Source organism: Klebsiella sp. ME-303, assembly GCF_007910085.1.
GTDB classification, from domain to species: domain Bacteria; phylum Pseudomonadota; class Gammaproteobacteria; order Enterobacterales; family Enterobacteriaceae; genus Klebsiella; species Klebsiella michiganensis.
In genome coordinates, this window is record NZ_VOJB01000069.1 from 94,732 (window position 1) to 152,402 (window position 57,671).

A 57,671-nucleotide genomic window follows, 5' to 3' on the forward strand; every position below is an offset into this window, starting at 1 on the left:
ATGGTGCGACTGGGGCTGGGGCTTAGCGAAGGGCCGTGCCCGGTGGGGCTGGCTTCAACCATTAATAACTGGTTCCCGCCGAAAGAGAAAGCCACGGCAACGGGTGTCTACATCGCCGCCACCATGTTTGCGCCGATAATCGTACCGCCGCTGGCGGTGTGGATCGCGGTTACCTGGGGCTGGCGATGGGTCTTTTTCTCCTTTGCGATACCGGGGATTGTGGCGGCGGTCGCGTGGTACCTGTTGGTTAAGTCAACGCCCGCGGAAAGCGGATTTGTTTCGCAACGCGAACTGGAAGAGATTAATGCCGGGCGTGAAACTGATAAAAACGCCGTCCGCGAAAATATATTAATTGCCGACCGCTTCACCTGGCTGGATAAAATTATTCGGGTGAAAAAGATGGCGCCTGTCGATACGGCGAAAGGATTATTTACCTCGAAAAATATTCTTGGTGACTGTCTGGCCTATTTTATGATGGTCAGCGTGCTGTACGGGTTATTAACGTGGATCCCGCTGTATTTAGTGAAAGAGCGCGGTTTTGACGTGATGAGTATGGGCTTCGTGGCGAGTATGCCGTGCATCGGCGGCTTTATTGGCGCGATTGGCGGAGGCTGGATCTCGGATAAAGTGTTAGGCCGCCGGCGTAAACCCACCATGATGTTCACCGCGATTTCAACCGTGGTCATGATGCTCATTATGCTGAACATTCCAGCAAGCACCTGGGCGGTATGTATTGGATTATTCTTTGTCGGTTTTTGTTTGAATATTGGCTGGCCGGCTTTTACCGCCTACGGAATGGCCGTTTCGGACAGTAAAACCTATCCAATTGCCTCTTCTATTATTAATAGCGGCGGCAACCTTGGCGGCTTTGTCGCCCCGATGGCCGCCGGTTTTTTACTTGATCAGACCGGCAGCTTTAATTCTGTATTTACCTATTTTGGTATCTGCGCCGCAATAGGTCTGGTGGTGATTCTTTTCCTCGATGAGCCACAATAACGGCAATATTTCTGTTAATTAATATGACGTCATGTCATGGAGTGAAAATATGTTATTAAAAGATAAAGTCGCCATTATTACTGGCGCGGCCTCCGCACGCGGTTTGGGTTTTGCCACCGCCAAATTATTTGCCGAGAACGGCGCCAGCGTGGTCATTATCGACCTCAATGGCGAAGCCAGCAAAGCCGCTGCGGCGGCTCTGGGCGAAGGCCATCTTGGTCTGGCAGCGAACGTCGCCGATGAAGTTCAGGTGCAGGCGGCAATCGAACAGATTCTGGCGAAATATGGCCGGGTCGATGTGCTGGTGAATAACGCCGGCATTACCCAGCCGCTGAAGCTGATGGAAATTAAGCGCGCCAACTATGACGCGGTGCTGGACGTCAGCCTGCGCGGCACGCTGCTGATGTCGCAGGCGGTTATTCCGGCGATGCGGGCGCAAAAATCAGGCAGCATTGTCTGTATCTCTTCGGTTTCCGCCCAGCGCGGCGGCGGTATCTTCGGCGGCCCGCACTACAGCGCGGCAAAAGCCGGTGTGCTCGGCCTGGCGCGGGCGATGGCGCGCGAGCTTGGCCCAGATAACGTCCGCGTAAACTGCATCACGCCCGGGCTGATTCAGACCGATATTACCGCCGGCAAGCTGACCGACGACATGACGGCCAATATCCTCGCCGGGATCCCGATGAACCGTCTGGGCGATGCGGTGGATATCGCGCGTGCCGCCCTGTTCCTCGGCAGCGATCTCTCTTCCTACTCGACCGGTATCACCCTGGACGTGAACGGCGGCATGTTAATCCACTAAGCGAGGCAATCAGATGAAGATGACAGAAACACAACAAGTTGCCGCGGCGGCGTGGCGTATCCGTCGCTATGCCCTGCAAATGGGCGAAGTCCAGGGACAGGGCTATATCGGCCAGGCATTAGGCTATGCGGATGTGCTGGCCACCGCCTTCAGCCACGCGATGCGCTACCGTCCGGAAGATCCGCAGTGGGAAGGGCGTGACCGTTTTCTGCTCTCTCACGGCCATTACGCCATCGCCTATTATGCGGCGCTGCTGGAAGCGGGAATTATCCCGGAAGAGGAGCTGGAGACCTACGGTTCCGACGACAGCCGCCTGCCGATGTCGGGCATGGCGACCTATACGCCTGGAATGGAGATGTCCGGCGGCTCGCTGGGGCAGGGGCTCTCCATCGCCGTCGGGATGGCGCTCGGTCTGAAGAAGAAGGGCAGCGCATCCTGGGTTTTTAACTCTATGTCGGATGGGGAGCTGGACGAAGGTTCAACCTGGGAAGCGGCGATGTCGGCGGCCCACTACGGCCTGACTAACCTGATTAACCTCGTTGACGTGAACAAACAGCAGGCGGACGGCGATTCGCGCAAAATTCTCGGCTTTGAGCCGCTGCATGAAAAATGGGCCGCCTTCGGCTGGTACGTGCAGCGCGTGGACGGTAACGATCTGGCGGCGGTGGTGGCCGCTTTTGATAACGCGAAAAATCATGCGGGCAACCAGCCGCGGGTCATTTTATGCGACACGCTGATGGGCAAAGGGGTGCCGTTCCTTGAAACCCGCGATAAGAACCATTTTATCCGCGTCGATGCCGACGAATGGCAAAAAGCGATTGCGGTGCTGGACGCCAACAAACCGGAAGGAGTGCTGTAATGAGCCAGAGTAAACCACGCTTAAAAACGTCGGCGATGATCGCCTCCATTGCTGATGAAGGTCAGGCGACCGTTTCCGCGCCGTTTGGCGTCGCGCTCTCGAAGCTGGCGGCCCAGCGCGCGGAAATCGTCGGTATGACCGCGGACCTGTCAAAGTATACCGATCTGCATATTTTCGCCCAGGCCTTTCCGGATCGCTTCTTCCAGATGGGAATGGCGGAGCAGCTGCTGATGGGAGCCGCCGGGGGAATGGCGAAGGAGGGATTTATTCCCTTCGCCACCACCTACGCCGCTTTTGCCACCCGTCGCGCCTATGATTTTATCCATCAGGTCATCGCCGAAGAGCATCTGAACGTGAAGATCTGCGCGGCGCTGCCGGGCCTGACCACCGGCTACGGGCCGAGCCATCAGGCAACGGAAGATCTGGCGATTATGCGCGGCATTCCCGGCATGGTCATCGTCGATCCCTGCGATGCGCTGGAGATAGAGCAGGCGGTACCGGCGATTGCCGACCACGACGGTCCGGTGTATATGCGTCTATTGCGCGGTAAGGTGCCGCTGGTGCTCGATAAATATGATTATCAGTTTGAGCTGGGCAAGGCGAAGCTGCTGGAGGACGGTAACGATGTACTGATTATCTCTTCCGGGCTGATGACCATGCGCGCCCTCGAGGCGGTTGAAAAACTGCGGGCCGATAATATCAGCGCGGCGGTGCTGCATGTCCCCACCATCAAACCGCTTGATGAAAAAACGATCGTTGCGCAGGCTTCGAAGCCCGGCCGTCTGGTGGTGACCGCGGAAAACCACACGTCGGTCGGCGGGCTGGGGGAGGCGGTTGCCGCGCTGCTGATGCGTAAAGGCGTACGCTGCGAGCTGGATACCGTCGGTTTGCCTGACGAATTCCTGCTGGCCGGCGCGCTTCCGACGCTGCACGACCGCTACGGCATCTCCACCGCGAAGATGGTCGAAAAAATTAAGTATCGCCTGCGTTAATCGCCTTCGCCGCCGCGTTCTGCGGCGGCGTTTCTCTGCTTTTGTTCGCGGTTTCCCCGTCGAGGCATTAAACGGGCTATTTCGGGGACGCCTGGCGCGAAGCGCCATCGCCGCTTCTCATCGACAGGACGGGGAGCAGTGGTTTGTTAGCCGGAGGATTCTTTTCGGCAGATTTTATGCGGTTCGTCACAAAATCTGCTAGACTGCGCAGCTTCATGGCATTGTGGTTTTTGCCATCTCTTTCGCAATAATCTCCCTGAAAACTACGCCTGTGACGGGCCGGGGCGGTTCGGAGTTGTTATGTCTTTTGATTCCCTTGGCCTGAATCCTGAAATCCTGCGCGCCGTCGCTGAGCAGGGCTACGTTGAGCCAACCCCAATTCAGCAGCAGGCTATCCCGGCAGTATTACAGGGTCGCGATCTGATGGCCAGCGCTCAGACCGGTACCGGCAAAACGGCGGGATTTACGCTGCCGCTGCTTCAGCATCTGATCCAAAAGGAGCCGCATGCTAAAGGGCGTCGCCCGGTGCGTGCGCTGATCCTGACCCCAACGCGCGAGCTGGCGGCGCAAATTGGCGAGAACGTCCGTGATTACAGCAAATACCTCAACGTTCGCTCGCTGGTGGTGTTCGGCGGCGTGAGCATTAATCCGCAGATGATGAAGCTGCGCAGCGGCGTCGATATCCTGGTGGCAACGCCGGGTCGTCTGCTGGATCTTGAACATCAGAACGCCGTGAGCCTCGACAAAGTCGAAGTGCTGGTGCTGGACGAAGCCGACCGTATGCTGGATATGGGCTTTATTCACGATATTCGCCGGGTGCTGGCGAAGCTGCCGGCCAGACGTCAGAACCTGCTGTTCTCCGCAACCTTCTCCGATGACATTAAATCGCTGGCGGAAAAGCTGCTGCATAACCCGCTGGAGATCGAAGTCGCCCGCCGCAACACCGCCTCTGAGCAGGTGAGCCAGCTGGTGCATTTTGTCGATAAAAAGCGCAAACGTGAGCTGCTGTCGCAGATGATCGGTGAAGGTAACTGGCAGCAGGTGCTGGTCTTTACCCGCACCAAGCACGGCGCAAACCATCTGGCGGAACAGCTCAATAAAGACGGCATCCGCAGCGCCGCTATTCACGGCAACAAGAGCCAGGGCGCGCGTACCCGCGCATTGGCTGACTTTAAATCCGGCGGCATTCGCGTACTGGTGGCCACCGATATCGCCGCGCGCGGTCTGGATATTGAAGAGCTGCCGCACGTGGTGAACTACGAGCTGCCAAACGTACCGGAAGACTATGTGCACCGTATCGGTCGTACCGGGCGCGCCGCGGCCACGGGTGAAGCGCTGTCGCTGGTTTGCGTTGATGAACATAAACTGCTGCATGATATCGAACGCTTGCTGAAAAAAGAGATCCCGCGTATTGCCCTGGCGGGCTACGAGCCGGATCCATCGATTAAAGCCGAGCCGATTCAGAACGGTCGTCAGCAGCAGCGCGGCGGCGGTCGCGGTGGCCAGAGTCAGGGCCGCGGTGGCCAGGGGCAAGGTCGCGGTCAGCAGTCCGCTCCGCGTCGTACCGATGGCGAAGCGCCGAAAGCGCGAACTCAGGACGGTAAGCCTCCTCGCCGTCGTCGCCCGCGCAAACCCGCCGCGGCGGAGTAACACTATCCCGTCACTCCTGTGGCGAGAGCCGCGATCGCGCGGCTAAGCCACTGATGGGTTGTCCGGGTAAGACTCCTTACCCGGACGCGCTTCGCTCAGCATAACCTCGAGCGTGATTCCAGTTTGCTCAGAAAGACGTTCCTTCCGACGGCTAAAAAATGGCACAATAGTGGCTGTTTATACAGTATTCAGGTTTTCTCATGGCTTTGACCGCAGCGCTGAAAGCGCAAATCGCCGCCTGGTATAAGGCGCTTCAGGAACAAATCCCTGACTTTATTCCCCGTCCTCCGCAGCGGCAGATGATTGCCGATGTGGCGAAGACGCTCGCCGGGGAAGAGGGGCGACATCTGGCGATAGAAGCCCCGACCGGCGTCGGCAAAACCTTGTCATACCTGATTCCCGGCATCGCCATTGCCCGTGAAGAACAAAAAACGCTGGTGGTCAGTACCGCCAACGTTGCTCTGCAGGACCAAATCTACAGTAAAGACCTGCCGCTGCTGCGCAAAATCATTCCCGACCTGCGATTTACCGCCGCCTTTGGCCGCGGGCGCTACGTCTGCCCGCGTAACCTGGCCGCGCTTGCCAGCACCGAGCCAACGCAGCAGGATTTACTGGCCTTTCTTGATGACGAACTCACGCCTAACAACCAGGCGGAACAGAAGCTGTGCGCGACGCTGAAAGCGGACCTTGATAGCTACAAATGGGACGGCCTGCGCGATCATACCGATAAAAATGTGGATGATTCATTATGGAGCCGCCTGAGCACCGATAAAGCCAGCTGCCTGAACCGCAACTGCCACTATTATCGCGAATGTCCGTTTTTTGTCGCCCGCCGGGAAATCCAGGAAGCAGAAGTGGTGGTGGCGAACCATGCGCTGGTGATGGCGGCGATGGAAAGCGAAGCGGTGCTGCCGGAACCGAAGCATCTGCTGCTGGTGCTGGATGAAGGCCACCATCTTCCGGAGGTGGCCCGCGATGCGCTGGAAATGAGCGCGGAAATCACCGCCCCCTGGTACCGCCTGCAACTGGATCTTTTTACGAAGCTGGTCGCGACCTGCATGGAGCAGTTTCGCCCTAAAACCACGCCGCCGCTGGCGAATCCCGAGCGTCTGAATGGGCATTGCGAGGAGCTCTATGAGCTTATCTCCTCCCTGAATAATATCCTCAATCTGTACATGCCGGCCGGGCAGGAGGCGGAGCACCGCTTCCCGATGGGGGAGCTGCCGCAGGAAGTGATGGAGATTTGCCAGCGGCTGGCGAAGCTCACCGAAACGCTGCGCGGTCTGGCGGAGCTGTTCCTTAACGATCTGGGCGAAAAAACCGGCAGTCACGACGTGGTGCGTTTGCACCGGGTTCTGCTGCAGATGAACCGAGCGCTGGGGATGTTTGAAAGCCAAAGTAAACTGTGGCGGCTGGCATCGCTGGCGCAGTCCTCCGGCGCGCCGGTGACCAAATGGGTCACCCGCGACCTGCGGGATGGCCAGATGCATATCTGGTTCCACTGCGTGGGGATCCGCGTCAGCGATCAGCTTGAGAGGCTGCTGTGGCGCAGCGTCCCGCATATCGTCGTTACCTCTGCGACGCTACGCTCGCTTAATAGCTTTTCGCGTCTGCAGGAGATGAGCGGGCTGAAAGAGAAAGCGGGAGACCGCTTTGTGGCGCTGGATTCGCCCTTTAATCACGTCGAACAGGGTAAAATCGTCATTCCGCAGATGCATTATGAACCGCTTATCGATAACGAAGAGCAGCATATTGCCGAGATGGCCGCCTATTTCCGGGAACAGGTTGAGAGCAAAAAGCATCTCGGCATGCTGGTACTCTTCGCCAGCGGAAGAGCGATGCAGCGGTTTCTCGAACAGGTTACCGATCTGCGCCTGCTGCTGCTGGTTCAGGGGGATAAGCCTCGCTACCGGCTGGTCGAGCTGCATCGTAAACGCGTTGAAGGCGGCGAGCGCAGCGTACTGGTTGGGCTGCAATCCTTCGCGGAAGGCCTGGATTTAAAAGGCGAACTGTTAAGCCAGGTGCATATCCACAAGATCGCTTTCCCGCCGATTGACAGCCCGGTGGTGATCACCGAAGGCGAATGGCTCAAAAGCCTCAACCGCTATCCGTTCGAAGTTCAGAGCCTGCCCAGCGCGTCATTCAACCTGATTCAACAGGTTGGCCGCCTGATCCGTAGCCATAGCTGCTGGGGAGAGGTGGTAATTTATGATAAACGCCTGTTGACCAAAAACTACGGTAAGCGTTTATTGAATGCATTACCCATATTTCCGATAGAGCAGCCAGCCGTCCCTGAGGTTATAGTAAAAACTAAAACAAAACAGACGCGTCGCAAACGGCGTTAGCGGTGCAATGTCGACGCGGTGAGACGCTCAGAGGAGCCTGCAATGGACTACAGCAAGATCGTTAAAGAAGTCGGGCGCGGAAAAAACCACGCTCGCGACCTGGACGTGGAAACGGCCCGCGCGCTCTACTCGCGGATGCTTAACGGCGAGGTGCCTGACCTTGAGCTCGGCGGCATTCTTATTGCCCTGCGCATCAAGGGCGAAGGTGAAGCGGAGATGAAGGGCTTCTATGAAGCGATGCAGGAGCACACCATTAAGCTGACGCCGCCGGTCGGCAAGCCGATGCCGATTGTGATCCCCAGCTATAACGGCGCGCGTAAACAGGCTAACCTGACGCCGCTGCTGGCCGTCCTGCTGCATAAGCTCGGCTTCCCGGTTATCGTTCACGGCGTGAGCCACGATCCCACCCGCGTGCTGACGGAAACCATTTTTGACCTGATGGGGATCCCGGCAACGCTTCACGCGGGCCAGGCACAGGCGCGGTTAGATAGTCACCAGCCGGTTTACGTTCCGGTCGGCGTATTTTGTCCGCCGCTGGAAAAACAGCTGGCGATGCGCTGGCGCATGGGCGTGCGTAACAGCGCACACACCCTGGCCAAGCTGGCGACGCCGTTTGCCGAAGATGCGGCGCTGCGCCTGTCGAGCGTTTCGCATCCTGAGTACGTCGGTCGGGTCGCGAAATTTTTTGCCGGGATCGGCGGCCGGGCGCTGCTGATGCACGGTACCGAAGGCGAGGTTTACGCTAACCCGCAGCGCTGCCCGCAGATTAGCCTGATTGATGAGACCGGTACGCGGGTGGTTAACGAGCGTCAGGATGGCGCTGCTGCGCAGGCAGTCGCTCTGCCGGAGTCAAAAGATCCCGAAGTTACCGCGCGCTGGATCGAGCGCTGTATGGTCGGGAGCGAACCGCTGCCGTCATCGTTGAAAATTCAGCTGGCCTGCTGTCTTTTGGCCACCGGCGTGGTCTTGTCTCTGGAGCAGGGGCTGGCGAAGGTGGCTGAGAGCTGGTAACCCTATCGCAGGATCGCAGGCAAAAAAAAGCCCGTCCAGTGGCATGGACGGGCAAGGCAAGGGTATTAAAGGATCTTACAGGGTTAAAACAGTGGCATTACAGGGTGTTGCTGTTGCTACAGGGATAACTGACGATTATTTATAGATAACCGCAGTACCGCTCAGTTTGTTGTTGCTGTTAGCGGAGGTAATGCTATAGCCGGTTGCACCAGCGGCCTCGGCTTTTTCAGCCAGTTTAGCTTCCAGTCCATCCAGCGTCGTCGCGCCTTCAGCGGAAACCACACCAATTTTGTTCATGCTCTCTGCCTGAGCCGATGTCACCGGCTGAGCGGCGAACGCGCCGAAAGACAGAGCGGAAAGGGCGATAGCGGCGGCAGCATATTTGATGTTTTTCATAGTTAATCTCTCGCAGGTTGTTCTGTATAGGGGACGATGTTCCGTCGATGTGATAAGTATCACGGTTTTTAGCGGGAGATAAAATCGAAGGAAATTAACAGTCTTCATCTAATTTTTTGAACGACTATTAATTTATTGAATATTAATAAATTATTTTAGCCGGCGGCGGCGAAACAGGTCGGGGCGGCGAACGGGGGGCTGGAAGGGCACATTTTGCCACGCCGTTTGCCAAAAAACGTGCGCGAAAAGATAACGCGATGTGCGTAATGAACGGTAAATATTGGTCAGCGAAGCTGGCTATCCTTGGAGCCTCTGCGATTATATCCTGAAAACGTATTGTTATGTAAATCTTTCTCCTGTTGGCATTTTACGCAGTATTTCACCCCCGCCACCGCCCGTCGGCGCGCCTCAGGAATCGGCTCCCCACATTCTTCACAAAATTTGTTGCTTTCCCCCGATGACAGTTCGTTTCGCGCCCGAGCTATCGCGTCGTTGATGGTGCTGTCGATCTGTTCCTGCACCGCGTCATCATTCGCCCAGCCTGATGCCATAGTTCACCTCGCTATCTCGCCTCTCTTTAGTATAGAGAATATGGGGGTAAAAAATGACCAGACAAGGCTCAGATCTCTGACCATTCGCGCAGCAGGTTATGGTAAAGATTAAGCAGAGACAGGACTTCGTCACTTTCGCCGTGGCGGCTTTTTAATTTCTGAATATTGCCATCCAGTTCAAACAGCATACTGCGGCGTTTATCGTCGCGGATCATTGACTGAACCCACAAGAACGAGGAGACGCGAACGCCTGAGGTCACCGGAGTGACGCAGTGCAGGCTGCTTGAAGGATAGAGCACCAGGTCCCCGGCAGGGAGCTTAACCGAATGCTGTCCGTAGGTATCGTTCACGACCAGCTCACCGCCTTCGTAGCTCTCCGGGGGGCTTAAAAAGAGCGTGGCGGAAAGATCGGTGCGCATCCAGCCTCCCTGCGCCTGGCTGCGTACCGCGCCGTCGACGTGGAAACCATAAGTTTCGCTCTGCTGATAACGATTAAACAGCGGGCTGGAAATCGCTTTCGGCAGCGCGGCGGCAAAAAACAGCGAGCTGCGATTCAGCGCCGCCAGTACGTTGCCCTGAAGTTCGCCGTAAAGATTGCTGTGGGTATCAACCTGCTGGTTATTTTTGACCTGGGCGCCCAGATCGCCGGTCGTCACGCGCCCGTCGACCCATTCCGCCTGCTGCAGCTGAGCGATAAAATCGTCCACTTCCTGAGAGCTGAGAACGGCGGGAATATGATACATCATCGTTTTATCTCCGGAGAAAACGGGGCGTAGCCGCCCCGGGGTGGATCAGAAGTGCATATTGGCGGTGAGCACGAAGGTTCGCGGTTCGCCCGGGTGATAACGGTAGCCGCTCTTGTTAATCGAGGCGACATAGTCGGTATCAAACAGGTTGTAGACGTTCAGCTGCAGGTCGAGATTACGGTTAATGCGATAGCCGACTTTGGCATCAGCCACCCAGTAGCCTTCGGTATAGGAAGGCGTGCCGACCGCACCGTCGCTGCCGCGATGCATGCTGCCGACGTATCGCGCGCCGGCGCCGACGGCGATCGCATCGGTGGCCTGATACTGGCTCCAGAGAGTAAACGCATGCTCTGGCGTATACGGTAGCGCGCTGGTGCCATCCTGGGCGGTATTCGCGCCTTCACGAACGCTGGCGTGCTGTTGGGTATAGCCGCCAATAACCTGCCAGTCGGGCGTGATATTACCGGCCAGAGAGATCTCATAGCCTTCAACGCGCTTCTTACCGTACTGCGAATAGCTGCCGTCGTCGTTCTGCTCGACTTCGTTTTCAATATCGGTGCGGAAGAGGGCGGCGGTCAGCAGCAGGCGCTTATCCATCAGCTCCCACTTGGTGCCGACTTCGCTGGTTTTGGCCTTCTGCGGTTTAAAGTCGGTTCGGTTGGCGCTGCTGCCGGTGCCGCTTTGCGCGAGGGTGAAGTTGCTCCCTCCCGGCGGCTGCTGGGAGACAGCGTAGTTGACGTAGAGGTTGCCGTTATCGGTCAGGTGGTACAGCGCGCCGGCCTTCCAGTTAACCAGGTTACCGCTGGTTGAGGTATCGACGGTGGTGACGGGGGTATTTTTCGCCACCCCGGTCGGGCAGGCGATGGCACCGCGTCCGGTACCGCCGCACAGGCTGGCGCTATCGTATTTGGTCTGGTAGTTATCCAGACGGATCCCGCCGTTAAGTTCGACGTCCTGGGTTATCTGCAGCGTATCGAAAGCATAGACGCCGAAGGTATCCGTCTGTCCGTTAGCGTTGGCGCCGCTGCGGTTCAGGCCGCCGATGGAGATATCGCTGTTCGGATGATAAATATTCACCGCCGGAGGCGTGAGCGGATATACCCCGTAGTTGGTCTGGGTTTCGCGGGTAAATTCCACACCGGTGCTGACGTCATGACCGATGGCCCCGGTATAGAACGTCGACGTCAGGTTAGTCTGGTTGGTCAGGATCTTGTTGCTAATGTCTTTGGTATTCGCCAGGCGCGACCAGGTCCAGGTGCCGACATCGTTGGGGTTTGGCTGAGTGATGTTTGACGCGCCGCCCATCACCGCAGTCATCAGGTAATCCTGCTTCACGCGAGACCAGCGGGTGGTGTTGCGAATCGTCGTCGTGTCGCTCAGGTCGTGCTCGAAGCGCATCGTCACGGTATCGGTTGTGGAATCATCGTAGTCGGAGTCGGTGCCGTAGAAGTTGCTGGTGGCGACCTTGCCGGAGTGATTCAGCGCCGAGGTGCCGGCGTTGGGAGCGGAATAGCCCGGCAGACCGATGGTGGGAATGCCGCCGTCGGGCGTGTTGTGCTGGGTTACGTGCAGATAGTTAAGATACAGGCGGTTTTCGGTGCCGAGGCCAAATGCGGCCGATGGCGCGACGCCGTAACGCTCGTTTTTCACGTTGTCCCGGCCCGCATCGTGGGTTTTCTCGCCCATCAGATTCAGACGCACCGCGCTGGTTTCGCCAATGGCCTCGTTAATATCCAGGGTGCCGCGTCGGAACCAGGCGCTGCCCGCGCTGGCGGAGGCGTCGATGCCGGAATCGAGGCGCGGCTGTTTGCTGATCATATTGATCGAGCCGGTCGGCGCGCTGCGTCCGTAGTCGGAGCCTGAAGGTCCCTTGATGACTTCGATCTGCTCGGTATTAAAAGTATCGCGGCTGACGCTGCCGATATCGCGGATGCCGTCGACGTAAATGCTGTTGGAAGTGTCCGCTCCGCGCATGTAAATCGCGTCGCCGGTCGTCGAGTTGCCGTTTTCGCCGGCAAAGAAAGCGCCGACGCCGGGAACGTTTTTCAGCGCGTCGGTGAGGTTAGTGACGCCCTGGTCCTTCATCACCTGCTCAGAGACCACGCTAACCGTCCGCGTTGTGTCGGCAATCGGGCGTGAAAATTTAGGATCGGCGGAGCGGGTCGGCGCGTACAGCGATGGCGTCTGCGCTTCGACCACCAGCGTTTCGCCGCTATTTTTTTCAGTGCTATCCGCGGCAAGCAGCTGGCCGGTCGGAGAAAGACTCAGGCATAAGCCGGTGAAGAGAGTGAGCGAGTGAAAACTGCTGAACGGCAAATTGTTATTTTTTTCCATATCAATAAGTGACTTATAATTTTAATTAGGCCATAACGACCGCAGACGAAGCGTTGCTTCGCCCCGACCACTGCAGGTGATTTTTTACAAAAGCAATGAGTTTGATAATGATTGTGATAATCATTATCAAACATCAGGCGAATTTCTATCACTCATTTATAAAAAAATAAATACATTTATTTACATTGGCTGCATTTTTTCTACATAAAGGCGCACCGGGCAGGCGAGGTTGTTGCGCGAAAATGGCATTCAGCTACCCGGCCTGGAAAACGGCGCTAGTACAGGCCGGGTGGGAGGGTTAGCGGGCGTCCGGACGAACGAGGTCAAAGCGCAGGCTTTCATCAATGCCATAATAGGCGCTGGGGCCTCCGGCGCGCAGAATCGGCTGGGCTTTGGCGGTCTGGTAAATTCCGTCTTCCAGCAGCGATTCATCGATATGCACCGCCACCACTTCGCCCAGCACCAGCCAGGTGTCAACCGCTCGTCCTTCTGCGGTTGTTAACTGGATGCATTGTGAAAGGCGACACTCGAAGTTTACCGGGCTTTCGGCGACCCGCGGCGCGCTGACGATGCGGCTGGGAGCGGCAGTCAGCCCGGCGCGGATGAATTCATCTTCATTATGGGGAAGGGTGGCGGAGGTTTCGTTCATCGCGACCGCCAGAGGCCGGGTGGCCAGATTCCAGACGAACTCTTTAGTCTCAGCGATATTCTGTACGCTATCTTTCCAGCCGCTGCTGGCAAAACCAATAATCGGCGGCCGATAGTTAAAGCAGTTGAAAAAACTGTACGGCGCGAGGTTACGCTGGCCGCTGTTATCAAGGGAGGCTATCCAGCCGATGGGGCGCGGCCCGATAATAGCGTTAAGCGGGTCGTGCGGCAGCCCGTGTCCGTGCGAAGGTTGGTAAAAATACATACGACACCCGTGACAAAAAAAGAGATAACCAGACTCACTTATTTACCGCGCCGCCGTCAACGGGTATCTTACGCGGCTGTTCAAAGGAGATTGCCATGAAAGCCCAGAAACCGGGGTTACACCCGCGTAACCGTCACCAACAACGCTACGACCTGCCCGCGCTGTGCCAGGCCCACCCTGAGCTCCAGGGCTTTATCACCCTTAACCCGGTGGGTGAGCAGACCATCGACTTTGCCAATCCGCTGGCGGTGAAGGCGCTGAATAAAGCGCTGCTGGCGCACTTCTACGCGGTGAAACACTGGGATATTCCCGACGGCTTTCTCTGCCCGCCGGTGCCGGGCAGGGCGGACTACATCCATCATCTCGCCGATCTGCTGGCGCTGGATAGCGGGACGATCCCGGCCAACGCCAGCATTCTCGATATTGGCGTTGGCGCAAACTGCATCTATCCGCTCATTGGCGTGCACGAGTACGGCTGGCGTTTTACCGGCAGCGAAGTGAACGCCGACGCGTTCGCCAGCGCCCAGGCTATCGTCAACGGCAATCCCGGCCTGACTCGCCAGATCCGCCTGCGTCGTCAAAAAGACGCCAAAGCGATTCTGACCGGCATTATTCATAAAAATGAGACCTACGACGCGACCCTGTGCAACCCGCCGTTCCATGATTCCGCCGCCAGCGCGCAGGCGGGCGGTGAGCGTAAACGTCGCAACCTGGGACTGGGCGAGGAGAGCGTGCTGAACTTTGGCGGCCAGCAGCAGGAGCTGTGGTGCGAAGGGGGCGAGGTTGCGTTTATTACGCAGATGATTGCGGAGAGCCAGCAGTTTGGCCGTCAGGTGAAGTGGTTTACCTCCCTGGTTTCTCGCGGCGACAATTTGCCGCCGCTCTACCGTGCGCTGACCGACGTCGGCGCGGTGAAAGTGGTGAAAAAAGAGATGGCCCAGGGGAATAAGCAGAGCCGCTTTATCGCCTGGACCTTTATGGACGAAGCCAAACGTCGCCGCGCTTTATAACGTGGGCTCGGCGGGTGCCGGCGGTCCCGCCGGTGCCGGCATCGGCAGAACCTGGTAAGTTTGTACCGGCGCCCGCACGCCCGCGAGGTCAAAATGCCTTTTCACCTGAGTGTCGAGGGCGAACCTTACCGTCCACTGCTTCAACGGCAGGGTGGTAAAGGTGACGCGCAGGGTGAAGGCGGTATTGCTTAAGCCCACCAATCCAGCGAAAGAGGGCTCGCCAATGATCAGCCCGCGAATCTCTTCCTGCGCCATCACTTCCGCGACCGCGTCTTTCAGCGCCTGGTTGGCCTTATCCAGATCCTCCTGTCGATCAACGTCATAGTTGGCCACCACCGAGCCGATCCCGCGCACGAAGTTGGCGAAGGTGGTTATCGAAGACCACGGAATAATGTGATAAGCGCCAGTATCCTGGCGTACGCCGACGGAGCGAATCGACATACGTTCTACCGTCCCGGTTAACGGCCCGATGGTCACCAGATCGCCGGTATTCATGCCGTTCTCAAACTGGATAAAAATCCCGGTAATAATATCTTTAACCAGGGTTTGCGCGCCGAACGAAATCGCCAGGCCCAGCGCGCCGGCGCCGGCCAGCAGCGGGGCAATGTTCACGCCCACTTCCGAAAGCAGGATCATGATAGTAATGGTGCTAATGACCACCGCCAGCGCGTTGCGAAACAGCGTCAGCAGCGTTCGGGCGCGGGCGCTGGGCAGCGGGCGGCCGTGAATATCCGATGCCAGCCGGTTCTCAATCAGGCTGGCGAGCAGCGTCCAGCCAATTGCCGAGAAGAAGAGGATCAGCGCGATACGAATCAGCACATCGACCGCTTTTTGCCCGCTGCCGTTATGCATCCACTGCCAAAAATCGAACAGCCCCCACGCGCTGAGCAGCAGCATGATCGCCACGCAGACCGTCAGGATACGCGCGGCTTTCAGCGACGCGGAGATCCAGCCGTTCAGCCGTTTTTGCAGTTCGGGATAGTTGCGCTGGGTTTCCGGCGACAGGGTGATGGTTTTCGCAATCCAGCGCGACAGAATACCGGAGACCAGCGCGGCGGCGCCGATGATGGCCAGGCTGCGCAGCGTCGCGCCCATCATAAATTTCAGGCTGTTGCCGGGATCGAACAGGGAGAAGAAAAACAGCACGATAAAATAGGCGCAGGCCAGCCAGTGCCAGATCAGCGCAAAGGCGCGGATAAACAGGCTAAAGAAGGCCAGCGAGCGGTCGGCGAGATGGATAAGCCCCTGGGTAATCAATTTCTTATTGTGAAATATCAGGTACAGCGCCCAGAGCGTAATGCACAGCATAATCACCACGTTGGCCAGCGCTCCGAACTGTACGTTGACCTGGTTGGAGATAATCGGCACCGCGACGATGAGCCCGTAGCCAATCAGGCTGCTCAGCGCGCTGAGACGCAGGTTCCAGTATTTCGCCGCTTCATCGCTGAGGTTAAACGGGCGTAGCTCCGGGATGCGGGGGCAAAAAATAAGCCGCAGAATGGCCTTGAAAAATTCAATCAGCGCGAAGGCGTTGAGAAACAGGCTTTGTTGAAAGGCGATGGTGGGATTGTTACCGTTCAGGCGGTCGCTTAAAAGCTGGCCCACGAAGAGCGTGAGCGCCAGCAGAAGCAGGTCAAAAATAAACGCGCCGGCGATGGTTGCAGGTAGCTGAAGCCAGTTGCTGCGGTCGCGGTTTTTATGCCGTCCCCAGTGGCCCATTTTGCGATACAGCGGCAGGGCCGCCAGGCGTACCAGCCACCAGAACGCAAAGACCAGGCCCGCCAGCAGCAGGAAATGCCAGGCGGCGTTGGTGAAAGTCTGAGAATTAAACGGTTTGTGCGGAGAACCGGTGATGTTGCGCCACAGTTGGGAGAAGCGCGAAGAGAGCTGCTCTCCGTATTCGCGGCTGATGTGAGTGACGTTCTCCAGCACCGTGGTCTCGTCTTTTATTTCCGGCGGCGTCAGCTTCGGCGTACTGTCCGGCGGCGGCGTGGCGGCGGCTTTCCGCAACTGCTCGATAAGCTCCTGACGGGCGTCGGCGTTTTCAAGCACGTCGGCCAGCGCGCCGTAGGCCGCTTTCTTCTGCGCCACATCGGGTTCACTGCTGCTGGACGGGTCCGCTGTGGTTGCCGGAACGCCGGGCAGCGTCGCGGCCCATAGCGGAGCGGTGAAGAGTAGGGCAAGCAGTAACAAAATCCGCGGCACAGGCACCTCCATTGCATCTCAAACCAATAAGTATAGAAGATGAGATCCGCAGAGCGAGGTTGGGATGATTCTGGAAAGCGGCTCTCCCGCGAAGGGAGAGCCGGGGGGCATCAGGCTACGTGCTGCAAAAACTCGCGCAGGCGAGGGCTGGGCGGGTTATTCACCAGCATCTGCGGATCGCCATCTTCCGCAATACGCCCTTTATCGATAAAAATCAGGCGCGACGCCACTTTTTCGGCGAAGCCGATTTCGTGGGTAACGATAACCATGGTCATGCCTTCTTCGGCCAGATCCTGCATCACTTTCAGTACTTCATGACGCAGTTCAGGGTCAAGCGCGGAAGTCGGCTCATCAAACAGCATCATTTTGGGTTTAACCGCCAGCGCCCGGGCAATGGCCACGCGCTGCTGCTGTCCGCCTGAAAGCTCAGAAGGATAGTGGTGCGCACGTTCCGCGAGGCCCACTTTCTCCAGCAGGTCTTTCGCCAGTTTTTCCGCCGCCGCTTTATTGGCGCCGCGAACGCGCAGCGGGCCGAACATCACGTTTTCCAGCGCCGTCAGGTGCGGGAACAGATAAAACTGCTGGAACACCATCCCGGCTTCCTGGCGAATCAGCCGCTCGTCAACCTTCGGGTCGTTGACCTTCAGACCGTCGACGATCAAATCGCCGCTGGTAATCTCTTCAAGTTTGTTAATACAGCGCAGCAGGGTCGATTTACCGGAACCGGACGGCCCGATAATCACCACGACTTCGCCCTGGTTGATCTTCAGATCGATATCATGCAGCACCTTGGTTGGGCCAAAATGCTTGGAAACGTTTTTAAATTCAATCACAGGATTTTCATCCTTCTTTCAAGACGACGCAGAACAAAGCTCAGCACCAGGGTGATGATCAGGTAGATAACCGCAACGGCGCTCCAGATCTCCAGCGCGCGGAAGTTACCGGCAATAATTTCCTGACCCTGACGGGTCAGTTCGGCCACGCCGATGACGATAAACAGCGAGGTATCTTTGATGCTGATAATCCACTGGTTGCCCAGCGGCGGCAGCATACGGCGCAGCGCCAGCGGCAGGATCACGTAGCGGATAGTTTCGCGACGAGAAAGGCCCAGCGCGAGGCCGGCTTCCCGGAAGCCTTTATGGATCGACAGCACCGCGCCGCGGGTGATTTCCGCAATATAGGCGCCGGAGTTGATCATAATAGTCACCACCGCCGCCGAGAACGGGTCGATGCGTAAATCGCTAAACGCCATCGGCAGGGCGAAGTAGATGAACATGACCTGCACCACAATTGGGGTGCCGCGGATGATTTCGATAAAGACCAGCGCGATGTGGTTGGCAATCCAGCCGCCGAAACAGCGGGCGAAACCGGCCACCAGACCGATTATCAGACCGCCGACCAGGCCGAGGACCGAAATCCACAGCGTCATTTTGGCGCCTTCCAGTAAAATTGGGATGGCGGGCCAGATGGCACTCCAGTCAAACTGCATAATGTGTTCCTGTTACCGTGTCGAAAACAGAGGAAAACCCCCTGAGAAAACTATTCAGGCCTGCTGACGGGTAGCCCGGAGAGCTCCAGGTCTACCAGACCACAGCAGGCCTGGAAGAGAGTATCGCTAATTATTATTTGGGTTCAGTACCGAACCATTTTTTATAAATTTCGTTGTAAGTGCCGTTCTCACGCAGCGTTTTCAGCGCGCCGTTCACTTTTTCACGCAGCTCGTCGCTGCCTTTCGGGAAGGCGATACCGTAGTTTTGTGCTTCCAGCGAGTCGCCTACCGCTTTGAACTTGCCGTTACCCGCAGTTTTGATGAAGTAAAGGATGTTTGGCGTATCGTGCAGAACCGCATCAGCGCGACCGGTACCCAGTTCCATATAGGCGTTATCGATGTTCGGGAACTGGCGCAGATCTTTGGTTTTGATATTGGCTTTCGCGTAATCAACGGAGCCGGTGCCGCCCTTCACGGCAACCACTTTACCGTTCAGATCTTTGACATCTTTAATATCGTTATTATTCGCGTTAACCATGACCAGCAGGCCGCTTTTGTAGTAGCCGTCAGAGAAGTCGATCGCTTTTTTACGTTCGTCGGTGATGGTGATCCCCGCCAGCGCGAGATCGATGTTTTTGGTCTGCAGCGCCGGAATGATACCGCTGAAGTCCATTGGCTTCAGGGTGTAGTCAAGCTTCAGCTCTTTCGCAATAGCAGCCCACAGGTCAACGTCGAAACCGACATACTTATCGCCCTGTTTAAATTCGAACGGTACAAACGCCGTGTCGGTCGCGACAACCAGTGTTTTATCAGCGGCGTGAGAAGAAACCGCAAAAGCCAGGGTCAGTGCAGCCAGTGAAACTTTAAATACAGACTTCATAGCATTTCCTTTTATATCCACGGGACGATCCCCTGCGAGAACGAGTTGCCTTATGAAAAAATCATGCCACTTTTACAACCTGTTGTTTTATAACAAGCAGGAAGGCGCCTGTTGCACAATTTTGATAACGGATAACGTTAAATGCACCGATATGGGGCACCGTTTTGGTGCGTCATAAAGGCATCGCATAACAAGAGCATTTTTAACGCAAACCCTGATGTTAAAACAATCTCGGCGTAACGATTGTGTGAGGTGATTATTACAATTGATTTACTTTTGCGCGTATTTTGTACATTCTCATGCACTGAAGTGGTGCGCGGCGGGGAAGTGGAAAGAAAAAAAAGCCGCCAGCGTGGCTGACGGCAGTTGGCCTTACTCGATATTGGCTTCGATGAACCACAGGAATTTATCCAGGTCGCGGGAAGCGGCGGTAAAGATATCAGCGGTATCTTCATCTTTGGCTTCATCGATGGCTTTACGCACATCGTTGGCGACGATCGCATAGCGGTCGGCCAGCTCTTTCAGATGGTCCTGGACGCTATGGATATCCAGCGGGTAGCTTTTCAGCGGGCTTTTGCTGTTAATGACCTGAGTTGTACCCAGCGCTACGCCACCAAGCTGTACGGCACGTTCTGCCATCGTATCAAGGTGGTCGACGAGCGCAGTGCGGAAGCCGTCCAGCATCTCATGAACGGCAATAAAGTTTGCACCGCGCATATTCCAGTGAGCCTGTTTGGTAATCAAAGACAGGTCAATGAACTGGATCACCTGGCGATTCAGCAGCTCAACGGTCGCTTTCTTCGCGCTATCAGCGACGTCGTTACGGGTATAGAGCAGATTCGTTGCTTTAGTTTTAACCAGTTTTGCGGTACTCATAGTGTCATATCCTCTTGATATTTGTACTCGTCATACTTCAAATTCGAATTATTCGGAGCGTCTCATCCCAATAACTTGCGGAATTAAGTATAGCAACGGATTTGAGCTTTGCAGCGGCGGTAGTCTCTATCGGTCTGATAGCGCAGGGCTGTTAGTCAGGAAAAATAGTTTATAAATTAAGGAGATGATTGATTTTCTCGTCAATCAGCTCCTTTTCACTAGCTGATGTCGACCTTTTGTATCTTCGTTTCCCGACGCATCGTCAGCGTGGATCCCATCGAGGCAAGAATAATCGCCCCCAGCGCCAGCGTTTGGGTCGCGGTTAGCGTTTCGCCAAGAAACACCATTCCGGAAAGCGCGGCGAGAGCCGGCTCCATGCTCATCAGGGTGCCAAAGGTCTTGCTGGGCATGCGGGTCAAGGCAACCATTTCCAGAGAGTAGGGCAGCGCGGTCGATAAAATGGCGATCCCCAGTCCCGGCAGCAGCAGCCCCCACTGAAAGAGCGTATCGCTGGCCTGGATCATCCCCATCGGGACGAAGACCACCGCAGCGATCAGCGACCCCATAGCGACCGTTGCGGGGCCATGCTCTTCGCCGGCGCGCTGGCCGGTCAGAATGTAGACCGCCCAGCAGGCGCCAGCGCCGAGGGCCAGCAGCGCGCCAATGGGATCGATCTGCGCCACGCTTTGCCCCAGCGGCAGCAGAAACCAGAGCCCGAGCACCGCCAGCGCCACCCAGACGAAGTCGAGGGGGCGACGGGAGCCAAAGAGCGCCACCGCCAGGGGGCCGGTAAACTCCAGCGCGACGGCGACGCCTAGCGGAATGCGTTGAATCGATAAATAGAACAGGTAGTTCATCGCACCGAGCGACAGGCCGTAGAAGAGCAGCGGCAGGCGCTGCTCCGGGGCAAAGCGCAGGCGCCAGGGTTTGAAGATAACCACCAGGATGAAGGTGCCGAGCGCGAGGCGCAGGGCGGTAACGCCTGGCGCACCCACCAGCGGGAAGAGTGACTTGGCCAGCGAGGCGCCACTCTGGATCGAAATCATGGCAATTAAAATAACCAGTATCGGCAACCATGCCGGTACTTTGCGGGACGAGCCGGGCATCCTTTCTCCTGTCAATTTTGTCAAATGCGGTAAAGGTTCCAGTGTAAATGAATTACCCCGCGCCGGTTGAGCTAATGTTGAAAAAAAGGGGTGTAAAAGCAGTACAATAGCGCGGGGTTGAAGATAATTTCACCAGAAGATTAGGAATAATCTGGATACACGTCTGGCGCTTTATGAGCCTTAATAGGAGTATATTTGTAAAAAAGGTTTGTTTTCCAGTTTGTTATAGAAACGTAGAAACCTTTAGTTACATGAAAAAGTACGTTAGACAATGTAAAGTGAAAAGAGTTTCCCAAAAGTTTTTGTTATATTTAATGCTTAGGACTTATTAGAAACACATTTGAGGTGGTTATGAATAAAATTGCACGTTTTTCAGCACTGGCCGTTGTTCTGGCTGCATCCGTAGGTACCACTGCTTTCGCTGCGACTTCTACCGTTACCGGTGGCTACGCGCAGAGCGACATGCAGGGTGAAGCGAACAAAGCAGGCGGTTTCAACCTGAAGTACCGCTACGAGCAAGACAACAACCCGCTGGGTGTTATCGGTTCTTTCACCTACACCGAAAAAGATCGTTCTGAGTCTGGCGTTTACAAAAAAGGTCAGTACTACGGCATCACCGCAGGTCCGGCTTACCGTCTGAATGACTGGGCGAGCATCTACGGCGTAGTGGGTGTTGGTTACGGTAAATTCCAGGACAACAGCTACCCGAACAAATCTGACATGAGCGACTACGGTTTCTCTTACGGTGCTGGTCTGCAGTTCAACCCGATCGAAAACGTTGCTCTGGACTTCTCCTACGAGCAGTCTCGCATTCGTAACGTTGACGTTGGCACCTGGATTGCTGGCGTAGGTTACCGCTTCTAATCACTCCGGTGATATAAAAAATCCGCCTCAAGGGGCGGATTTTTTTTGCCTGCGGTTCACGCGACTCTGTTAATTGATGGTAAACGCGTCGGTACCCAGATGGGTATAGTCCACTTTCTTTAGCTGGAAGTTAGTGATGTAGATGGGGCCGGCCTTCTGTTCCGAGATAAAACGATAGCGCGGGACAATCTCCTGAGCGCTGATGCCGGTCCACTGTGAAAAGAAGCTGAGGAAGTCGTTGGCGGACCGCCGCGCTTTAATGACCTTATGCGCTTTATCATCGCTGGAGATCACCATAAAGGGGACCTGGAAATTCTGCTGGTACTTATCGTCGTGCGCCAGATACTGCACCTCTTTCCCGCGCTCTTTAAAAGCCAGACCGTGATCGGAAAAATAGGTCATCGAGAAGGTTTCGCCCGAGTTTTGTAGCTGAGTATAAAGATCGCTCAGCAGCGTATCGGTTTGCGTCATGGTGTAGAGATAGCAGGAGGTCTCTTTCGACTGAACAAAAACCGCGTATTTCCCTTTGGTGCGGTCACAGGCCTGCGGATGCGAACCCATCAAATGCAGGACAATCAGCTGCGGCTGGGTGCGACGGGTGGCAAGCACCTGCGCGGTCAACTTTAATAGCTGCTCATCCTGAGTGTTTTTATTGGCCTCGAAATCGCCGTTCTTGAGGAACTGAACTTCGTCCGCGCGTTTGGCGATGCTGGCAATTGCCGTATCGTATTCGCCAATTTGCCCCTGATTCGAGAACCACCAGGTCTGAAAACCGGCGCGGTTGGCGAGGGTGACAAAGTTATCCTGAAACTGCGGTTTATCATCGACCACCCGGTTGAGGGTTAAACCGAGCGATTTCTGCGTTGAACCGCTGGCGGCAACGTAGTCATTGAACAGATAGCCTTTTACCGAGCTGGCGAACGGGGTGTTGTCCCAGTGGCCGCCAAAGGCGCCGAGCGCATCGCGACGCGCGCTCTCGCCGATCACCACCACATACAGATGATATTTGGGCTTTACCGCCAGTACGTGCCAGCTGTCTTTCATATTCGCCAGCTGCGCCATTCGCGCCTGCTCATCCAGCACTTCATTATTATTTACCACCACATCTTTAACGAAGCGTACGGCGGGGTAGCCGGTGTCGATAACCTTAAAGACGCCGCCCCAGGCGAGGTTTTGCACCGGCTGGAGAAAGAAAATAGCGGTGCAGAACAGCAGCCCCAGCGTCTCCATTTTCCCCCATCGCGCCGATGCGTCCGGCTTGCGCCGTACGGCAATCACGCCGAGCGCAAAGATAAACACGGCCAGCAGATAGTTGTACCACGGGAAAATGGTCAGGATCTCGGTGGACTCTTCGATGTTTGTGGCATGCAGCGCCAGCAGCGTGTTGAAATTGGGCGCGCCGTAGGCCTGGCCGAAAGGATAATACATGGCAGCCAGCAGCGAATAGGCGCCGATCGCCACTTTTTGCGCGCGCGGAAAGCTGCGCCACAGCAGATGCAGCACGCAGGTAAAAGCAACGGTATAGAGCAGGCTAAAGTCGTAGCCCAGCGCCAGGTTAATAAACAGCGATTGTAAAAAGTAGAATCCTGTCCATGGGTTCAGTACCAGTCCGCGGGCGACCAGCGTTTCTTTCAGCGTGACATTCATAGTAAACAATCAAAAAAAGAGCCATGTGCGTCCCCTGGCATCAAGGGGTAAAACCTGCTGGACAGTGCGTGAAGAGGGTCTCTGCGAGCCGCAGTAGTGGCAGGGCTGACAAAAGATAGGGCTTGCAAATGTCAAGGTCAACTATCCATAACGGATTGTTTTGGGAGAAAGCTTACAAAACTTGAAAAAAAGTTGCTGAAGCGCTGAGTAATCAGCCAGTGTGGCAGGGAAATATGACAAAAAAATGAAGCGGCGTACCGCGACGCCGCATTAGTTGTTGGGTTTATCCTGCTGGGGCTTGCCGTTGATCAGATCGCACAGCATACCGACAAGCATTAACCGTACTTTAAAAGGAGAATGGGTAAACACGTTTAAACACCTCTTGAATTCATTCATCTCGACCTCCTGTAACTTCGTCCTTCACTCCTTGAAGGATGTGTGTATTACATACAGATATAGCACAGGCTATATTTTATAGCTATGGCTAAAACGTTAATTTTTTGTTCTCTGTGCGCGATCCATTACAATAGGGATCCTTTTATATGATGCTTGATGCGTCACAGGAATGAGGAAGCACAATGAACCGTCGCGCAGGTAAGCCAATAACAAAAAAAGTGACGCAGCTAGTGAATGTCGAAGAACACGTTGAGGGGTTTCGTCAGGTGCGCGAGGCGCATCGTCGGGAGCTGATTGATGACTACGTGGAGCTGATCTCCGATCTGATTATGGAGGTGGGGGAAGCCCGTCAGGTGGACATGGCCGCGCGTCTTGGGGTGTCGCAGCCAACGGTTGCGAAAATGTTAAAACGACTGGCCAGCGTCGGGCTGATCGAACAGATCCCATGGCGGGGGATCTTTTTAACCCCGGAAGGTGAGAAGCTGGCGCATGAAAGCCGCGAACGCCACCAGATCGTCGAGAACTTTTTACTGGTGATCGGCGTTAGCCCGGAAATTGCGCGTCGCGACGCCGAAGGCATGGAGCACCACGTCAGCGAAGAGACGCTGGCGATGTTTAAACAGTTTACCCTCAAGCAGGGGTCACCGGGAGAATGAACCTCGTCTTTGTTCAGTCGCTAATCCGCGACCGTTTTTTGCATCTGCTGCTGATCGTCGGCGTTGTTTTAAGCTTTTTTGTTCCGTTTGCCCCTGCAGGCTGGCTACACGCCATTGACTGGCATACGATTATCACCCTTAGCGGGCTGATGCTACTGACCAAAGGTATTGAACTGAGCGGCTATTTTGACGTAATAGGTCGCAAAATGGCGCGCCGCTTTGTGACCGAGCGCCAGCTGGCCATCTTTATGGTGCTGGCGGCCGCGCTGCTATCCACCTTTTTAACTAACGACGTGGCGCTGTTCATCGTCGTGCCGCTCACGCTGACTCTGAAAAAATGGTGCGCCATCCCGACAAGCCGTCTCATCATTTTTGAAGCGCTGGCGGTGAACGCCGGGTCGTTGTTAACGCCCATCGGTAACCCGCAAAACATTCTTCTCTGGGGGCGCTCGGGCCTCTCCTTTCCGGCCTTTATCGGCCAGATGCTGCCGCTGGCGGCAGCGACGATGCTCACCCTGCTGGCGCTGTGCTGGTTCTGTTTCCCCGCGAAGCGTCTCGACTATCAGAGTAGCGACAGGGCGCCCTCCTGGCGGCCAAAGCTGGTCTGGAGCTGCCTGGCGTTCTATGGGGTCTTTTTGACCGCCTTAGAGCTGAAGCAGGAGCTGTGGGGACTGGCGCTGATCGCGCTGGGTTTTTTGCTGCTGGCGCGGGCGGTCATTATCCACGTCGACTGGACGCTGCTGCTGGTCTTCATGGCGATGTTTATTGACGTTCACCTGTTGACCCAGCTACCGGCTCTCCAGCATGCGCTTAACGGCGTCGGCCAGCTCTCGGCAGGCGGATTGTGGCTGACGTCGATTGGCCTGTCGCAGTTTATCAGCAACGTCCCGGCGACCATTTTGCTGCTCAATTACGTTCCACCATCGGTGCTGCTGGCCTGGGCGGTAAACGTCGGCGGGTTCGGCCTGCTGCCAGGCTCTCTGGCAAACCTGATTGCGCTGCGCATGGCTGGCGATCGCCGTATCTGGTGGCGTTTCCATATCTACTCTCTGCCCATGCTGCTGTGGGCCGCGCTGGTGGGGTACGGATTGCTGCAGCTCTGATTTTCAGAGAATTGGGCAAGAAACGGACAGAAACGCCACATTCGCGCTCTCCTTTTCCGGGGTATAACTTTATTCACGATGGTGAATCACCCTGATTGAAGGAGAGTCCTATGCGTTATCAAAAACTGGGCCATACCGGCCTTTTTGTCTCTGAGCTGTGCCTCGGCACCATGACCTTCGGCGGCGAAGGCGGCCTGTGGGGGAAAGTGGGGCAGCTGCGCCAGGCGGAGGCAGAGCAGCTGGTGGGCAGCGCGCTGGATGCGGGCATCAACTTCATCGACACCGCTGACGTCTATTCAGAAGGGCGCTCGGAAGAGATTACCGGCCAGGCGCTGAAGAATCTGAAAGTGCCGCGTGAAAACGTCGTCGTGGCGACCAAAGTGTTTGGCGAAACCGGCACCGCAGGCGTGAACTCGCGCGGCAGTTCGCGCTATCACATCATCGGCAGCGTGAAGGAGAGCCTGCGTCGCCTGCAGCTCGATCATATCGATCTCTATCAACTCCATGGCTTCGATCCGGCAACCCCGATCGAAGAGACGCTGTATGCGCTGGATAACCTGGTGCAGCACGGGCACGTCCGCTATATCGGCGTGTCGAACTGGGCGGCATGGCAGATAGTCAAAGCGCTGGGCATTTCCGAACGTCTGGGGCTGGCGCGTTTTGCCTCGTTGCAGGCTTACTACACCCTTGCCGGACGGGATCTGGAGCGCGAGCTGGTGCCGATGATGCAGAGCGAAGGCCTGGGCCTGATGGTCTGGAGCCCGCTGGCGGGAGGGCTGCTCAGCGGTAAGTACGATCGCGATGGGCACTCGGCAAGCGGCGGCCGCCGTCAGGAGTTTGATTTCCCGCCGGTGAATAAAGCTCGGGCTTTTGACTGCATTGATGTGATGCGCGAGATTGCCGATGCGAAGGGCGTTTCGGTGGCGCAAATCGCGCTGGCCTGGCTGCTGCATCAGCCGACGGTAAGCAGCGTGATTATTGGCGCAAAGCGCGCTGAGCAGCTCGCCGATAACCTCGCGGCGACCAGCATTGCCCTGGATGATGATGAACTGGCGCGGCTTGACGCGGTCAGCGCGCTGCCGCGAGAGTATCCGGGCTGGATGCTGGAGCGCCAGGGCGAATACCGCCGCGACCAGCTCGCCTAGCAGTAACTTCCTCTCTTGCACGCCGGATCGTCTGTTTCGCGATCCGGTTTTTTATCCGTTGCGCTCACAAAACGCGATCCTGGACTTTGCCTGACGGGAGAATTTCGTTTATATGACTAGTCATGAAATTAATATGACTAGTCATAGGTGCGAGCGATGAACAGAACACTACCGGCAGATTTTTTATGGGGTAACTCGGTTTCCAGTATGCAAACCGAAGGGGCGTGGAATGAGGGCGGGAAGGGGATGTCGGTTTACGATATCCGCCAGCCGGCGGAATTTGCGTCCGACTGGAAGGTGGCAACCGACTCGTACCACCGCTACCGGGAAGACTTCGACCTGATGCAGGATTTGGGCATGAACTGCTACCGCTTCCAGATTGCCTGGAGCCGCGTTTGCCCGGAAGGCGACGGTGAGTTCAATGAAGAAGGTATCGCCTTTTATCACCAGTTTATTGATGAACTGCTTGCCCGCGGCATTGAGCCGATGATCTGCCTCTATCACTTCGATATGCCGCTGTCGCTGGCTGAACGCTACAACGGTTTTACCGACCGTCGGGTGATGGAAGCCTTTATTCGTTACGGGCAGAAGATGATCGACTGCTTTGGCGACAAGGTGAAGTGGTGGCTGACCTTTAATGAACAGAATCTCTACCACATGCCGGACGCGTTTCTGATTTCAGGCTATATGCGCGGCGAGAAGACCCTGCGGGAGCTGTATCAGATCCAGCACCACGTGATGATGGCCCACGTACACCTGACGCAGTATCTGCACCAGGCGAAGCCGCAGTGCCTGATGGGCGGCATGCTGGCCCACGCGCTGGTCTATCCGGCGACCTGCAAACCGCGCGATATCCTTTGCGCCCAGCAGCTCGATGAGTTTTTAAACCAGAACCTGCTGCGCGCCTTCGCCGGAGAGGGCTACAGCCCGGAGGTCATGCACGTTGTCGCCCGTGAAGGCTTTGAGGATATCTACCGCGCAGAGGATCTGGCGCTGATGGCGCAGGTTAAAATCGACTATCTGGCCTTTAGCTACTACGCCAGCAAGGCGCTGGATAGCGACCCGATCCCGCCGGGCACGCCGGTGAACCACTACATGCAGTTTGGCGATAAAAAGAATGACTTTCTGCAGGCCACCGAGTGGGGCTGGCAGATTGACCCGCTGGGCTTTCGCACCATCATTACCCGCTACTACAACGACTGGCGTCTGCCGGTATTCCCGATTGAAAACGGCATCGGGGTGATTGAGTCCTGGGACGGCGAAAATCCGGTCGCTGACGATTACCGCATCGCCTATCATCGCGACCATATCAACGCCATGAAAGAGGCGATGTTTGAGGACGGCGCGCGGGTGATTGGCTATCTGGGCTGGGGGTTAATCGATATTCTCAGTTCGCAGGGCGATATGCGCAAGCGCTACGGGGTTGTCTACGTGAACCGTGAAAACCACGACCTTAAGGACCTTAAGCGCGTCCCGAAGAAAAGCTATGCCTGGCTGAAGCGGGCCATCCGCAGTCACGGCGAAGAGATGTAGCGGCGCCTCGCGCGGGCAGATGGTATATTCTGCCCGCCAGCCACTATCAGACACGTAAAAGGATCCGGGAATGACGGCCAAATATCTGAGTATCGCGCGGGAAATCAAAAAACGTATTATCAGCCGGCAGTATCCCGCCAGCGCGCCGTTACCCGACCAGTTCGCCTTAGCGGCGGAGTTCAGCACCAGCAGGATGACCATCCAGCAGGCGATGCGCCAGCTGATTGTCGAAGGCCTTATCTACACCCGTAAGGGGCAGGGAACCTTCGTGCGCAAAAACTTCCTCCAGCTTTCGCAGTGGGAGCTGCCCGGCAGCGACTATTTTGGCGCCACCAAAACCTGGGAGCATGTAGGGGAAGTGACCAGCCGGGTGATTCGCTTCGAGCTGCGTTTTCCGTCGGAAAAAGAGCAAAGCTCGTTGCTGATTGACGCCGATGCCCCGGTCTATGATTTCGTCCGCCTGCGGCTGCTCAACGAGGAACCCGTGTCGCTGGACCTCACCGTGATGCCCGTTGCGCTGGTGCCCGGACTGAATAAAACGCATCTCGAAAGCTCGGTATTTCGCTACGTGCAGGAGACGCTGGGGCTGAAGATGATGGGATCGTATCGGGTGGTGCGGGCGATGAAACCGCAGGCGCTGGACAGGGAGCATCTCAACTGCGAAGCGAGCGACCCGGTGCTGGAGGTGGAGCAGGTGATCTATCTGGAGGACGGTACGCCGCTGGAGTATGCCCATTGCCACTATCGCTACGACCACGGCGGAATTATTCTGGTCAATAACGGATAAAAAAATGGCGGGCACCGGGCCCGCCACTCTGCGCGATGCGTTTTAGTTCAGACGCACCGGCATACCGGAACGGTTCTGGATCGCCTGATCGACCACGCTCTGGTCTACGTCAGTCTGGCTGGTAATCGCCTGTACTGATTTGGTCAGGTTGATCGGCACGATTTCGCCGCCCTGGAACTGCTCTTCCGTGGTGGACAGCGGGTTGTGAACTTCAATGAAGCGGCTGCCGTCAGGCTCGGTAGTGGCTTTTACCGGCTCATCGATAAACTCTACGCGGGTGCCGACCGGCACGTTTTCAAACAGGAATTTGATATCGTCGTTACGCAGACGCACGCAGCCGTGGCTGACGCGCAGGCCGATGCCGAAGTTAGCGTTGGTACCGTGAATAGCGTACAGGCGGCCGATATACAGCGCGTACAGGCCCATCGGGTTATCAGGGCCGGCAGGAACAACGGCCGGCAGCGGTTCACCGGCTGCGGCATATTCAGCGTGCATTTTGGCGGTAGGCGTCCAGGTCGGACCGGCTTTTTTACGCTCAACTTTCGTCACCCAGTTGATCGGCGTGTCTTTGCCTAACTGGCCGATGCCGATCGGCAGCACGATGACGGTGTTGGTGCCTTTCGGATAGTAGTAGAGGCGCATTTCCGCGCTGTTGATGACGATACCTTCATGCACGGTGTCCGGCAGGATCAGCTGCTGCGGGATATTCAGCACGGTGCCGCCTTTCGGCAGGAAGGTGTCCACGCCCGGGTTGGCTTCCAGCATGTTGGATAAACCCATCTGGTATTCAGCGGCGAAATATTCCAGCGGCTGCTTGTTGCCTTCCGGAATGGTGATCACCTGGTTCTGGCCAATCAGACGGCTGCCGTCGGTGGGCAGAGGGTAGGTTACAGCAGAAGCTGTGTTGCAAAAGCCCACGATGGCGAAGGCTGCCGCGAAGAGTGTTGATAATTTCATAATCTTTATGTCGTGGGCGATGTTAATGCCGCACAGGCCTTTGTCAGTTTAAACAGGAAGTCGATGGGAGCGCATTATATGTGCTTTCCGGCAAACAGGTAAATGAGATGTGTACGAAATCACATTTTTTTCCTGTGACCCTGAGTGTAGCCCGTCAACGCGGGCTCTGCAGCCTGAAAACGGGAGGGGATTACCCCTCCAGAAGCCGCGACTGGAGCGCTTCTCGCGCCTGCGGCGTGAGCTGATACTCTTTCTCCAGCCAGGCATCGACGCTGGCGTAGCGTTCGTCGATTTGCGAAAGTGCGGCGGCAAGGTAGGACTCATGCACCGTCATCATTTCCGCCAGGTTCTGCCGGCCGCGGGGGGTCAGCGCATTACCGAGGGACTGGAGCATGAAATCTTCGACCTGCGTCAGCATGCCCTGGGTAAGCAGATATTCCTCCATGACCGTATGACGATCGCAGCCGAGGGCGAACAGCGTCAACGCGCAGCCAACGCCGGTGCGGTCTTTTCCCACCGCGCAGTGCTGCAGCAGCGCGCCGTCGAAAGGCTCCATCAGCCAACCGGCCAGCTGGCGATAAGCGGCGTTATTGAACGGCAGCTGGCGGTAGAGCGCCAGCATAAACTGCTCGCCGTTAAGGGCGTTCAGGGTGGCGGCGTTGAGCTCGGTGACTTTGGCGTTGACGTCGCGAACGTGCGGATTCGCCGGGGCGTTGAGGTAGTGAGCCGCTTCGTTCAGCTTATCGGGGCTGCGATTCACTTCGCCCGGGTCGCGATAATCAATCACCCGGCTAAGCGGGATCGCGTCCAGATGGGTGAGGTCATCTGCCGTCATCATATGCAGCGAGCCGGAGCGGAATAACTTCCCGGTACGCACGCGACGGCCGTCGGCGGTACGCTGGCCGCCCAGGTCACGAAAGTTGATACCGCCCTGCAGCGATAAGAAAGCCGGATGGCGGGAGTGTGTGGTCATAGGTTCCTTCCAGATTAAGGTAAAAAATTACGCATTAAGCAGTGTAACCGCGCAATATGACATGACCCTAACACAGGCGTCATTGATGATTTTATAACGCCCCGTGAAAAGTGAAGCATTTGCTGGCATAATGTCTGGTTCATCACACTTCTCATTCTCTATTTTCAGGATAACCCCGTGCTAGTATCCAGCAACGTCACCATGCAGTTCGGCAGTAAGCCGCTGTTCGAAAATATTTCCGTCAAATTTGGCGGCGGCAACCGTTACGGCCTGATTGGCGCTAACGGTAGCGGCAAATCCACCTTTATGAAGATCCTCGGCGGCGATCTTGAGCCGACGCTGGGCAACGTCTCCCTCGATCCGAACGAGCGTATCGGTAAGCTGCGTCAGGATCAGTTTGCGTTTGAAGAGTTCAGCGTGCTGGATACGGTCATTATGGGCCACGGCGAGCTGTGGGAAGTGAAGCAGGAGCGCGATCGCATCTACTCCCTGGCGGAGATGAGCGAAGAAGATGGCTACAAAGTGGCTGACCTGGAAGTGCTGTACGGCGAGATGGACGGCTACTCCGCTGAAGCGCGCGCCGGCGAACTGCTGCTCGGCGTCGGCATCCCGGTTGAACAGCATTACGGCCCGATGAGCGAAGTCGCTCCCGGCTGGAAGCTGCGCGTGCTGCTGGCGCAGGCGCTGTTCTCTAACCCGGACATTCTGCTGCTTGATGAACCGACGAACAACCTGGACATCGACACCATCCGCTGGCTGGAGCAGACCCTCAACGATCGCGACAGCACCATGATCATCATTTCGCACGACCGTCACTTCCTGAATATGGTCTGTACCCACATGGCGGATCTGGATTACGGCGAGCTGCGCGTTTACCCGGGCAACTACGATGAGTACATGACCGCGGCGACCCAGGCGCGCGAACGTCTGCTGGCGGACAACGCCAAGAAAAAAGCGCAGATTGCCGACCTGCAATCATTCGTCAGCCGCTTTAGCGCCAACGCCTCTAAATCTCGCCAGGCGACCTCGCGCGCCCGTCAGATTGACAAAATTAAGCTGGACGAAGTGAAAGCGTCCAGCCGTCAGAACCCGTTCATTCGCTTTGAGCAGGATAAGAAGCTGTTCCGTAACGCCCTGGAAGTGGAAGCGCTGGCGAAAGGCTTTGATAACGGCCCGCTGTTTAAAAACGTCAATCTGCTGCTGGAAGTGGGGGAGAAGCTTGCCATTCTGGGCGCCAACGGCGTGGGTAAATCCACGATGCTGAAAACCCTGGTCGGCGATCTGACGCCCGATAACGGTACCGTTAAATGGTCTGAGAACGCGCAGATTGGCTACTACGCGCAGGATCATGAATATGAATTTGAAAACGATCTGACGGTATTCGAGTGGATGAGCCAGTGGAAGCAGGAAAGCGATGATGAGCAGGCGGTGCGCAGCATCCTGGGTCGTCTGCTGTTCAGCCAGGACGATATCAAGAAGCCGGCGAAAGTGCTCTCCGGTGGCGAAAAAGGCCGCATGCTGTTCGGTAAGCTGATGATGCAAAAACCGAATATCCTGGTGATGGATGAACCGACCAACCACCTGGATATGGAATCGATCGAATCGCTGAACATGGCGCTGGAGATGTATCAGGGCACCCTGATCTTTGTTTCCCACGACCGTGAGTTTGTGAGCTCGCTGGCGACCCGAGTGATTGAAATTACGCCGGAGCGCGTTGTGGACTTCACCGGTAACTACGAAGATTATCTGCGCAGCAAAGGTATCGAATAATATTCCTGTTGTCTGTCCCGGATTGCGGCGCTGCTGCGCCTTATCCGGGCTACCGGCCTGAAGTCGGCGGTGAACCTGTAGCCCGGGCAAGGCGCGTTAAGCGCCGCCCCCGGGAGCAGAGGCTGCGTGGCTGAATTCCCCGGAGGCGATGCTGCGCATCTGTCCGGGCTACCGGCCCGCAGACGGCGATGAATCTGTAGCCCGGGCAAGGCGCGTTAAGCGCCGCCCCCGGGAGCAGAGGCTGCGTGGCTGAATTTCCCGGAGGCGATGCTGCGCATCTGTCCGGGCTACTGGCCCACAGACGGCGGTGAACCTGTAGTCCGGGCAAGGCGCGTTAAGCGCCGCCCCCGGGAGCAGAACGCAACGTGGCTGAATTCCCCGGAGGCGATGCTGCGCATCTGTCCGGGCTACTGGCCCACAGACGGCGATGAATCTGTAGCCCGGGCAAGGCGCGTTAAGCGCCGCCCCCGGGAGCAGAGGCTGCGTGGCTGAATTTCCCGGAGGCGATGCTGCGCATCTGTCCGGGCTACTGGCCCACAGACGGCGGTGAACCTGTAGCCCGGGCAAGGCGCGTTAAGCGCCGCCCCCGGGAGCAGAACGCAACGTGGCTGAACTCCCCGGAGGCGATGCTGCGCATCTGTCTGGCTACCGGCCCACAGACGGCGGTGAACCTGTAGCCCGGGCAAGGCGCGTTAGCGCCGCCCCCGGGAGCAGCGCACAGCGTGGCTTAATTCCCCGGTGGCAGCGCGAAAAAGGTGAGGGCTACACTCGCCACTCGCTCCTTTCTTCACCGTTCACCAGCAGCCTGCGTTTTTCCCCCGCCGGCAACGACACCTTCAGCGCTTTCCACGCCGGACGATAATCGCCGCGCGCGTTCACCTGCAGGTTGATGCTGGCGCTATCGCAAACCATTTCCCATTCTACCCACAGCGCATGACCATTCTGGTAGCCCCAGCTTTCGCCATCATCTTCAAACAGCAGGCCGCGACGGGTCCCCACGCCCTTCAGCGGGAAGAGTTTCAGCTCGCGGCAATCGTCTTTTTGCGCATCGACGTGGCGGATACGCTCGCTCAGCGGCAGGCCTGCTCCGGCGCGAACCAGCAGCGGCAGTTTTTCCAGCGGCGCATCAAGGACGATCCACTGGCCTCCCGCGAACCACTGGTGGCTATCAAAGTCGTACCAGCCGTCCTGATTGGCCGGCAGCCAGACGCGGCGCTGACGCGCGCCGGGTTCGACGACGCTGGCGACCAGCAGATCGCGACCCAGCAGGAAGTCGTCGCATTCGGCAAACGTCTGCGGATCGTGTTCGTGATCGAGGAAGGTCGGACGCAGCATCGGTTCATCGTCGGCGTGAGCCTGCCACAGCAGCGTATAGAGGTACGGCAGCAGACGATAGCGCAGCTCAATGGCTGAACGGATAGCCGGCGTGACTTCCGGGTACATCCAGGCTTCGTTGACCGTCTGGTCGTCATTCCACGAGTGAATGGTAAAGCGCGGATGCATAACGCCGTTTTGTACCCAGCGTACGAACAGCTCCGGGTCCGGTTTATCGCCAGAGAAGCCGCCAACATCGTGGCCGACATTGAACAGCCCGGAGAGGCTCATTCCCAGCCCCATGCGGGTGTTATAGCGCAGCGTATCCCAGTTGGTACGGTTATCGCCGCTCCAGGTCTGGACGTAGCGCTGCATCCCGGCGCAGCCGGAGCGAGAGATCAGGTACGGTCGTTTGTGCGGCGCAAAGCGCTGCTGAGCCTCCAGCGACGCGCGCATCATCAGCAGCGGCATGACCGGGCGAATATGTTTAATGGCAATTTCCTCGCCAAACCCGTAACAGCGGGCTTCGCCGTCCCAGACTTCATACTCGTTATTATCGTTCCACGTGGAGTCGATACCCATCTCCAGCAGCTGGGTTGTCACGCCTTCCTGCCACCAGGCGACGGTCTGCGGGTTGGTAAAGTCAAGGTGCGACCCTTCGTCATCCCAGAAGCTGGAGCGCTCGGGAGCATCCGCCTGTGAATCGCGGATAAAAAGCCCGCGCTCCGCGACCTCGTTATAGCGCGGATGGTCCTGCAGCAGGCAGGGCTTAATATTGGCGGCGAGCTTCAGTCCGGCATCGTGGAAGGCCTGGCTCATCACCTTCGGCTGCGGCACCTTATCGTTGTTCCAGTTAAAGACGTAGCGCTTGCCGTCAATCGAGGTATAGCCGGAAGAGAGCTGGAACGAATCGCACGGAATGGCGTGTTCATCACACAGGCGGATGAAGTTCATCAGCTGGTTTTGCGCATCCGGCGCGTCGGTGTAGTGCATCGTCGAACCGCTGTAGCCGAGACTCCATTTCGGTCCGAAGAGCGTTTTGCCGGTCAGGCGTACGAATGCTTTGGTGATATCCAGTACCCGTTTGCCGGAAAAAAGATAGTAATCGATGTCGCCGGCTTCCGCCTGCCAGCGGCGATAGGCGGTATGGTAATTATCGATTTCGTTGCCGAGATCCAGCCAGCAGCTGCTCAGGTTGTCGTAAAACAGACCGTAGCTGACATCGCTACGCTGCGCGATGGTAAACGGAATATGTTTGTACAGCGGGTCGGTGCTCGCCGCGTTATAGCCCATGGCGTCGAGGTTACGCATCTCATAGCGCTTCCCGTTTCGCTGCAGATCGCCGGCTTTTTCGCCCAGACCGTAGAAGCGTTCGTCTTTGCGTCGGCTCAGGTAGTGGGCAACGCCGTCGCCGTGCGCATTCGCCAGGTAGGCGCTGGTGGGGCGGTCGTTAACCAGCGGCTGCCACTCGCCGCCCTCATCGCGATAGCTCCATTCCAGCCACAGCGGCTGGTGGACGGTGACGCGCAGCTGATCGGTGGCGATGCTCAGGGTATCGCTATGCTCCGTGAGCTTCCAGGCGGGGAGGCTAAAGCCGCTCAAATCTTCGCGCGGGCGTCCTTCCCACGGCACGTCCTGCTGGGGAGCGATACTCCAGGTGCGATCCAGCGCCAGCTGCCCGTGCCGCTTTAGCAGCACGCGGAACATATTCTCTTCCAGCACGTACAGACACAGGGTGTGCTGGCCGTCTACGATCAGCTCAACGTGGTGGTCCAGCCGTTGGTGCAAAGTCCAGTTTTTCAAAGTCTTCATTTTTTACATCCACTCTCAGGCGCGTTTTGCGCGACGTTCAGCAATAAATGCCACCAGGAATACCGCGCCAATCAGGTCAAAGAACCCCATGGCGATAAATAGCGGGTTGAAGCCGATTTTGTCGGCGGTGACGCCAATCAGCAGCGAGAACAGAAAGCTGGCGATCCAGGCGGCGGAGCCGCGCATCCCGTTCACGGTCGCCATCTGTCCTTTATCGAACGACTCCACCACCAGCGCGCTGAGCATGCAGGAGATGATCTGGTGGCCGAAGCCGCCTATCGAAATCAGCACGATGGTGATATAGGGATCGCGGGTGATCGCCACGGTGGCGAGCGAAATCATCAGGAAGGCGCCGGTGACGGAGCTGGCGACCACCGAGTTCACCCGCGAACAGCCGAACCAGCGGGTATACAGTTTGGTCAGATAGCCGCTGGCGACGCTGCCGAGGTCGGCCGCCAGAAACGGCAGCCAGGCAAACATGGCGATTTGTTTTAAATCCATGCCGTGCTCTTTCGCCAGGTAGAGCGGTACCCAGAAGCTCAGCACCGCCCAGGCGGGCTCAGCCATAAAGGCCGGAATGGCGATACCGTAGAAGCGCTTGTTTTTCGATACGGTTTTCAGCGCGGTAAAGAAGGGCAGTTTGACCGGCGGCGCTTCATTGTCCTGCTGGATCAGCGCCAGCTCAGCTTTACCGAGGTTAGGGTGTTTTTCCGGGTTATGATAGAACGCCCACCACAGCACGACCCACAGCAGCGCCAGCGCGCCGGTGAACATGAATGCCCCCTGCCAGCCGAACGAAGCGTGTGCGAAGTAGATAATCGGCGGCGCCAGCATGGCGCCCACGGAGAAGCCGACGCCCGCCCAGCCTGCCGCGATCGGCCGCTCGGATTTTGGAAACCACTCACCCAGCGTTTTGGCGTTGGCTGGCGTCGCCGCCGCCTCAGCGCCGCCCATGAAAAAGCGCAGAATCGCCAGGTGCAGCCAGCTCCCCGCCCCGGCATGGGCGATGCAGGCGATGGCCCACAGGGTGGCGCAGATCATAAAGCCGAGCTTGAGGCCAATAACGTCGATAAGCCAGCCGCAGAGCGGCTGGAAAATGGTGTACGCCAGCTGAAAAGCGCCGACTATCCATGAGTACTGTTCAGTGGTAATACCCAGGGAGGTTTTTAATTCCGGGGCGATAATCCCCAACGAATTACGCGTGATGTAGTTAACGGTGACGCCGAGTAAAAACAGCACCAGCATCCACCAGCGCAGGTTCTTCACTATGCGGCGCGATTTACTGACCGCCATATCATTATTGAGGCCTTGGCTCATAGAACTCTCCACGAGACATGTAGTAGGGAAAATTGACCAACCCGCTTGCTGAGTTGTCGCTAAAATTTTCTATTTCGTTGTTTGTTAAGGTTGATGTCTCGACACTATTGGTTGACTAATCTCAAAGGTGTTGGACCAATTCAGGCTAAGGGAGAATGCGAGCGGGCAATAGCGACAATTCTGCAAATATTTTCATGGGACGATCCAGATCGCAGTATGACATCGCCAAATCGCTTAAAAATATTCACATTCTCAATATGAAAATTTTTTCATGAGCAAAGTAGAGCGCGATCACAAAATGGACAAAAAGCTGAAAGTGAGCGAAATCGCGGCGCGTACCGGGCTGTCGGTGAGCACGGTATCGCGGGTGCTGGCGGGAAAAGCAAATACCAGCGCCAGGGCTCGCCAGAGGGTACTGGATTGCGCCCGCGAGCTGGGCGTGATGGAGGGTATCGCCGCCGGGCGAATGCTGCTCAATAATCTGGTGGTCTTTGCCCCTCAGCGCGCTTTCGATGAACGCACGGATATTTACTACTATCGGGTGATTCAAAGCATCAATAGCGCCCTTATGCCGCATGAGGTACACCTGCGCTATTGCGCGCTGGAAGAGAACGACAGCGATGCCAATTTGTTTTTGCAGCGCATGCATGAAGCATCGACCCAGGCCGCGATTTTACTGGGTATCGACGATCCGCATATTCACGATCTGGCGGCCGATCTGGCGAAGCCCTGCGTGATGATTAACTGCCACGACGCGGGAATGCGTTTACCCTCCGTCGCGCCGGATCATCGGCTGATCGGCCAGTTCGCCGCCCGGTATCTGTTTGAGATGGGGCATCAGGCGATCATGAACGTGATGTGCCTGCGCCGCTATACCATGGAGCTGCGTCTGCTGGGCATTAAGCAGGCGTGGCGGGCGCGTAATCTCCGTTTCGTTGACGGCAGGGATTTACTCGCTGTGGCCAACTTCAGCGCCAGGGATACCGAGGAAAAAGTCGGGGAGTGGCTGGATCAGCGCGGCGATGGCCCGCTGCCGACGGCATTTCTGGTGGGCGGTGATTTTATGGCGGCAGGCACGATCGCCGCATTACAAAAACGCGGTTTGCGCGTCCCGCAGGATGTTTCCGTCATGAGCATCGACGGCTTTAACCTGGCGGCGATCCAGGATGTACCGCTAACCGCCGTCCACGTCCCACGCGATGAATTAGGGGTCGAAGCGGTACATTTATTACAGCAGAGACTGATCCGTCCCGATGCGCCGCACGGCGCGTTACTCCTGCATGGGACGCTGGCGGTACGCGATTCGGTGCGGCGGATACGCGCCGGTAACCGCCGTACCGCCGTTGAAGCGAAGGGGCTATATGATGATTAATTCGCCATCCCCAACGCGCGCTTACCGTGGATATTTAAGTCATCCAGCGTAAAGCGGCCTTCCCAGTCGCTTTCATAATCCTCGCGGGGGAAATCTCCCGGCGAAGCGCCGCGCGCCAGCGCCGCTTTGACCTTCTGCGCGTAGGCGAGGTTTTTCTCGCACATTGGCGCGGCGGGAATATACATCACGTTGCCCCAGCCCTGCTGATTTTCCACCGGCGCGACCGAGTGGATCACGTCGCAGTGCCACCATACCGAATCGCCCGCATTCAGCGCCGGAATAGAGCTTAAGGCTTTGATCAGCAGCGGGTGCCATTTTTCCGAAATCGGCAGCACCTTGCCCGGCGCGACGCCGCACAGCTCATCTTCCGGGACATCGTCGAGCAGCGGACGTAGCAGCACGTAAGCCATCGCTTCCGGGATCGGCACCACGTGCAGCAGGCCCTGATCGGGGATCATATCGGAGAGCGCGGTCCACCCCTGGAAGGTGCGGAACACCGAGCATTTGGTGGTGTTGTCGACCGTATACTCTTCGACTTCGGTGCGGTGCGCCGCGTCCCACGGGTCGTAAGCATCAATGTTGCCGTTAAACACGTCGGCAAACACTTTCTGATAGGCCGGCAGCAGCCAGCGCTCCAGGGCGCCGGAATCGGTATGCGCCCCCAGTCCTTTCGAGGTGGTTCCCGGCGGGCGGCGGCGAATGCGGTCCGGGTAAATGACGCTGACGTCCGGGTCGAACCACTGCTTGCCGTCGCGGTTAAACGTCCACAGACGGTTGAGGAACGACTGCACGGCGGCCATTTCATCGCTCTGTCGCGCCTGCATCTGCGCCTGGGACCAGTAAATCGGATAGATTTCCGGGCGCGAAGCTTCCAGCGATCCGAAAAAGGTATCGCCGGGACCTTTATAAACGTCATCGAAATGGTTGCGGTCGAGATACTCGAGCATTGCGTTGTCCCACGCCAGCGCCTGTTCGCGAGAAAAATGGCCCTTGATAACGGCGCAGCCGCGACGCTTGATGAGCTCGCGCTGGGCTTCCGTGACCTGGCCCCGGGCAATATCGGCGAACGGGATCGTCGGCCAGACGTCCTGACCGCTGGCCTTAAGGGAGTCAATCTCTTCCAGACGCGCGGCGATACGCGCCGTCAGCCGATCGAACACCGCCTGCACGTCGCCAATTTGCGCCCGCAGCTCCTGTTTAATCCGGCGGATGGCCGCTTTGGGGTCGGCGGGTAAAGTTTCACAGGTATGGGTAACAGCCATAATGACCTCTCATCTTTCATTCGAAAGTAATTTATCTTACATATGATAATTTAAGTTAAAATTAAGTTAATGCAAGTTTAAAATTATGCGGAGGTGCACAAAACGGGAAGCCGGGGCGGTAAACCCCGGGTGTGGCGTTACTCGTTGAACGGGGCGGTGTGGTCGAGGACGGCCTGAATGACGTTCAGCGCGCCGTCGTGGTTGTTATCATCGGTGGCAAAACGCGACACCGCCTTGATGCTTTCGGCGGCGTTGGCCATCGCGAAAGAGTATTTCACCAGCTTGAGCATTTCCGTATCGTTAGCGCTGTCGCCAATGGCTACGCAGGCCTGCGGCGAGATGTTCCAGCGCTTAAGCAAGCGGCTTATACCGTTGGCTTTATGCAGGCCGGGGATAATCAAATCGACGAAGCCAAAGCCGCTGGTGACCGGCTTCATGATGCCGTCCAGCGAGACGTGCAGTTTGTCGATAAGCTGCGGGATTTCGCTATCCGGCAGGTTAAGGGAAAACTTAAACAGCGTGTCGTCGATGTCATGATAGCGGCTAATGCGCTGCAGGCGATGGTAGTGCTTTGACATCAGGGTGACGAACGCCTCGGGCGCGCGCTCGCTGACGTAAGCGCTCTCGAGGCCGCAGGCGACGAAGTTGAGCTGCGGGTCTTTCAGCAGTTCACCGATGACGACCTGGGATTCATGACGGGTGAGTTCGCCGTGGAACAGCTGTTGACCGCGTTCGTAAACCAGCGCGCCGTTCTCGGCAACAAAGGAGATTTGATCACGGATTTCCGGGAAAAAAGAGATCAGCTGGTAGTACTGGTTGCCGCTGGCGACCACGAACTCAATACCCTGCTGCTGGAGTTGCGCAAACTGCGCGAGAAAACGCGAGCGGTCATACTGCTTGGCGTCATTGAGAAAAGTTCCGTCCATATCGGTGACGATAACTTTAACGGTCATAACACATGCTCCTGGCTTAACTTCGACCAGTAACATTCTAATTACAATGTGATGGGGAGCACAAATTTATTTCGAATGAAAGTTTGCGTTCACCTCTGTGCAGCAGAAAACCCCGGATTGCGGTGTAAACGCCTTACCCGGGCTACCGGCCCGCAAACGGCTTCGAACCTGTAGCCCGGCTAAGCGTAGCGCAAGCCGGGGGATGTGACTTACAGCGTATGCTCGGTACGGGCGATAATATCGTCCTGTGCATCCGGCGACAGGGCGGTAAAGAACGCCGAGTATCCGGCCACCCGGACCACTAAATCACGATACTGGTCTGGGTGTTTCTTCGCTTCCAGCAGCGTCTCGCGCGACACGATGTTGTACTGAATATGCCAGCCTTTATGCACCTCGAAGAAAGTGCGCAGCAGCACCATCAGTTTCTGCTTATCGGATTCGTTCTCCAGCGTGGCCGGGTTCAGCTTCTGGTTAAGCAGTACGCCGCCGAGGATTGAGCCGGTCGGCAGTTTGCCCACCGAGCTGATTACCGCGGTCGGCCCGAGATGGTCGGTGCCGGAGGCCGGGCTGGCCCCTTCCGCCAGCGGCGAGTGCGCTTTACGGCCATCCGGCGTCGCCATCGTTTGGGCGCCAAACGGCACGTTGGCGGAGATGGACGAGGTGCCGGCGTAGTAGTTGCCGCCGATCGGGCCGCGACCGTAGCGCGGGTTATGATACAGCTTCAGCTCGTCGATATAGGTCTGGTAGGCGCGAGCCAGCAGCATATCCACGCTGTCTTCATCGTTGCCGTATTTCGGCGCGCCGTTGATTAAGCGCTGGCGCAGCTGCTCGTGGGTCAGGCCTTCGAAGTCTTCAGCCAGCGCCTTTGCCAGCTCCTGCTGACCAATAACGCCCTGATCGAACACCAGCTTCTTCACCGCCGCCAGGCTGTTGCCGAGGTTAGCGATGCCGACCTGCAGACCGGAAACCCAGTCATACTTCGCGCCGCCCTGCTTGATGCTCTTCGCGCGCTCGATGCAGTCATCGACCAGCGCCGAGCAGAGAATATCGTGCACGTTCTCTTCCAGCATGGTGTCGACCACGTACTCAATCTCGATAGATTTGCGCGTGTAGTAGCGGATCTGCGTATCCCAGTCGGCCAGAACCTGTTCAAAGTTGTCGAAGTTGCCTTTTGACAGCGCATGTTCCTGCGGCAGGAAAACCTGGCCGCTGGTGGCGTCGCGGCCGCCTTCCAGGGTTGTCAGCATGACGCGGGCAAAGTTGATAAAGCTCATCCCGGTGCAGCGATAGCCCCATTTACCGCCGACGGCGGTTTCGATGCAGCCGATAGCGGCATAGTCGTACGCGTCCTGCGGCTCAATCCCCAGCTTGATAAATTCCGGGATGACGATTTCATCGTTGTTGAACGCCGGCATGCCGAAGCCGCAGCGGATCACCTGCACGCAGGCGTCGAGGAAGTCGTTGCTCATGCCCGCGTGATAGCGCACGCTGAGGTTAGGTTGAGTCGAACGCAGCCGACCGCAGGATTCCAGGATGGCGTAGGAGAGCGGGTTCACCGCGTCCTGCGCGTTGCCGTCCACCAGATTCTGGCCGCCGATGGTGACGTTCTGGTACAGCGGGCTACCGGCGGAAGCCTTAGAGTGCGAGCCGGAGCGAATTTTGTTCACTTCCAGCAGCTTCAGCCAGCAGCAGTGCAGCAGTTCGATGGCGTGTTCGCGATCCAATGATTGTGCCAGCTCAACGTCGCGGCGATAGTAAGGGTAGAGATACTGGTCCATGCGGCCGAAAGAGACCGAGTGACCGTTGGATTCGATCTGCAGAATCAGCTGGATGAAATAGCACAGCTGCAGCGCCTGCCAGAAGGTTTTCGGCGGCTCGTGGGCGATAATATAGCAGTTTTCGGCTATCGCCAGCAGCTCGTCGCGGCGGGATTCGCGGCTCTCCGTCGCGGCCATGCTGCGCGCCAGCCCGGCATAGCGCTTACAGTGGTCGCTGACCGCTTCCAGCACGATATCAATGGCTTTAAGGAACTGCTCGCCGTGCAGATCTTCCAGCACGGTCAGGTTAATGCGCGAACGGCGCTCGGCGACTTTCGCCCGCATGCCGTCGAGGCCTTTTTCCAGCAGCAGCGGATAGTTAACCGCAAGGTGAGCGTCGCCAGAGGTCATATTGCCTTCGGCTTTGATAATGCCGGTCGCCAGCAGCGCTTTTTGCTCGTCGGTAAACATGCCGTAGCAGCGATCCTGTACGGTTTGACCGCGCCACCACGGGCACACTTCGTGGAGCACGCGTTTGTTCTCTTCGCTAACGGCAAACCCGGCGCCGGGGCGATCGGCGAGGTCGTCGATCTCTTTTTCGATCCAGCTAACGGTGTATTCCGGGAAGATAGGCGCCGCGCGAACTTCGCTGGCCTGGTTGCCGACGATCAGTTCATCGTGCTTAATCCAGATCGTGCGTTCCGCCAGGTGATGAGCCAGCGCCAGCGCGCGGCGTACCGGGATCGGCTTATCCAGGTGCTGCTGATAGGCTTCGGTATAGTGCAGGGCGCGCTCGGTACAAACCGGCGGCTTAACGATATGCACCAGCGCCATTTTATGCGCCTGAATGCGCGGGCTCAGAGTATCCAGTTTCAACGTTGTCATAAGGTTATCCTCGTAGAGTCGCCGTTAAACCTTTGCTCTGAGCATAGCGCTGCGCGAAGGCGAGCAGCTCGGGTGCAGCAAGCGGTTTATCCGGAGCGGTATAGGGCTGACTGAGTAATTGGTATTTATTCATGCCTAAGGTGTGGTAAGGCAGGAAGTGGATCTCGCCAACCTGTAAACGGTCAGCGGCAAAATCGGTAATGGCGGCAATATCGCTTTCGTTGGCGTTAAAGCCCTGGATCAGCGGCACGCGAATGATGATTTTCTTTCCGGCCTGCGCGACGCGCTGCAGGTTATCCAGCACCCGGCGGGCGCTGCCGTCCGTCCACTGCTGAAAAATCGCTTCGTTGACGTGCTTGAGGTCGGCGAGAAACAGGTCGATAAACGGCAAAGCGGGCTCGACGTATTTCCACGGCACGTGCAGGCAGGTTTCGACCGCGGTGTGGATCCCCGCGCGGTGGCTGGCCTCAAACAGCTGTCGGGCCAGTTCGGGATTCATAAACGGCTCGCCGCCGGAAAGCGTGACGCCGCCGCCGCTGCGGTCGTAAAACGGTTTGTCGCGCAGCACCGTAGCCATAATCTCTTCGACGCTTTTCTCTTCGCCGCACACGGTTAATGCCGTGGTCGGGCAGCAGTCGCGCAATTTGCCGATATGCGCATCGGTGAGCTTTTCGCGGTGGATAATCAGACCGTCCAGCTTGCGGGTAATCACCTCCGGCGCAGCCTGCTGGCAGAGGTCGCAGCCGTCCAGGCAAAGGCGGGCGTCATACAGCAAATCCGCCGTGCGGGCGCGGCTTTCCGGATTCTGGCACCAGCGGCAGCCCAGCGAACACCCTTTGAGGAAGACAACAGTGCGGATCCCCGGGCCGTCATGGGTTGAATAACGCTGAATGTTGAAGATCATGATTCACCCTCTTATTTGCATATGAAGATTAAATTACTTTCGAATGAAAGTTGTATTGATATAAATCAACAAGCAGAAAGAGGAAGGAGAATGAAGGTTAAAATGCCGCTGCGGGTCACAAAACATCCGGCGACAGCGCCGCCGGAAAAGGGTCAGGGCGTACCGCACACCTCGCAGTGAGGGTTACGCGGCAGCCTCATTTCACGGAACTGGCAGCGCATGGCGTCGTACATGACGATTTTTCCCGTTGCCGGGCTGCCGTAGCGGGCCAGCAGCTTAATCGCTTCCATCGCCTGCAGCGAACCGATGGTGCCGACCAGCGGCGCCATGACGCCGGCTTCGACGCAGGTGAGGGCGTTTTCGCCAAACAGGCGGCTCAGGCAGCGGTAGCAGGGTTCATCTTCCTGATACGTAAAGACGCTGATTTGCCCTTCCATGCGAATCGCCGCGCCGGAGACCAGCGGCGTTTTATGGCGGAAACATCCGGCGTTGAGCTGGTTACGGATCGCGACGTTGTCGGTACAGTCGAGCACCAGATCGTGGGCGGCGATTTGCTCCGCCAGCGCCTCGTCTTCCAGCCGCGCGTTGAGCGCCGTGAGCTGAACGTGGGGATTAATCCGCGCCAGCGCGGCGCGGGCGGAGTCGACCTTCGGCTGGCCGATGGTGTCGTCGCTGTGCAGCGTCTGGCGCTGAAGGTTGGAGAGCGAGACGGTGTCGAAATCGAGCAGGGTTAGCAGGCCCACGCCTGCCGCCGCCAGATACTGCGCGGCGGCGCAGCCCAGCCCACCGAGGCCGACGACCAGCACGCGGGAGGCTTTCAGCTGCTCCTGACCGTCAAAATCGAAATCGCGGAGAATAATCTGCCGGTTATAGCGCAGCATCTCCGCATCGCTCAGCTCCATGCCCATTACAGCCCTCCGAACAGATGATTAAACGGCTCGACTTCCACCCATTCGCCCGCTTCCACGTTGCCGCGCTCGCGTTCGAGAACGATAAAGCAGTTGCCGAGGCTGAATGAACTGAAGATATGCGAGCCCTGGTGACCGGTGCTGCTAACCACCAGCTCGCCGTCCGGACCGCGCTGCAGCACGCCGCGCTGAAAATCGAGGCGGCCCGGCGATTTCTTCAGGCCGGAGGCGGCGCGAACGCGCAGGCGCATCGGCTGAGCTTGCCCGACGTTGCCGGACAGCTTCGCCAGCAGCGGCTGAACCAATTGGTAGAAGGTCAGCGTTGCGGAAACCGGGTTGCCGGGCAGGCCGCAGAACCAGCTGTGGTTGAGCTTGCCGAAAGCGAAAGGTTTACCCGGCTTAATCGCCAGCTTCCAGAAGCCGATTTCCCCCAGCTCTTCGAGGATCGCTTTGGTGTAGTCCGCCTCGCCGACGGAAACGCCGCCGGAGCTAATCACCACGTCGGCCTGCTGGTCAGCCTGAATAAAGGCTTCACGCAGTTTAGCCGGGTCGTCGGGAATAATGCCGAGGTTAATGACCTCGCAGCCCAGCTCCTGCAGCATCAGGTGCACCGCCAGGCGGTTGGTATCGTAAATTTGCCCGTCGGCCAGCGGCTGGCCCGGCAGCTGGAGCTCATCGCCGGTGGAGAAGACTGCCACCCGCACTTTACGTACCACCTCAACCTCGGCAATCCCCAGCGAGGCGATGACCGGCAGCTCGGCGGCGGTCAGGCGGGTACCTGCGGGGAAGACGACCGCGCCGTGGGCGATGTCTTCGCCAAGACGACGAATATTCTGCCCGTTTTTCACCAGGGCGAGGAAGCGGATACCCTCATCGGTTTGTTCGGCCTGCTCCTGCATCACCACCGCGTCGCAGCCTTCCGGCACCGGCGCGCCGGTCATAATGCGGATACAGGTGCCCGCGGGCCAGACGCCGTCAAAGGGTTGACCGGCGAAGGCCTTGCCGGCCACCGGCAGCGCTGCGCCGTCGGTGAGATCCGCCAGGCGCACGGCGTAGCCGTCCATCGCCGAGTTATCAAAACCGGGAACGTTAAGCGGCGAAACGAGGTCATGGGCGGTCACGCGCGAAAAGGCCTGCAACAGCGGTACGGTATCCGTCGCATTCAGCGGCGTAATACGAGTGAGCATCTGGGTCAGGGCTGTGTCGAGCGGCATCAGTCCGGCGGTAAAATCCATGGGTTTCTCCTGCGGGCAAACATCGAAAACGCCTATTATGGCAGAAAAGAGAGACGGGCTATAACCCATCTGGCGACAAGCTTTACATCACCGTCCGCTCTTTCTATATTCAAAAATTGTATAGGACAGTCAGCACGATAATGATATTTATACACTTTATCGTTAAGGAATGGCGCAATGGGTAAGGCGGTTATAGCAATTCACGGCGGGGCCGGGGCGATTAGCCGCGCGCAGATGACGCCGGCGCGCGAGCGGGAGTACGTGGCGGCGCTGTCGGCGATTGTCGATAGTGGACAAAAAATGCTGGCTGCCGGGGCCAGCGCGCTGGATACGGTAACCGAAGCGGTCCGGCTGCTGGAGGAGTGCCCGTTATTTAACGCCGGTATTGGCTCCGTATTTACCCGCGATAGCCGCCATGAGCTCGATGCCTGCGTGATGGATGGTTACAGCTTACAGGCGGGGGCCGTGGCCGGGGTTCAGCATTTACGCAATCCGGTGCTGGCGGCGCGGCTGGTGCTGGAGCAAAGCCCGCACGTGCTGTTGATTGGCGAGGGGGCGGAAGCGTTTGCCGCTTCCCGCGGTATGGCGCGGGTCGATAACAGCCTGTTTTCGACTTCCGAGCGTTTGCTGCAGCTGCGTCAGGCGCAGGAGGGCGACGATATCGTGCTCGATCACCACGCCGCGCCGCTGGATGAACGGCACAAAATGGGCACCGTCGGCGCGGTCGCGATGGATCTGGCGGGCAACCTCGCGGCGGCGACCTCCACCGGCGGCATGACCAATAAGCTACCGGGACGCGTCGGCGACAGCCCGCTGCCCGGGGCGGGCTGCTATGCCAATAACGCCAGCGTCGCCGTTTCCTGTACCGGTACCGGCGAAGTGTTTATACGTACGCTCGCGGCCTACGATATTTCGGCGCTGATGGAGTATAGCCAGCTCAGCCTGCAGGAGGCCTGCGAAAGGGTGGTGATGGAGAAACTTCCGGCGCTGGGCGGCAGCGGCGGCCTGATCGCCATCGACAGAGAAAGCAACGTGGCGCTGCCGTTTAATAGCGAAGGCATGTACCGGGCCTGGTGTTATGCGGGCGATACGCCCACGATTGGTATTTATCGCGAATAAGAGGAAAGGGCGTTGCCGCATAGTCAAGAAATCGATGCCGATGATGTTCTGCAGGTGCGCGGCCTGAACGTCGTGTTCAATCAGCAGCAGCAGGCTTTTTCCGCCGTCCGCGACCTGTCGTTTACCCTGCGGCGCGGCGAGACGCTGGCGATTGTCGGCGAGTCCGGCTCCGGGAAGTCGGTGACGTCCCTGGCGCTGATGCGCCTGCTCGACCAGGCGGTCAGCGAAGTGCGCAGCGATGCGCTGCTGCTGCGTCGTCGCAGCCGGCAGGTGATTGAGCTGAGCGAACAGTCTGAAACCGAGATGCGCGGCGTGCGCGGCGCGGATATGGCGATGATCTTCCAGGAGCCGATGACCTCGCTGAATCCGGTCTTCACCATCGGTGAACAGATTGCCGAATCTATCCGCTTACACCAGGGGCTGAAGCATGATGAGGCCCTGCGCGAAGCGAAGAAAATGCTCGATCAGGTGCGCATTCCGGAAGCGGAAGCCATGCTCTCGCGCTATCCGCATCAGCTTTCCGGCGGGATGCGTCAGCGGGTGATGATCGCCATGGCGCTCTCCTGCCGACCGGCTGTGCTGATTGCCGATGAACCGACCACCGCCCTGGACGTGACTATCCAGGCGCAGATTTTACAGCTGATTGCCGTCCTGCAAAAAGAGATGGCGATGGGCGTTATCTTTATTACCCACGATATGGGCGTGGTCGCCGATATCGCCGACCGCGTGCTGGTGATGTATCGCGGCGAAGCGGTGGAAACCGGCAGCGTGGAGGAGATTTTCCGCGCCCCGAAGCACCCGTATACTCAGGCGCTGCTGGCCGCGGTGCCGCGGCTGGGGGCAATGCGCGGCACTTCACTGCCGCGCCGCTTCCCGCTGTTAAACCAGAGCCCGTCGCCGGAGGGGCAGAACACCGTTGTGCCCGGGGAACCGATCCTGAAAGTTCGCGATCTGGTGGCGCGCTTCCCGCTGCGTAGCGGCATTCTCAACCGCATTACCCGCGAGGTGCATGCGGTCGAAAAGGTCAGCTTTGATTTATGGCCCGGCGAAACCCTGAGCCTGGTGGGGGAGTCCGGCTGCGGTAAATCAACGACCGGCCGGGCGCTGCTGCGGCTGGTGGAAACTCAGGGCGGCAGCATCACCTTCAACGGCCAGCGGATTGATACGCTGACGGGCAGTAAGCTTCAGGCGCTGCGCCGCGATATCCAGTTTATCTTTCAGGACCCCTACGCCTCCCTCGACCCACGGCAAACGGTGGGCTATTCGATTATGGAACCGCTGCGCGTGCATCGGCTGCTGGAGGGCGATGCCGCTCGTGAGCGGGTCAGCTGGCTGCTGGAACGCGTCGGGCTGGAGCCGGAGCATGCGTGGCGCTATCCGCACGAGTTTTCCGGCGGCCAGCGGCAGCGCATCTGTATTGCCCGCGCGCTGGCGCTCAATCCGAAAGTAGTGATTGCCGATGAGTCGGTATCGGCGCTTGATGTGTCGATTCGCGCGCAAATTATCAATCTGATGCTCGATCTACAGCGTGAGATGGGTATCGCATTTCTGTTTATCTCCCATGACATGGCGGTGGTTGAGCGCATCAGCCACCGCGTGGCGGTGATGTATCGCGGGCGCATTGTCGAGATCGGCCCGCGCCGCGCCGTGTTTGAAAACCCGCAGCACCCCTATACCCGTAAACTGATGGCCGCCGTTCCGGTGGCCGATCCTGCGCATCGTCGTCCGCAGCGCGTGCTGCTCTCAGACGAGCTGCCGGGCAACATCTTCAAGCGGGGCGAAGAGGGGATCAGTACGCCATTACAGCAGGTGGGACCGGGGCACTTTGTTGCCAGAGAGCCCGCCGCCGACGTGCTGGCGCGCTAACAACGACACCAATAATGCAGCATTTCAGGAGAACAACATGACTCAACGCGTTTCAGGAAAATGGCTGTTGGCGCTGGGCGTCGCTTCGGCGCTGACAGCGGCTCCGGCCTTTGCCGCAAAAGATGTGGTGGTGGCGGTCGGCTCTAACTTTACGACCCTCGACCCGTATGATGCTAACGACACGCTGTCGCAGGCCGTCGCGAAGTCGTTCTATCAGGGGCTGTTCGGCCTTGATAAAGAGATGAAATTGCAAAACGTGCTGGCGGAAAGCTATACCGTTTCCCCGGACGGCCTGGTGTATACCATTAAGCTGCATCCGGGGGTGAAGTTCCAGGACGGAACCGAGTTCAATGCCGAAGCGGTTAAGGCGAACCTCGATCGCGCCAGCAATCCGGAAAATCATCTCAAGCGCTATAACCTGTATAAAAATATCGCCAGCACCGAGGCTGTTGACCCGACAACGGTGAAAATCACCCTCAAACAACCTTTCTCTGCGTTTATCAATATTCTGGCCCACCCGGCGACGGCGATGATTTCTCCGGCGGCGCTGAAGAAATATGGTAAAGAGATTGGTTTCCATCCGGTTGGCACCGGCCCGTACCAGCTCGACACCTGGAATCAGACCGACTTCGTTAAAGTGAAGAAGTTCGCCGGTTACTGGCAGCCGGGGCTGCCGAAGCTGGACTCCATCACCTGGCGCCCGGTCGTGGATAACAATACCCGCGCGGCGATGCTGCAGACCGGCGAAGCGCAGTTTGCGTTCCCGATCCCTTACGAGCAGGCGCCGCTGCTGGCGAAAAACAGCAAGCTGGAGCTGGTGGCCAGCCCGTCGATCATGCAGCGCTATATCAGCATGAACGTGACGCAGAAGCCGTTTGATAACCCCAAAGTGCGCGAGGCGATTAACTACGCCATTAACCGTCAGGCGCTGGTAAAAGTCGCCTTTGCGGGCTATGCCACCCCGGCGACCGGCGTGGTACCGCCGTCAATTGCCTACGCTGAAAGCTACAGCGCCTGGCCGTACGATCCGGCGAAGGCCCGCGAGCTGCTGAAAGAGGCGGGCTATCCGAATGGATTTAGCACCACGCTGTGGTCGTCGCACAACCACAGTACGGCGCAGAAAGTGCTGCAGTTTACCCAGCAGCAGCTGGCGCAGGTGGGCATTAAGGCGCAGCTGACGGCGATGGATGCGGGCCAGCGCGCGGCGGAAGTGGAAGGTAAAGGGCAGAAAGAGAGCGGCGTACGCATGTTCTATACCGGCTGGTCGGCGTCGACCGGAGAAGCGGACTGGGCGCTGTCGCCGCTGTTCGCGTCGCAGAACTGGCCGCCGACCCTGTTCAATACGGCTTTCTATAGCAATCCCCAGGTGGATAAAGACCTCAACGACGCGCTGAAAACCACCGATGCGCAGGAAAAAACGCGGCTGTATAAAGACGCGCAGGATACTATCTGGAAAGAGTCGCCGTGGGTGCCGCTGGTGGTAGAGAAACTGGTCTCGGCGCACAGTAAAAATCTGACCGGATTCTACATCCAGCCGGATACCGGATTTAGCTTTGAACAGGCGGATCTTAAGTAGATAGCTGCGGGTCCCCGGGCGCAGGCTGCGGGGACTTCGCGCAAGGAGAAGCATGCTCAATTATGTGATTAAACGCCTGCTGGGGCTGATCCCCACGCTGCTGATTGTGGCGGTGCTGGTGTTTCTGTTCGTGCATATGCTGCCCGGGGACCCGGCGCGGCTGATTGCCGGGCCGGAAGCCGATGCTCAGGTGGTGGGAATGGTGCGCCAGCAGCTGGGGCTGGATCGGCCGCTGCACGTGCAGTTCTGGCACTATATCAGCAATATTGTGCAGGGGGATTTCGGTACCTCGATGGCCTCGCGTCGCCCGGTCAGCAGCGAAATCGCCAGCCGTTTCATGCCCACGTTCTGGTTAACGCTCGCCAGCATGAGCTGGGCGGTGATCTTCGGTATGGCGGCGGGGATCGTGGCGGCAGTCTGGCGCAACCGCTGGCCGGATCGCCTGGGAATGGCGCTGGCGGTCACCGGCATCTCGTTCCCGGCGTTCGCGCTCGGCATGCTGCTGATGCAGGTCTTTTCCGTTGAGCTGGGCTGGCTGCCGACGGTGGGCGCCGACAGCTGGCGCCACTATATTCTGCCTTCGCTGACCCTGGGCGCGGCGGTGGCGGCGGTGATGGCGCGCTTTACCCGCGCCTCGTTCGTCGATGTCCTGCATGAAGATTACATGCGTACCGCGCGGGCGAAAGGCGTGAGCGAAACGCTGGTGGTGCTCAAGCACGGCCTGCGCAATGCGATGATTCCTGTCGTCACCATGATGGGCCTGCAGTTCGGTTTTTTGCTCGGCGGTTCAATCGTGGTGGAGAAGGTCTTTAACTGGCCAGGCCTCGGGCGTCTGCTGGTGGACTCGGTGGAGATGCGCGACTATCCGGTGATTCAGGCGGAAGTCCTCCTGTTTTCGCTGGAGTTTATTCTTATTAATTTAGTGGTGGACGTGCTGTATGCCGCCATTAATCCGGCTATCAGGTACAAGTAAGGTGCGATTGCTCAACTGGAGAAGACAAGCGGCTATCAACGCGATGCCGGGGATTAAACCCGGGCAGATACGTACCCCGTGGCACGAGTTCTGGCGGCGGTTTCGCGGTCAGCCGGTGGCGATGGGGGCGGGGGTATTTGTTCTGCTGCTGATTGCGGTGGCGATCGTGGCGCCGTGGATTGCGCCGTTCGACGCGGAAAACTATTTTGATTACGACCGGCTCAACGACGGCCCGTCAATGATGCACTGGTTCGGCGTTGATTCGCTGGGGCGGGATATCTTTAGTCGGGTGCTGGTCGGCGCGCAGATCTCGCTGGCCGCCGGGGTACTGGCGGTATTCATCGGCGCGGCTATCGGCACCGTACTTGGGCTACTGGCCGGGTATTACGAAGGCTGGTGGGATCGCATCATTATGCGTATCTGCGACGTGCTGTTCGCTTTCCCGGGGATTTTGCTGGCAATTGCGGTCGTGGCGGTAATGGGGAGCGGGATGTCGAACGTCATCATCGCGGTGGCGATCTTTTCGATCCCGGCCTTTGCGCGTCTGGTGCGCGGCAATACCCTGGTGCTTAAGCAGCAGACCTTTATTGAGTCGGCGCGCAGCATCGGCGCCAGCGATGCTACCATCCTGTTTAATCATATATTGCCCGGAACGGTATCATCGATAGTGGTCTACTTTACGATGCGTATCGGGGTGTCGATTATCTCCGCTGCCAGCCTGTCATTTCTGGGGCTTGGCGCGCAGCCGCCGACGCCGGAGTGGGGGGCGATGCTGAACGAGGCGCGGGCGGATATGGTGATGGCGCCGCACGTGGCGCTGTTCCCGGCAATCGCGATTTTTCTGACGGTGCTGGCGTTTAACCTGCTGGGTGACGGCCTGCGCGATGCGCTGGATCCGAGGATAAAAGGGTAGGCGTTCAAGGATTGTGCAGCCCGGACAGGTGTCCGGGAAAGCACTCCGCACGTTAATCCTGTGCGGTTTTGTCGCCCGGATAAGGCGCGCGAGCGCCTTCATCCGGGATAGGTTAAGCGGCCGGAATTAAACCCGGCTGCCCCACAGATCGTATTCGTCGGCGTGTTCGACTTTCACCCGCACAACGTCGCCCGGTTTGACTTTACTCTCACCGTTCAGGTAGACCGCGCCGTCGATTTCCGGCGCATCGGCCATGCTGCGGCCAATTGCCCCTTCTTCATCCACTTCGTCGATCAGCACCATAATTTCACGACCGACTTTCTCCTGCAGGCGCTCGGCGGAGATCTGCTGCTGCAGCTGCATAAAGCGGTTCCAGCGCTCTTCTTTCACCTCTTCCGGCACCTGATCCGCCAGTTCGTTGGCGGTCGCGCCTTCCACCGGGCTGTACTTGAAGCAGCCGACGCGGTCGAGGCGGGCTTCTTTCAGGAAGTCGAGCAGCATCTGGAAATCGTCTTCCGTTTCACCCGGGAAGCCGACGATAAAGGTCGAGCGCAGGGTGAGTTCCGGGCAGACTTCGCGCCACTGCTTGATGCGCGCCAGCTGGCGGTCGGCGGAGCCCGGACGCTTCATCATCTTGAGAATACGCGGGCTGGCGTGCTGCAGCGGAATATCGAGGTAGGGCAGAATTTTGCCTTCCGCCATCAGCGGGATCACATCATCGACGTGCGGGTACGGATAGACGTAGTGCAGGCGCACCCAGATACCGAGCTTCGCCAGCTCTTCGCACAGGCTAACCATACTGGTTTTGACCGGCATACCGTTGTGGAAACCGCTGCGATGTTTGACGTCAACGCCGTAGGCGGAGGTGTCCTGAGAGATCACCAGCAGCTCTTTGACGCCGGCGTCGGCCAGGCGTTTGGCTTCCGCCAGCACTTCGCCAATCGGACGGCTGACCAGATCGCCGCGCATTGACGGGATGATGCAGAAGGTGCAGCGATGGTTGCAGCCTTCGGAAATTTTTAAGTAAGCGTAATGACGCGGCGTCAGCTTCACGCCCTGTTCCGGCACCAGGCTGAGGAACGGGTTGTGTTTAGGCTTCGGCGCGTAGTGGTGGACGTGTTCCAGCACCTGTTCATAGCTGTGCGGGCCGGTAATTTCCAGCACCTTCGGATGCACTTCGCGGATCTGATCTTCTTTTGCGCCCAGGCAGCCGGTGACGATCACTTTGCCGTTTTCTTTCAACGCTTCGCCAATCGCTTCCAGCGACTCCTGCACGGCGCTATCGATAAAGCCGCAGGTGTTAACGATAACCATATCAGCGTTATCGTAGGAGGGAACCACGTCATATCCTTCGGTACGCAGTTCAGTCAGGATACGTTCTGAGTCCACGAGGTTTTTCGGGCAGCCCAGAGAGACAAAGCCGATCTTCGGCTGAGGGGTGACATTGCTCATAGCTTAAAAAGTGTTCAATTATTGGGATGGTCAGGGCAGGGATTCTACAGAGATCGGCGGAAAGTTTATACTCCTTTTCTTGTTAGCCTGGCGATGTCCGTGTTTCTTTTTATCGGGATGATTATCCAGATTGTTAATCAAAATAAGGGAGTTATTCATCTTTTATCTTGCAACCCGGGGAAGTCGGTTTAGAGCTGGTTTAACCTGAAGCGGTAAAATAGCCGCTGCTTTCAGTCTTTATTTTTATCAGGTTTCCCATGTTTAAAAAATTGGGTGGTTTCGTCTGCGCGCTGGCCATGATTGGCGCGACGCCCGTTTATGCCAACGAGATGGCGTTATATTCGGTCAATACCGGTTCCTTTGTTTATCACATGACCGGCAATCACGGTCAATATAACGAAAAATTCAATAACCAATTTTTTTCCGTTGAGCGCAAGCTGTCAGCGGATTCAAAGTACAGCCTGTTGGCCGGCACTATGAAGAATAGCTTTGCCGACCGCTGCCTCTCGCTAGGGGCGAGAAGAGACTGGTACGCGGGGGCAAGCGGCTGGACGTTCAAGGGCGTCTATGCCTATACCGGCGAGTTTTTCTTTAAAGCCTTTCGCGATTGCGGGGACTCAGGCACCTATCGAACGGCGAAGAAAATCACCGGCGTCGGTTTCTCTCCCTATATTTATCATGGCCTGCAGTACAATTTTACCGATTATTTCGGCGTGGAAACGGGCATTATCGTCCCGGCCATATTTGTGATGAGCGTGCAGTGGAGCTTCCGCTAATTCGCCCGAAAGAGGCTTCCGGGCGAATTTTGATTAATGGCTTTGCGCAACGCCAGCGCCTGGCGCAGCCCCCGGCGCGGTCGGTTCTCTATTGTCGCGCAGCGTAAATACCGAGATCAGCGTAAACAGCCCGGCGATGCCGCCCAGAATATAATAGGTATGCGCGAAGCCGATGGTGTCGTACAAATACCCGGCCAGCGGCGAGTAAATCGCGGTGGCGATGGAGGCGACGAACAGCACCAGCAGGTAGACCGTCGAGGAGAGCTTGTTGTCGAAGTTGGCGGCGATAAATTTAAACACCGACACAAGAATCAGCGGTTTTTCCAGCGCATGCATCATTTTGACCGCGCCGATCCACACCGGGCCCAGCGGAATCGCGGAGCCGACGATACGCACCGACATGATTAGTCCGGCGATGATCAGCGCCCATTTCGCGCCGGTGCGGTTCACGAACCACGGCATCAGGCATAAAAACAGCGTCTCGCCGCATACCTGAATGGAGGCCAAAATGCCGTACCAGCGATTGCCTTCTTCCGGCGTCGGGAACTGCAGAGAAAAGTACTGGGCAAACTGCTGATCGTAGGTGTCGTAGATTTGCGTGACGAACAGGGTAAAGATCAGCAGCATCCAGAACTGGCCGTTCTTCGCCAGCTCCAGGGCATGCGAAACTTTCAGCGCGCTGGTTTTCTGCATTTCCGCTTCGGTCAGCTCGATTTTGGTCAGCATAAAACAGAGCGCGGCAATCACAATGGCGATACTCGCCAGCCAGAAGGCGAGGTTCGGATTGCTGTCGATATACTTGCCGACGATCCACGCGGCGGCGGCCCAGCCTAACGATCCCCACATTCTTACCCGGCCATATTCGAACTGGTAGCGCCGCGAAATTTTATCAATATACGAATCAATCACCCCGCAGCCGGAGTTAAAAATCATCCCCAGGTATACCCCGCCAAGCAGCGCACCCAGCCAGAAGCTGTGCACCAGCAGCGGCGCGTACAAATAAATAAAGAACGGGCCTACCGGTAGCAGCATGGCGACCAGGATCCAGATCAGCCGCTTTTTCAGGCCGAACTTATCGGAAATAAAGCCGAAGAAGGGCTGCATCAGCAGGGCAATAAAGGCGTTGACCGAGTAGAGCAGGCCGGTTTTCGTTGCGCTAATCCCGAGGTGCTGAGTCGTCCAGATCACAAAGAACGCCATGGTCGAGGACCAGGCGAAGAGATAGAGGAAATCGAAAAGACTCAACAAGATATAGTTTCTTTTGCCGGGCGTCATCATTTCAGTTCCTTCAAGCGATAGAGATAAAGGTTACAAACAGGATCGATATGCCTGCCGTTCTTATTGAATGTTATACGTAATACATTTTATTTGATGATATGACACCCGGCGGCATTTTCTGGCAACGTGAATTGCGCTAATTTGTGATCATTACTGCAATAAATGATTTTATATCCCAGGGTTGGAATTTTTACTTTTATGAGAACGTATAACATTTTTGGCTTTCAGGAGATGATGTCGCAGGTGGGGATTTTAAGCTTCGTTGTAACATTGTAAAGGATGTTAATGCCCTGAGAATTATTGATCTGCCTCATCGTTTTGTACAAAAAATGACCATATTATGATTGTGGTAAAGGACGTCAGAGGAGGAACCGCGATGAGCGTTGACAGACTATATCGTAACCTGATGAATAAGCTGATTAATGCCAACATTGATCTCGATGCTTATTTACAGCTGCGTAAAGCAAAAGGCTATATGTCAGTCAGCGAAAACGACCATCTACGTGATAACTTGTTTGAACTGTGCCATGAAATGCGTCAACACGCGCCGCGCCTGCAGCACGTCGTTGCGCCGGAGGAAAAGGATGCCCTGCGGCTGGCGGGCGAAGCCGTCGCTTCCGCGGCGGTGTGCCTGCTGAGCGGACATCATGACTGCCCGTCCTACATCGCTGTCGACGTAGATAAGCTGGAAAGCTGCCTGGCGGTATTGCGGCTAAATATTCATAAATTGAATGATTCTAAGCCCATTACTCATGCCTGAGATCGGGGGGAGCCTGCTCCCCCCGATTAATGTTATGTAAAAATCCCTTCCCGTTTTCCCACGCTGGCTACCCTTATCGCATTGCTGACAAAAGGAGTATGCCATGCGCCAGACCATTACCCTGATGATAGCCCTTACCGCACTGTTGCTGCCTGCGGCTGCCCTTGCCGCCCGGGAGCGCGTAGAGGTGCTGCAGAACCAGCTTGAACACCCGTGGGCGCTGGCCTTTCTTCCGGACGATCGGGGCATT

At 57.3% G+C, this 57,671-nt stretch carries 50 protein-coding genes (1 of these 50 running past the window's edge); 25 read left to right on the forward strand and 25 right to left on the reverse strand.

What is annotated here, in order from left to right:
* The 7 genes from FQK12_RS10225 to ybiB form a co-directional block, all read left to right on the forward strand.
* Nucleotides 1–996: MFS transporter (locus FQK12_RS10225; protein WP_261393013.1), on the forward strand; the 996-nt coding region annotated here is incomplete at its 5' end.
* 49 nt (nucleotides 997–1,045) lie between these two features.
* Nucleotides 1,046–1,795 carry an SDR family NAD(P)-dependent oxidoreductase gene (locus FQK12_RS10230; RefSeq protein ID WP_014228506.1) on the forward strand — a complete coding sequence of 250 codons (750 nt, stop codon included), beginning with the start codon at nucleotides 1,046–1,048 and terminating at the stop codon, nucleotides 1,793–1,795.
* A gap of 13 nt (nucleotides 1,796–1,808) precedes the next feature.
* The gene (locus tag FQK12_RS10235; RefSeq protein WP_014228507.1) at nucleotides 1,809–2,654 is read left to right on the forward strand and encodes a transketolase; all 846 of its coding nucleotides are present in this window, start codon (nucleotides 1,809–1,811) and stop codon (nucleotides 2,652–2,654) included.
* Nucleotides 2,654–3,646, forward strand: coding sequence for a transketolase family protein (locus FQK12_RS10240; RefSeq protein ID WP_014228508.1), 993 nt, complete (start codon nucleotides 2,654–2,656; stop codon nucleotides 3,644–3,646). Before FQK12_RS10235 ends, FQK12_RS10240 begins: the two co-directional genes overlap by 1 nt.
* Nucleotides 3,647–3,946: 300 nt before the next feature.
* A complete protein-coding gene (rhlE, locus tag FQK12_RS10245) occupies nucleotides 3,947–5,296 on the forward strand; it encodes an ATP-dependent RNA helicase RhlE (RefSeq protein ID WP_004849082.1) in 1,350 nt (449 codons plus the stop codon).
* A gap of 200 nt (nucleotides 5,297–5,496) precedes the next feature.
* Entirely contained in the window at nucleotides 5,497–7,641 is a 2,145-nt protein-coding gene (gene dinG, locus FQK12_RS10250) for an ATP-dependent DNA helicase DinG (protein ID WP_014228509.1), read from the forward strand.
* Nucleotides 7,642–7,683: 42 nt separating this feature from the next.
* On the forward strand, nucleotides 7,684–8,652 hold the full coding sequence (ybiB, locus tag FQK12_RS10255; protein WP_014228510.1) for a DNA-binding protein YbiB: 969 nt from the start codon (nucleotides 7,684–7,686) through the stop codon (nucleotides 8,650–8,652).
* Nucleotides 8,653–8,787: 135 nt separating this feature from the next.
* On the opposite strand, the gene ybiJ is transcribed toward ybiB, so the two are convergent.
* The 5 genes from ybiJ to FQK12_RS10280 form a co-directional block, all read right to left on the reverse strand.
* Nucleotides 8,788–9,048, reverse strand: a complete 261-nt coding sequence (ybiJ, locus tag FQK12_RS10260; RefSeq protein WP_004130722.1) for a DUF1471 family protein YbiJ — start codon at nucleotides 9,046–9,048, stop codon at nucleotides 8,788–8,790.
* Between the two features lie 284 nt (nucleotides 9,049–9,332).
* Nucleotides 9,333–9,599 (reverse strand): DksA/TraR family C4-type zinc finger protein, encoded by a 267-nt coding sequence (locus FQK12_RS10265; RefSeq protein WP_004130731.1) that lies wholly within the window; start codon nucleotides 9,597–9,599, stop codon nucleotides 9,333–9,335.
* Between the two features lie 68 nt (nucleotides 9,600–9,667).
* Nucleotides 9,668–10,345 (reverse strand): PKHD-type hydroxylase YbiX, encoded by a 678-nt coding sequence (gene ybiX, locus FQK12_RS10270; protein ID WP_014228511.1) that lies wholly within the window; start codon nucleotides 10,343–10,345, stop codon nucleotides 9,668–9,670.
* Nucleotides 10,346–10,390: 45 nt separating this feature from the next.
* Nucleotides 10,391–12,679, reverse strand: coding sequence for a catecholate siderophore receptor Fiu (locus FQK12_RS10275; protein WP_014228512.1), 2,289 nt, complete (start codon nucleotides 12,677–12,679; stop codon nucleotides 10,391–10,393).
* Between the two features lie 298 nt (nucleotides 12,680–12,977).
* Complete coding sequence (locus FQK12_RS10280; RefSeq protein WP_014228513.1) at nucleotides 12,978–13,592, reverse strand: flavin reductase family protein; 615 nt, start codon at nucleotides 13,590–13,592, stop codon at nucleotides 12,978–12,980.
* A 95-nt stretch (nucleotides 13,593–13,687) separates the two neighbouring features.
* On the opposite strand from FQK12_RS10280, the gene rlmF reads away from it, so the two are divergent.
* Nucleotides 13,688–14,602: a 23S rRNA (adenine(1618)-N(6))-methyltransferase RlmF gene (rlmF, locus tag FQK12_RS10285; protein WP_014228514.1), complete on the forward strand. Its 915-nt coding sequence runs from the start codon at nucleotides 13,688–13,690 to the stop codon at nucleotides 14,600–14,602.
* Here rlmF and ybiO read toward each other — a convergent pair.
* From ybiO to rhtA, 6 genes are all read right to left on the reverse strand, one after another.
* The gene (ybiO, locus tag FQK12_RS10290; protein WP_014228515.1) at nucleotides 14,597–16,807 is read right to left on the reverse strand and encodes a mechanosensitive channel protein; all 2,211 of its coding nucleotides are present in this window, start codon (nucleotides 16,805–16,807) and stop codon (nucleotides 14,597–14,599) included. The two genes, rlmF and ybiO, sit on opposite strands and share 6 nt — an antisense overlap.
* Before the next feature lie 110 nt (nucleotides 16,808–16,917).
* Nucleotides 16,918–17,640 carry a glutamine ABC transporter ATP-binding protein GlnQ gene (glnQ, locus tag FQK12_RS10295; RefSeq protein ID WP_004849106.1) on the reverse strand — a complete coding sequence of 241 codons (723 nt, stop codon included), beginning with the start codon at nucleotides 17,638–17,640 and terminating at the stop codon, nucleotides 16,918–16,920.
* Entirely contained in the window at nucleotides 17,637–18,296 is a 660-nt protein-coding gene (gene glnP, locus FQK12_RS10300) for a glutamine ABC transporter permease GlnP (protein ID WP_004100490.1), read from the reverse strand. The genes glnQ and glnP overlap by 4 nt, the downstream gene beginning before the upstream one ends.
* A gap of 133 nt (nucleotides 18,297–18,429) precedes the next feature.
* Complete coding sequence (gene glnH / locus FQK12_RS10305; protein WP_004849110.1) at nucleotides 18,430–19,176, reverse strand: glutamine ABC transporter substrate-binding protein GlnH; 747 nt, start codon at nucleotides 19,174–19,176, stop codon at nucleotides 18,430–18,432.
* A gap of 372 nt (nucleotides 19,177–19,548) precedes the next feature.
* Nucleotides 19,549–20,052: a DNA starvation/stationary phase protection protein Dps gene (dps, locus tag FQK12_RS10310; protein WP_004130751.1), complete on the reverse strand. Its 504-nt coding sequence runs from the start codon at nucleotides 20,050–20,052 to the stop codon at nucleotides 19,549–19,551.
* Between the two features lie 218 nt (nucleotides 20,053–20,270).
* Nucleotides 20,271–21,158, reverse strand: coding sequence for a threonine/homoserine exporter RhtA (gene rhtA / locus FQK12_RS10315; protein ID WP_004100495.1), 888 nt, complete (start codon nucleotides 21,156–21,158; stop codon nucleotides 20,271–20,273).
* A 351-nt stretch (nucleotides 21,159–21,509) separates the two neighbouring features.
* Between rhtA and ompX the strand changes: the two genes are divergently transcribed.
* Complete coding sequence (ompX, locus tag FQK12_RS10320; protein ID WP_004130755.1) at nucleotides 21,510–22,022, forward strand: outer membrane protein OmpX; 513 nt, start codon at nucleotides 21,510–21,512, stop codon at nucleotides 22,020–22,022.
* Nucleotides 22,023–22,091: 69 nt separating this feature from the next.
* Here the strand turns inward: ompX and FQK12_RS10325 are convergent, their stop codons facing one another.
* Nucleotides 22,092–23,669, reverse strand: coding sequence for a phosphoethanolamine transferase (locus FQK12_RS10325; protein WP_014228516.1), 1,578 nt, complete (start codon nucleotides 23,667–23,669; stop codon nucleotides 22,092–22,094).
* A 270-nt stretch (nucleotides 23,670–23,939) separates the two neighbouring features.
* A complete protein-coding gene (mntS, locus tag FQK12_RS10330; protein WP_004100500.1) occupies nucleotides 23,940–24,065 on the reverse strand; it encodes a manganase accumulation protein MntS in 126 nt (41 codons plus the stop codon).
* A 182-nt stretch (nucleotides 24,066–24,247) separates the two neighbouring features.
* Here mntS and mntR point away from each other — a divergent pair, with 182 nt between their 5' ends.
* From mntR to FQK12_RS10355, 5 genes are all read left to right on the forward strand, one after another.
* On the forward strand, nucleotides 24,248–24,721 hold the full coding sequence (gene mntR / locus FQK12_RS10335) for a manganese-binding transcriptional regulator MntR (RefSeq protein WP_014228517.1): 474 nt from the start codon (nucleotides 24,248–24,250) through the stop codon (nucleotides 24,719–24,721).
* The gene (locus FQK12_RS10340; RefSeq protein ID WP_014228518.1) at nucleotides 24,718–25,824 is read left to right on the forward strand and encodes an anion transporter; all 1,107 of its coding nucleotides are present in this window, start codon (nucleotides 24,718–24,720) and stop codon (nucleotides 25,822–25,824) included. Before mntR ends, FQK12_RS10340 begins: the two co-directional genes overlap by 4 nt.
* Nucleotides 25,825–25,934: 110 nt before the next feature.
* Nucleotides 25,935–26,969, forward strand: a complete 1,035-nt coding sequence (locus FQK12_RS10345) for an aldo/keto reductase (RefSeq protein WP_014228519.1) — start codon at nucleotides 25,935–25,937, stop codon at nucleotides 26,967–26,969.
* Between the two features lie 156 nt (nucleotides 26,970–27,125).
* Nucleotides 27,126–28,502, forward strand: coding sequence for a glycoside hydrolase family 1 protein (locus FQK12_RS10350; protein WP_041165270.1), 1,377 nt, complete (start codon nucleotides 27,126–27,128; stop codon nucleotides 28,500–28,502).
* A 70-nt stretch (nucleotides 28,503–28,572) separates the two neighbouring features.
* Complete coding sequence (locus FQK12_RS10355; RefSeq protein WP_014228521.1) at nucleotides 28,573–29,289, forward strand: GntR family transcriptional regulator; 717 nt, start codon at nucleotides 28,573–28,575, stop codon at nucleotides 29,287–29,289.
* Between the two features lie 42 nt (nucleotides 29,290–29,331).
* Here FQK12_RS10355 and ldtB read toward each other — a convergent pair whose 3' ends face one another.
* Complete coding sequence (ldtB, locus tag FQK12_RS10360) at nucleotides 29,332–30,246, reverse strand: L,D-transpeptidase (RefSeq protein ID WP_004130773.1); 915 nt, start codon at nucleotides 30,244–30,246, stop codon at nucleotides 29,332–29,334.
* A 190-nt stretch (nucleotides 30,247–30,436) separates the two neighbouring features.
* A complete protein-coding gene (locus FQK12_RS10365) occupies nucleotides 30,437–31,219 on the reverse strand; it encodes a tyrosine-protein phosphatase (RefSeq protein ID WP_014228522.1) in 783 nt (260 codons plus the stop codon).
* A 177-nt stretch (nucleotides 31,220–31,396) separates the two neighbouring features.
* On the opposite strand from FQK12_RS10365, the gene FQK12_RS10370 reads away from it, so the two are divergent.
* Nucleotides 31,397–32,989, forward strand: coding sequence for an ABC-F family ATPase (locus FQK12_RS10370; protein ID WP_004849135.1), 1,593 nt, complete (start codon nucleotides 31,397–31,399; stop codon nucleotides 32,987–32,989).
* Nucleotides 32,990–33,495: 506 nt separating this feature from the next.
* Nucleotides 33,496–33,666 carry a hypothetical protein gene (locus FQK12_RS27290; protein ID WP_157870117.1) on the forward strand — a complete coding sequence of 57 codons (171 nt, stop codon included), beginning with the start codon at nucleotides 33,496–33,498 and terminating at the stop codon, nucleotides 33,664–33,666.
* 85 nt (nucleotides 33,667–33,751) lie between these two features.
* Here the strand turns inward: FQK12_RS27290 and FQK12_RS10380 are convergent, their stop codons facing one another.
* Both FQK12_RS10380 and FQK12_RS10385 read right to left on the reverse strand, forming a co-directional pair.
* Nucleotides 33,752–36,115 carry a TIM-barrel domain-containing protein gene (locus tag FQK12_RS10380; RefSeq protein WP_014228523.1) on the reverse strand — a complete coding sequence of 788 codons (2,364 nt, stop codon included), beginning with the start codon at nucleotides 36,113–36,115 and terminating at the stop codon, nucleotides 33,752–33,754.
* Between the two features lie 15 nt (nucleotides 36,116–36,130).
* Nucleotides 36,131–37,432, reverse strand: a complete 1,302-nt coding sequence (locus FQK12_RS10385) for an MFS transporter (protein WP_004849139.1) — start codon at nucleotides 37,430–37,432, stop codon at nucleotides 36,131–36,133.
* A 271-nt stretch (nucleotides 37,433–37,703) separates the two neighbouring features.
* On the opposite strand from FQK12_RS10385, the gene FQK12_RS10390 reads away from it, so the two are divergent.
* The gene (locus tag FQK12_RS10390) at nucleotides 37,704–38,804 is read left to right on the forward strand and encodes a LacI family DNA-binding transcriptional regulator (RefSeq protein ID WP_014837883.1); all 1,101 of its coding nucleotides are present in this window, start codon (nucleotides 37,704–37,706) and stop codon (nucleotides 38,802–38,804) included.
* Here FQK12_RS10390 and FQK12_RS10395 read toward each other — a convergent pair.
* The 6 genes from FQK12_RS10395 to moeA all read right to left on the reverse strand — a co-directional run bounded on the left by FQK12_RS10395 (nucleotide 38,801) and on the right by moeA (nucleotide 46,708).
* Nucleotides 38,801–40,066, reverse strand: coding sequence for a DUF1479 domain-containing protein (locus tag FQK12_RS10395; RefSeq protein WP_014228525.1), 1,266 nt, complete (start codon nucleotides 40,064–40,066; stop codon nucleotides 38,801–38,803). The two genes, FQK12_RS10390 and FQK12_RS10395, sit on opposite strands and share 4 nt — an antisense overlap.
* A 137-nt stretch (nucleotides 40,067–40,203) precedes the next feature.
* Complete coding sequence (locus FQK12_RS10400; RefSeq protein WP_014228526.1) at nucleotides 40,204–41,019, reverse strand: Cof-type HAD-IIB family hydrolase; 816 nt, start codon at nucleotides 41,017–41,019, stop codon at nucleotides 40,204–40,206.
* A gap of 209 nt (nucleotides 41,020–41,228) precedes the next feature.
* Nucleotides 41,229–43,661 carry a formate C-acetyltransferase/glycerol dehydratase family glycyl radical enzyme gene (locus FQK12_RS10405; protein ID WP_014228527.1) on the reverse strand — a complete coding sequence of 811 codons (2,433 nt, stop codon included), beginning with the start codon at nucleotides 43,659–43,661 and terminating at the stop codon, nucleotides 41,229–41,231.
* 4 nt (nucleotides 43,662–43,665) lie between these two features.
* Nucleotides 43,666–44,565, reverse strand: a complete 900-nt coding sequence (locus FQK12_RS10410; RefSeq protein WP_014228528.1) for a glycyl-radical enzyme activating protein — start codon at nucleotides 44,563–44,565, stop codon at nucleotides 43,666–43,668.
* A gap of 152 nt (nucleotides 44,566–44,717) precedes the next feature.
* Nucleotides 44,718–45,473, reverse strand: coding sequence for a molybdopterin-synthase adenylyltransferase MoeB (moeB, locus tag FQK12_RS10415; protein WP_014228529.1), 756 nt, complete (start codon nucleotides 45,471–45,473; stop codon nucleotides 44,718–44,720).
* Nucleotides 45,473–46,708 carry a molybdopterin molybdotransferase MoeA gene (gene moeA / locus FQK12_RS10420; protein ID WP_014228530.1) on the reverse strand — a complete coding sequence of 412 codons (1,236 nt, stop codon included), beginning with the start codon at nucleotides 46,706–46,708 and terminating at the stop codon, nucleotides 45,473–45,475. The genes moeB and moeA overlap by 1 nt, the downstream gene beginning before the upstream one ends.
* A gap of 177 nt (nucleotides 46,709–46,885) precedes the next feature.
* Here moeA and iaaA point away from each other — a divergent pair, with 177 nt between their 5' ends.
* Genes iaaA through gsiD form a run of 5 tightly spaced genes read left to right on the forward strand, consistent with a single transcriptional unit; the run spans nucleotide 46,886 to nucleotide 53,155 of the window.
* Nucleotides 46,886–47,827, forward strand: coding sequence for a beta-aspartyl-peptidase (gene iaaA / locus FQK12_RS10430; protein ID WP_014228531.1), 942 nt, complete (start codon nucleotides 46,886–46,888; stop codon nucleotides 47,825–47,827).
* Between the two features lie 12 nt (nucleotides 47,828–47,839).
* A complete protein-coding gene (gene gsiA, locus FQK12_RS10435; protein WP_014228532.1) occupies nucleotides 47,840–49,693 on the forward strand; it encodes a glutathione ABC transporter ATP-binding protein GsiA in 1,854 nt (617 codons plus the stop codon).
* Between the two features lie 37 nt (nucleotides 49,694–49,730).
* On the forward strand, nucleotides 49,731–51,269 hold the full coding sequence (gene gsiB, locus FQK12_RS10440; RefSeq protein WP_004849160.1) for a glutathione ABC transporter substrate-binding protein GsiB: 1,539 nt from the start codon (nucleotides 49,731–49,733) through the stop codon (nucleotides 51,267–51,269).
* Nucleotides 51,270–51,321: 52 nt separating this feature from the next.
* Nucleotides 51,322–52,242 (forward strand): glutathione ABC transporter permease GsiC, encoded by a 921-nt coding sequence (gsiC, locus tag FQK12_RS10445; protein ID WP_009653824.1) that lies wholly within the window; start codon nucleotides 51,322–51,324, stop codon nucleotides 52,240–52,242.
* Nucleotide 52,243: 1 nt separating this feature from the next.
* Nucleotides 52,244–53,155: a glutathione ABC transporter permease GsiD gene (gsiD, locus tag FQK12_RS10450; protein ID WP_009653837.1), complete on the forward strand. Its 912-nt coding sequence runs from the start codon at nucleotides 52,244–52,246 to the stop codon at nucleotides 53,153–53,155.
* A 126-nt stretch (nucleotides 53,156–53,281) separates the two neighbouring features.
* Here the strand turns inward: gsiD and rimO are convergent, their stop codons facing one another.
* Nucleotides 53,282–54,607 carry a 30S ribosomal protein S12 methylthiotransferase RimO gene (rimO, locus tag FQK12_RS10455; protein WP_009653812.1) on the reverse strand — a complete coding sequence of 442 codons (1,326 nt, stop codon included), beginning with the start codon at nucleotides 54,605–54,607 and terminating at the stop codon, nucleotides 53,282–53,284.
* A gap of 296 nt (nucleotides 54,608–54,903) precedes the next feature.
* On the opposite strand from rimO, the gene FQK12_RS10460 reads away from it, so the two are divergent.
* The gene (locus FQK12_RS10460; protein ID WP_161506334.1) at nucleotides 54,904–55,383 is read left to right on the forward strand and encodes a hypothetical protein; all 480 of its coding nucleotides are present in this window, start codon (nucleotides 54,904–54,906) and stop codon (nucleotides 55,381–55,383) included.
* A gap of 33 nt (nucleotides 55,384–55,416) precedes the next feature.
* Here the strand turns inward: FQK12_RS10460 and FQK12_RS10465 are convergent, their stop codons facing one another.
* The gene (locus FQK12_RS10465) at nucleotides 55,417–56,658 is read right to left on the reverse strand and encodes an oligosaccharide MFS transporter (protein ID WP_032694906.1); all 1,242 of its coding nucleotides are present in this window, start codon (nucleotides 56,656–56,658) and stop codon (nucleotides 55,417–55,419) included.
* 379 nt (nucleotides 56,659–57,037) lie between these two features.
* Between FQK12_RS10465 and bssR the strand changes: the two genes are divergently transcribed.
* Together bssR and FQK12_RS10475 are read left to right on the forward strand one after the other, a co-directional pair.
* Nucleotides 57,038–57,421, forward strand: a complete 384-nt coding sequence (gene bssR, locus FQK12_RS10470) for a biofilm formation regulator BssR (protein ID WP_004849210.1) — start codon at nucleotides 57,038–57,040, stop codon at nucleotides 57,419–57,421.
* 103 nt (nucleotides 57,422–57,524) lie between these two features.
* On the forward strand, nucleotides 57,525–57,671 hold the 5' end (the start) of the coding sequence (locus FQK12_RS10475; RefSeq protein ID WP_014228535.1) for a PQQ-dependent sugar dehydrogenase. Its footprint extends 969 nt past the window's final position; the window shows 147 of its 1,116 coding nt (coding positions 1–147); the start codon lies at nucleotides 57,525–57,527; the stop codon falls past the right edge of the window.

Coding starts and splice junctions, on each gene's coding strand:
- FQK12_RS10230 (WP_014228506.1), top strand. CDS start 1,046: ATGTTATTAAAAGATAAAGTCGCCATTATTACTGGCGCGGCCTCCGCA.
- FQK12_RS10235 (WP_014228507.1), top strand. CDS start 1,809: ATGAAGATGACAGAAACACAACAAGTTGCCGCGGCGGCGTGGCGTATC.
- FQK12_RS10240 (WP_014228508.1), top strand. CDS start 2,654: ATGAGCCAGAGTAAACCACGCTTAAAAACGTCGGCGATGATCGCCTCC.
- rhlE (WP_004849082.1), top strand. CDS start 3,947: ATGTCTTTTGATTCCCTTGGCCTGAATCCTGAAATCCTGCGCGCCGTC.
- dinG (WP_014228509.1), top strand. CDS start 5,497: ATGGCTTTGACCGCAGCGCTGAAAGCGCAAATCGCCGCCTGGTATAAG.
- ybiB (WP_014228510.1), top strand. CDS start 7,684: ATGGACTACAGCAAGATCGTTAAAGAAGTCGGGCGCGGAAAAAACCAC.
- ybiJ (WP_004130722.1), bottom strand. CDS start 9,048: ATGAAAAACATCAAATATGCTGCCGCCGCTATCGCCCTTTCCGCTCTG.
- FQK12_RS10265 (WP_004130731.1), bottom strand. CDS start 9,599: ATGGCATCAGGCTGGGCGAATGATGACGCGGTGCAGGAACAGATCGAC.
- ybiX (WP_014228511.1), bottom strand. CDS start 10,345: ATGATGTATCATATTCCCGCCGTTCTCAGCTCTCAGGAAGTGGACGAT.
- FQK12_RS10275 (WP_014228512.1), bottom strand. CDS start 12,679: ATGGAAAAAAATAACAATTTGCCGTTCAGCAGTTTTCACTCGCTCACT.
- FQK12_RS10280 (WP_014228513.1), bottom strand. CDS start 13,592: ATGTATTTTTACCAACCTTCGCACGGACACGGGCTGCCGCACGACCCG.
- rlmF (WP_014228514.1), top strand. CDS start 13,688: ATGAAAGCCCAGAAACCGGGGTTACACCCGCGTAACCGTCACCAACAA.
- glnP (WP_004100490.1), bottom strand. CDS start 18,296: ATGCAGTTTGACTGGAGTGCCATCTGGCCCGCCATCCCAATTTTACTG.
- glnH (WP_004849110.1), bottom strand. CDS start 19,176: ATGAAGTCTGTATTTAAAGTTTCACTGGCTGCACTGACCCTGGCTTTT.
- dps (WP_004130751.1), bottom strand. CDS start 20,052: ATGAGTACCGCAAAACTGGTTAAAACTAAAGCAACGAATCTGCTCTAT.
- rhtA (WP_004100495.1), bottom strand. CDS start 21,158: ATGCCCGGCTCGTCCCGCAAAGTACCGGCATGGTTGCCGATACTGGTT.
- ompX (WP_004130755.1), top strand. CDS start 21,510: ATGAATAAAATTGCACGTTTTTCAGCACTGGCCGTTGTTCTGGCTGCA.
- FQK12_RS10325 (WP_014228516.1), bottom strand. CDS start 23,669: ATGAATGTCACGCTGAAAGAAACGCTGGTCGCCCGCGGACTGGTACTG.
- mntS (WP_004100500.1), bottom strand. CDS start 24,065: ATGAATGAATTCAAGAGGTGTTTAAACGTGTTTACCCATTCTCCTTTT.
- mntR (WP_014228517.1), top strand. CDS start 24,248: ATGAACCGTCGCGCAGGTAAGCCAATAACAAAAAAAGTGACGCAGCTA.
- FQK12_RS10340 (WP_014228518.1), top strand. CDS start 24,718: ATGAACCTCGTCTTTGTTCAGTCGCTAATCCGCGACCGTTTTTTGCAT.
- FQK12_RS10345 (WP_014228519.1), top strand. CDS start 25,935: ATGCGTTATCAAAAACTGGGCCATACCGGCCTTTTTGTCTCTGAGCTG.
- FQK12_RS10350 (WP_041165270.1), top strand. CDS start 27,126: ATGAACAGAACACTACCGGCAGATTTTTTATGGGGTAACTCGGTTTCC.
- FQK12_RS10355 (WP_014228521.1), top strand. CDS start 28,573: ATGACGGCCAAATATCTGAGTATCGCGCGGGAAATCAAAAAACGTATT.
- ldtB (WP_004130773.1), bottom strand. CDS start 30,246: ATGAAATTATCAACACTCTTCGCGGCAGCCTTCGCCATCGTGGGCTTT.
- FQK12_RS10365 (WP_014228522.1), bottom strand. CDS start 31,219: ATGACCACACACTCCCGCCATCCGGCTTTCTTATCGCTGCAGGGCGGT.
- FQK12_RS27290 (WP_157870117.1), top strand. CDS start 33,496: ATGCTGCGCATCTGTCCGGGCTACTGGCCCACAGACGGCGGTGAACCT.
- FQK12_RS10380 (WP_014228523.1), bottom strand. CDS start 36,115: ATGAAGACTTTGAAAAACTGGACTTTGCACCAACGGCTGGACCACCAC.
- FQK12_RS10385 (WP_004849139.1), bottom strand. CDS start 37,432: ATGAGCCAAGGCCTCAATAATGATATGGCGGTCAGTAAATCGCGCCGC.
- FQK12_RS10390 (WP_014837883.1), top strand. CDS start 37,704: ATGAGCAAAGTAGAGCGCGATCACAAAATGGACAAAAAGCTGAAAGTG.
- FQK12_RS10395 (WP_014228525.1), bottom strand. CDS start 40,066: ATGGCTGTTACCCATACCTGTGAAACTTTACCCGCCGACCCCAAAGCG.
- FQK12_RS10400 (WP_014228526.1), bottom strand. CDS start 41,019: ATGACCGTTAAAGTTATCGTCACCGATATGGACGGAACTTTTCTCAAT.
- FQK12_RS10405 (WP_014228527.1), bottom strand. CDS start 43,661: ATGACAACGTTGAAACTGGATACTCTGAGCCCGCGCATTCAGGCGCAT.
- FQK12_RS10410 (WP_014228528.1), bottom strand. CDS start 44,565: ATGATCTTCAACATTCAGCGTTATTCAACCCATGACGGCCCGGGGATC.
- moeB (WP_014228529.1), bottom strand. CDS start 45,473: ATGGGCATGGAGCTGAGCGATGCGGAGATGCTGCGCTATAACCGGCAG.
- moeA (WP_014228530.1), bottom strand. CDS start 46,708: ATGGATTTTACCGCCGGACTGATGCCGCTCGACACAGCCCTGACCCAG.
- iaaA (WP_014228531.1), top strand. CDS start 46,886: ATGGGTAAGGCGGTTATAGCAATTCACGGCGGGGCCGGGGCGATTAGC.
- gsiB (WP_004849160.1), top strand. CDS start 49,731: ATGACTCAACGCGTTTCAGGAAAATGGCTGTTGGCGCTGGGCGTCGCT.
- gsiC (WP_009653824.1), top strand. CDS start 51,322: ATGCTCAATTATGTGATTAAACGCCTGCTGGGGCTGATCCCCACGCTG.
- rimO (WP_009653812.1), bottom strand. CDS start 54,607: ATGAGCAATGTCACCCCTCAGCCGAAGATCGGCTTTGTCTCTCTGGGC.
- FQK12_RS10460 (WP_161506334.1), top strand. CDS start 54,904: ATGATTGGCGCGACGCCCGTTTATGCCAACGAGATGGCGTTATATTCG.
- FQK12_RS10465 (WP_032694906.1), bottom strand. CDS start 56,658: ATGACGCCCGGCAAAAGAAACTATATCTTGTTGAGTCTTTTCGATTTC.
- bssR (WP_004849210.1), top strand. CDS start 57,038: ATGAGCGTTGACAGACTATATCGTAACCTGATGAATAAGCTGATTAAT.